Source organism: uncultured Devosia sp. (genome assembly GCF_913055165.1).
Classification (GTDB): domain Bacteria; phylum Pseudomonadota; class Alphaproteobacteria; order Rhizobiales; family Devosiaceae; genus Devosia.
This window is the reverse complement of the sequence record NZ_CAJXJS010000004.1, coordinates 56856-114526: the sequence shown is the minus strand read 5'-3', so window position 1 is coordinate 114526 and position 57671 is coordinate 56856. Positions and strand designations below refer to the sequence as shown.

Sequence of the window (57671 nt, the reverse complement as noted above, 5' to 3'; positions counted from 1 at the left end):
TGGAAAAGCTCTTGCGCAAACTCAATGGATAGTTGCTTTTCGGGGCGTTCCGGAAACGAAGATAACGGAGGCCGGTTTGGCTCTGATTGCAATGATCCTGGTGGGGCTGGTGGCCCTTATCCATCTCTATATCGTGCTGCTCGAAATGGTCTGGTGGGACACGCCGCGCGGCCACAAGGCCTTCCGGCTCAAGCCGGACTTCGCGCGGCAGACCAAAGTGCTGGCGATCAATCAGGGCGCCTATAACGGCTTCCTCGCAGCGGGCCTGATCTGGGGTCTGGTGCATCCGGACCCGGCCTTTGCCTGGCAGATCCAGATCTTCTTCCTCGCCTGTGTGGCCGTGGCGGGAATCGTGGGCGCGGTAACGTCCAGCCGGAAGATCCTGTTCATCCAGACAGTGCCAGCAGTGATCGCGATCATCGCGGTGATGCTGGCCTGACACCCTATCTTCCGCACTGGACCTGCAGTCCTGCCCCTCCCTCCCCTTGCTGGGGAGGGATTGAGGCTGGGGTGACCTCTCGTCAAACTTACTGTGCCAGCGCACCCAGCACCCGCACCCAGCTGCGGATGCCGCGATGGAAGCTCTCCAGATCATACTTCTCATTGGGTGAGTGGATCTGGTCATCGACATGGGCAAAGCCGATCAGCAGGGTATCAAGGCCCAGAATGCGCTTGAAGTCGCCAGCGACTGGGATGGAGCCGCCCGACCCGGTGATCACTGCAGGCTTGTTCCACTCATCAGAGAGCCCCTTGAGTGCGCGACGCAGATGCTCGCCATCCGCCGGCACGGTGATGGCGGGCGAACCGCCATGGGGGGTAAACTTCACGCTGCAGTCGGGCGGGATCATGCTTTCCACATGAGCCCGGAAGGCCTTGCGGATCTTGTCGGGGTCCTGACCTGAAACCAGGCGGAACGAGATCTTGGCACTGGCTTTGGCGGGAATGACGGTCTTGAAGCCGTCGCCGGTATAGCCGCCGATCATGCCGTTGATTTCGCAAGTGGGGCGCGCCCAGAGCATTTCGAGCACGCTGCGATCCTGCTCGCCGGCGGGGACGGACAGGCCCGCTTCGCCCAGAAAGGCCTTTTCATCGAAGCCGAGGCCCGCCCATTGGGCCTTGAGGTCGGGGGAGATTTCCGCCACGTCGTCATAAAAGCCGGGCAGGGTGACCGAACCGTCGGGCGCGCGCAGGCTGGCGATGATCTCGGCCAGCACCTGATTGGGGTTGCGGGCCGCATTGCCGAACATGCCTGAATGCAGGTCCTTATTGGCAGCCGTGATCTCGATCTCGTCGGCGACGAGGCCGCGCAGCATGGTGGTGATCGAGGGCGTCTGGCGATCCCACATATCGGTGTCGCAGACCAGCGCGATATCGGCCTTCAGCTCCTCGGCGTGCTCGGCCATGAAGGGTGGCAGATTCTTGCCGCCGCTTTCCTCCTCGCCTTCCAGCATCATCGAGATGCGGATGGGCAGCGATCCGGTGGCCGCCTTCCAGGCGCGGCAGGCTTCGATGAAGGTCAGCATCTGGCCCTTGTCGTCCGAGGCGCCGCGGGCGACGATTACCTTGCGGCCGTCCTTCTCGCGAATCTGCGGCTCGAAGGGGTCGGTATCCCAAAGATTGAGCGGATCGACCGGCTGCACATCATAATGAGCGTAGAACAACACATGCGGGCCGGCCTGTTCGGGGCCATGGGCGACCACGACGGGATGTCCGGGCGTGGGACGCGCCGAAGCGGAAAAGCCCAGCGCGTCAAGCTCGCCGGCAAGCCAGCCGGCAGCCTTCCGGCATTCTGACGCATAGGCCGGATCAGTGGAAATAGATTTGATGCGCAACAGGTGAAACAGGCGCTCCAGGCTTTGATCGAGCCCCTGATCGACGGCGGTGAGTACGGTGTCGATGGTGGCCGGGCTGGTCATTTGCTGGTCCTTGATTGCGAATCCGGAGGGTCGGGTGGCGCACCATGGCGCGCCGCGCCCGGCACTGTCCAGTGGCACGGGGAACGGTGTTATTGTCATACTAATTGAGCTGTGGTTAGGTCTTTCCGCGCAACAGGTGACGGGAGTGGGCATGGACAGGTCGGGTGGACGCGCGCGACATTCGGGCGATCTGATTGCCTCGCTGTCGGGGCGCAATTTGGCGCGCAACCTGCATTCGGACGTCTTGTGGGAACTGGGTCTCGCCATTGTCTCGGGCCGCTTCGCGGAAGGCGAAATCCTCCCCTCCGACAGTGAATTGCTCGACCGTTTCGGGGTGTCGCGCACGGTTCTGCGCGAAGCCCTCAAGACCCTGGCGGCCAAGGGGCTGATCGAGGCACGGGCGCGTATCGGCACGCGGGTCCTGCCGCGCAATCGCTGGAACCTGTTCGATGCCGATGTGCTGGCCTGGTTTTTCGAGCTCGGGCCAGAGGTGAGTTTCCTGCGCAGCCTGGCCGAGGTGCGCATCGGCATCGAGATCGAGGCGGCGGCCCTGGCGGCCGAGCGGTGCCGCCCCGAAGACGCCGCAGCCATGATTGCCTGTGTCGACAAGATGGCAGGCTCGGAAACGCCCGCCGATTTCGCCCGTCACGATCTCGAATTCCACCATCTGGTGGCCAAGGCCTCGGGCAACCCGTTCATGGCCTCGATCAGCGCCCTGGTGGAAATGGCGCTGACAGCGGCTTTCACGATCTCTTCGCCGGTCAATGATCCGGCTGCGCTGGCCGTCACCGTGGGCGTGCACCGGCGCATTGCCGAGGCCATCCGCGATGGCGATGCCCATGCCGCGCGCCTGGCCATGCGCGACGCCATTTCGCAGGGCTTCGACCGCGCTGCGGGACGGATGGAAAAAGAGGGATAGGAAAAATGGTGGAGCTGAGCGGGCGCGCTCTCCCAAAGGATTTTTCACATTACTTCTTAATGAGATGCCCGTATTCCAAGGGTTTGAGGGTACCATTTTGGGGTACACGGTGGGGTACTTTCCCTAAATCTTTGGTGACGGCAATGAACCGATCTTCGGCAACCGACAAGAGCTTTCTCGAGCAGCACAACGGAAAGTGGCGGGTCACCCTCAGCGTGCCCACCCACCTTCGGAAAGCCATGGGCAAAACCAAGGTTAAACTCTCCTTGGGGACCGACAGCCTCGCCGTCGCCAATGAGCTCAAATGGGGCGTGCTGGCCAAGCTCAAAAAGCAGATCCGGGATTTCGAGCTCGACGGCAAGGCGGCCAGCAAGGGCGAGCGGTTGCGCATTTTCAAGGAAGCCGCCGAGATTGCCGAAACCTTGGCTAAACATCCGGCAGACGTCCATGAAAAACTGGCTGGGGAGTACCTGGGAAATCGGGTGATAGAAATCCTTGGAGCACCGGTTCGATATGAACGGGTGAACGCCTGGGAAACCGAAGAGAAGCAGGAAAGCGATGCCGGAACCCCGATTGCGATCTATGACAAGGAGCGCGAGCAGCTCGCCAGCCAGTTCATGGATATTGCATTCCATGGCGGAATTCCCATCGGCAAGTTGGACGCCGACTACAAAAAACATCGGCTGAAAGTGTCTCCGCGAACCGAAGGGGATCATGACCGCGCCTTGGTCATGCTGGCAGCCTTTTGTATAGAGCAGGGTGTTGGCGACGATATCCGCAAGGTCGACCGGTGGGTGGTGGCGGCTTTCATCTCGTATCTTGAAACGAGCAAGGGCCTGGCTGCGCGAACCAGTAAAAAATACGTGTCCCGGCTCAAGCTGTACTTTGACTACGCCCTTTCCCAGCAAACGATCGAGGACAACCCTTGGGAAAAGGGGAAGGTGCATATGCCGACTGCCAAGAACAGCGACAAGGAACGCCCGTTCACCGAAACTGAAGCGGCAAAGCTCCTCATGGGTGAATGCAATCAGGCCCTCAAGGACGTGATGATGATCGCCGCATTGACCGGAGCACGGCTGGACGCAGTCGTTGACTTGAGAGCTGACGATATCATCGAAGGTAAGTGCTTCCGCTTCAAACCGCAGAAGCGCGAGCCGGGAGTGCGATTCATCCCCATCCATCCTGACTTGAAGGGAATCCTTGAGCGGCGGCTCGAAGGCAAGCAGGGTACGGACAGTTTGTTCCCCGAGTATCCCACTCCGGAAAATCCACAACGTGAACGGAGTTTCGCGGCGAGCAAGCAGTTCACCACATACCGGCGCAAGCTTGGGGTCGACGAAGTGGTTGTTGGCAAGCGAAGGTCGCGGGTGAATTTCCATTCTTGGCGCCGCTGGTTCATCACGAAAAGCGAGCGTGCGGGAACGCCCGACCCATTAATTTCGGCGATCGTAGGTCACGCCCGCAAGGGCATGACTCTCGGTCACTATTCGGAGGGCCCCGAAATGATCGCCGCACGCAAGGCGATCCGTAAGGTAAAGCTTCCTCCGTTGGATGGCTCGCCGATTTTTGAACCCGAGGCCGTGACGCCTCGGTCCTAACCATCGCAGAAAATGAATTCCAGCATAGGGTACGGCGCCGGGATCCATTGAGTTTCCGGCGCGTGCGTCACACACGGGGGTCAGGATGCGCAAATCGTCACAATGGGTTTGGCTTAAGGAGAACTGGGAGCCGATAACCGCGCTTTGCGCGCTCTTTATTGCGGCATTGTCGCTCATCTTCACCTGGGCCGGACACCGCGAAATCGAGCGTGCCAATCGGTTGGCGCGCGCGCCGCTTGTCCGCATCGTCCATGACGTCGAAAACCACCTCATAGCCATCGAGAATCTCGGTTTCGGTCCCGGCAAGATCTACCATCTCGACTTTGCGGTGGGCGATTTTACATGGTCGCTCGACGAAACGGATCAGCCGCATTTGATAGCGTCGGAGATTTCGGACGCCGTTGGTGCGGCGCTTTACGAAACCGCTCCGGAACTGGCTGACCGGTTGTTCGAAACCCAAGCGAGCTTCACCCAGCCCCTTTCGATCCTGAAAGTGGGAGATGTCGTGCCGATTTTCCGGTTTTCTTCCGACTTCTTCAACGACGCACCTCCAGATGCATTCAGGTCCCTCTACAGTTACCTGTCGATACGGGCCTGTGTCGTCGATATGCTGGGAGAAACGGGCGGCAGGGCTTTGAGTGGTGCAAATCGGGACTTCTCCGTCCCATGCCCCGAACCATTTGCGCCATACCAGGAGGACCCCTGGTGGAGGTTTTGGTAACTGGTGCAGATTTAACTTGTAGCAACCCACCGGCAGTAAGTACGAGCTGATATGCAACAGTCGAAGGCGCCGCGATGACGGGTATGGAAAACAATGCCGCCGATCAGATGTGGCTCGATGAGTTGGTGGACGTAGCAACAACATACTACGAAACTACCGACGCACCTCTATTGATGTCGAAATTCGGTCAAACTCACCGAGAGCTGCGAGCGGAACTGGTACAGCGTTTCGGCAGCCTGAGTAACGCCGTACGTGCCGTTGGAAATCGCTTGGAAGTCATCAAGATCAGTGGACTGGTCGGGCAGGAAGCGATTGCCCCCGTCGACCGGGTTAAGCGCGTTACGGAAGAGCTGGCGCAACGGTCGACAGGCAGACAGCTGGCCGCGTCCTCGTTCTTGCGACTGCCGTTCCCCTTGCGAGTGGCATTTTGCGTGAAGACCGAGCAGGGGGAAAAAGTCGCGGTTAGTACCGAGCCTCCCTATCGCTACCTCAAGTTGGAGCCGGAACAAGCCATCCCCTTCGGAATGGTTCTGCTCGACGAGAAATACCGGCATCCGGGTTTGAGGCTCGAGAATGCTTCGGACGGCGAGTTGCAGGCCTTGTGGGCCAATTATTCGCTTTGGGCCAACGAGGTGAATTTTGCTCCATCAGGCTCCCCGACCCAAAGCACGCATCAGGCCAACGCCCTCACACGCTTGATGGGGGCACAGGACGAGGCGATGAAATCCAAGATCAAGATTCCCCTGGACATCATCGAGATCTTACTGAAGCACCCCTGATGCCGAAAACGAAAACGAGCCCGGTCGCGGGGCCGAGCACTCTCGGCCTGATCTTGCTTGCCGGATTGCCATTGGCAACCGCCAATCCGGCAGCAGCCACACTCCAAAACCGGTTAAGCGGTTGGAGGGTGAAGGCTTTCCCATTCGCGGAAAATGACGGGACGATGTACTCCGACGGAAGAGCAACCCTCAGCCTCTTGCGGGATGCGTGTGATTTTGCGGAAGTCCAGCGAGACAAGAGCTCCGGTAGCACCGTCCCACGACCGAGCAGAATCTTGCTTTGCTACGTGGATTCGCCCACCAGCAACGATCTGCTTACCGCCTTTGGCTTCTCGACATTCCCCGTTCCGGTAGATGCGAAAAGCGACTGGAAGAGCGGGAAATCTTGGCGTTTCAACATCGATACCGTTGTGCCGGCCTTCATGAAAGCCATCGAGGGTACGAACGAAGGAACAGCGAAGGACGTGCGCTTGCGTATCGAGGCGAAGCGGCCTGACGAAGTGCTGCTTCTTCCCTCGAGAAACTACATTTTGCCGGACAAGGGCTATCTCTCAACCCAGTTCGAGGCGGCTGTATATGGGAGGTTGGGATGGCCTGAAGTGGGCGCGGGGCTAGCCTCGAAGAAGTACACCAAGGAAAATCTGGGACGGTTTTACGCGCGTGTCGGAGGCAATCGTAAGCACTTCCACGTCGACGACCGAGGCCTAGTTTTCGCGAACTCTTCACACGGGCTTCATGGGCCTACGCGGCAGTTACAGCCTGAGGTGAAGGTTCCTGCCGAAGATCTCCGCCGGCTTCTCGAAGGACTTTACCGTTTCGGCACGCCGGTCTTGTCGGGCTTTCAGCACGACGTGCAATACGAGCGTAATAAGGACTTGGCCAACGAGCCCTTCGAGTGTTCCGAAGTAGGGACGATCAACGTCTCGGGCACCCACGCCAACCTTTACACCAATGACGTGGTGCGACCGACATGAATCTTAAAGGGCGAGTTTTTAGGCTCGCCCTTTAATCAATGAGTTATCTTCATCTACGGCCACTCGGTTGATGATCAACCGTCACCAATCAAAGTCGCTGCTCGTTAGAGCTTTGACCCGACTTGTTCTCCCGAAAGGGAAGCGGACCCGACAGCTTTCGCCACCGCCCGAGTCACCGCATTGCGGGTCTCCCGAGGAATTAGGATAACTCTCTCCTTATTTCTGTGCCGGAGGGCTCTACTCCAATTTAGTAAGCCGCCGCCCGTATCGCAAGGCATTTTCCAGCTGTCGACGTTTATAGGGTTACCGACACCTGGTGCAACGTCCGCACGGCTTTCCACCATCGACAAGGGAAGCACGAAGTGTCGTCGCGCCGACTAGTCGGCGGGAGCCAGTGAAAACACTTCGACAACGTACTCGGAACCCATCGTTTTCGGCCCTACAGGAGGGCCTGGCTTCGCCGTGGCCGCGACCGAAAGGATGGAGATCGTCGAGAAAGACTTGAGCGATCCGGTCATGGCGGCGGTCGCCACGCGCGTGCGTCCGATAGGCTGGCGCAGGTCGTATTCGAAACTGTCTTGAGCGTGCGAACGGTCCGGCGCACCTGATGTCGCTCGCGCGCCGACGGGACGTCTACCAGACAAGCCTCGCACTCGATCCCATATCGCGCGACCACGGCGACCTTTGTTCCGGCTGTATCGGCGGTGGCCTCGGCAGCGTCTCGGTCTTGCTAGCTTAGCGCTCGACTCCCGATTGATCGACTGCTCAGAGTAGAAGAGTCATCTGTCGGATGGCGATTAGTAGCTCGACATAAGCAACGGTCGATGCGCAATAATCAAACCTGCAGCGGAGAGACGACATACTTCGCTTGACACTGAGATCAAGCGATTGTTGTGATAAATCTTCGCGCTTGGTGGGGGCGGGGCGATGCGGTGGCGTGAAGTCATTCTGGCGACTTGGGCAGCGCTGGCCATGGCATGGGCGCTCCTGGCGGTTGGCCTTACACCCGCCAACGCCGCCGGCGTCGTGGCCTCGTCCGAAACACCTGCCGGCGCGCTCGTTGAAGGCGGCACGCTGGTGCTCGAGGCATCGTCGTCGCACCTTTCGATTCAGCTTTATTGGGACGATGCTGATCGGCAGCGGACCAGCTTTCGCTACCTGACCATCCTGCCGCTCGCCGCCGACAAGGATCAGATCCTGTGGCGCCTGCTGATTGGCGGCGGTGCCAACGTGGCAAAGATCGCAGCCCGTGGCGAAGCCGAGGCCGGTTGGGAGAAGACTGATGGGCTTCCCGCGGAGGGCACGCCGGAGGCAGCGCTGCAATATGCGATCGCCGTCGCGCCTGAGGAAGTCGGTCAGATCCAGACCTCCATGGACCTCATCGAAGCCGACAAGAGCGACCGAACCTTATCGGGCTATGCGCGGTTCGGGGTTGACGCCTTGACCCAAGTGGTGCGCGCTGCCCAATTCAAGCAGCAGGTTGCTTCGGACAACATCGTCGAGCTGTTTCCCGATCCAGGCCAGTTCGGCGCCACTCCGGTTTCCTGGCTCTATGGACTGATGCAGCTCAATAGCGGCGGACCGGGAGGCCAGTTAGAAGGCTGTTCCACTCGGCGGTTCTTGTCACCGGCCGACCTCGAAGGCGGCCTGCTGGACCGACTGGGCGAGGCGATGGGAAGCAATATGGAGCAGCGGGCCGCGATCCGCTTCTTCGGAATTGTGCGTCTCTATACGGGTCTGCCCGAATATATCGTCAACAATGACGTAGCGGCTGACCTGCTCCCCTTCCTGCAGTTCGACCCGGTGATGGTCGACATTTACGACTGTCACATGCTGCAGGCGATGCGGGGCGGTGACGGGTATCCCGAGACGATGGTCGGCCGCAGTCAGCTCTATCGAGCTTTCGATGACTATCTGATGGGGGTCAGCAAGCCCCAAGATGGGACTCCAAGCCCGTTCCCCGGCGGCGAGCCGCCGAAATTCTTCCGAGCCGCCTATCTGGTCACACGGCCGCTGGGTGTTTCATTTGTCGACCTGCTCGAACGGCAATCTCCGACTATTCTCAATCTGCTGTGGAAGCCGCTGTTCGGGGTGGGCGGCGCCGTGGGCGTTGTCGATCTGGCCGAGACCCCTGACCTGCCTTCGGCCTCGACGCGTACTGCGCTTCATGAAATCAACGTTGCGCTCTTCGAGCTCAACCGGGGGATTATGCGGCGTCTCTACGCGCGCCCCGGGCGCATCTTCGATCCCCTCGACACAAACAATCCGGCGATGGCCGGTTATGGCAGGGCGACGGCTTTCGATCTGCGGATGGTCGTCGCCGAGCAAATGACAATCGAGCGCTACCTGCAGGACAACCGGCCGGGTCCGCAAACCATGCGCCAGTTGACCGACTACAGTCGTATTCTTCCGGCTTTGAACGTGGAGCGCGTCTTTGGGCCGGACAACGGCAAGAAGTGGGAGCACCTCAAGCAAATTCGGGATGTTTACGCGGCGGTCAGTGCGGCGGGCATTGAGGCGAACTTCGCCGACTTCAAATATCGCGTGGCCATCGGTTCGGCCTATGTCCTGATCCTGCACGGCATTGACCCGACCACCGAACTCAAGCCCTACCTGGACCGACTGTGGCCCACACTTAAACCCAGGCCCAAAGACGCTGAGGCGCGGGCTCTCGACGATCGGATCCGCGCGCTTCGGTCGGCGCCGGATATTCTGCTTGCAGCCGACGGCGGCAAGTCGCCGGCGAGTCGAGTGCAGCAGGGTGTAACGGCTTTCCTCTCGCCGGTCGTGGTCGACGGCTGGCTCGATTGCTCAGCGGGCGACATGCTGGCCCATGCAGAACTGCCGCAAGGCATCGCGACGGCAGAAGCTCGGCGCGCTTTCCTCGCCAGGTTCGGTCCGGCCGCGGCGATCGCCGCTTATGAACTGCTGCCTCAGGGCGGGGCCATCGACGGCGCGACTCGGCCCCCGACGAGCCTCGCGCCAAAGACCTGCACAGCCATTCACGCCCGCTTCATTGCCCTGCAATGCGCACTGCAAGCGACGAGTGCAGATGGCTGCAAGGCGGAGTTCGCGGCCTCGGTGCATTCGACGAGTGATGACGGGTCGGACGCGGTCTTCCTGTTCGAAGAAAGTGTCGCTGCCAAATCCTATGCAGCCCAACTCGGACCGTTCTTTTCGGCTGAGCTGGCCAAGACCACTGCTGTCGCTTCGGTGGTGGAGCAGGCCCGCATCGGCGCCAGTGAATACGCGCGGAAGGTCGCCCTCTTCACCGCCCTCGACGCGGCCTCGGCGCGGGCGCTCGCTAATTATGGCGCGGGGATCACCGAGGCCGACCTCGCGGCGCCGCGAGCGCTCTTCACCCCCGATAACGGCAAGGTGGGAACCGACACTGGTGGCGAGTTCACCATCGATGATGCCGCGGTAGGCCAGCTCGAGAGCGAACTTGCCAAGTCTCGCCTTGCCGCGACCATCGAGCAACGGCTTGCCGCGCTCGAGCCGATCCTGACCAAGCTCGAGGCTTACTACGATCCGAACAGACCCATCGTCCTTCCCGGTGTGTCCGACGAGCCGGCCGCCGGGACCGCGAGCTCGGTGACCGAGGAGATAATTTCGCTGGCGCCGGCGGCCGTGAAAGAGACGGTGCTGGCACTCCAGTCCACGCTTGCCGAGGCAGGCATAGAACTTGAGGTTTCGCCGACTGGCATGTCTGCCGAGGGGCTGCCGCTGCACGACGTGTCCGTCTCTTATCGCATGCCCGCCAGCAATGGCGCCTCTGCCTGCGCAGTGAACTCCGCCATTCCGTGCAGCGGAGGCGCGGAAGAAATCGTGCCGCTTGGCATAGACATTCATCGGGTGGTCAAGACAGAAGGCGGCGGTTTGCAGACGACGGCGCGCGCGGGCGAGCAGGACACTGATCTCAATGGCTCGGAGGCGGCGGCGGCGCTGCATCGTCTCGGACTTCCCTCAATCTTCGCTGTGCATGGTCTGGGCATTGAGAGTTCGCGAGACTTCAAGCGATTGTCGCTGTCTTTTGGCTTCGATGTAGCCGGACTGAGCAGCTCGGGCCTGACCCTGCCCATTATCGAGGACGGCGTTGCCGTCGATGTTCGCGGTGCGCTCGAAGCCGCCGTACGGCAAAAGATTGATAGCTTCGACATCTCCAACAGATTCGCGCAGTTGCGTCTTCCCGCCTTTGGCACGAAGGGAACCGGGATGTGGTTGGCCCCCGATCCAACGGGCGTAAGCCTCGACTTTGATTGGCCCGGGCAGGTCCTGACGGCCAAGATCGGGTACCGGTTGGGCTTTGGGCCGGACACCACCCCGTTGGTGAGCGCGAATGCCGAGTTGCTGGCGACCGAGAAGGGCTTTGAGGTTCGTCAGCTCTCCTTCGATGGCGGCGGGATCGAAGCGTTCACTGCCAGCCTCCTCGAGCGGACAGGCCTTGCTGACGCGCTTAAGGACAAGCTCGACGCCATCTCGATCGATCCTGAATACACCAATGGACAATTGGTCTTGGCAGTTGCCGGCAACTTCACCGTCGGCACCTGCAAAGCCGCAGTGGTGGTTCGGGTGCCCGCCGACGAATTTGCTGCCGATCCCACCAGGGTGATCGCCCGCATCACGACATCGGGCGAACAGGTCGCCAAGGACGTTGCTAACTGCGTCATCGACACGGCGCTCGACGGCGTCGAGCAAGTGCTTGACGCGGGATCGCTGCGCCTGTTCGGCCTGACCTTGACAATAGACAACGCCGCCGAGCTCAAGGAGCAGTATGCGCCAAATCCCGGTCTTCCCGAGTTGCAGCCCGAACTGTTGCTTGACGATAGCCGGAAATGCGACCTGCCCGGTCCGTCCAAAGGCACCATTACCGGCGCGGTCATTCGCATCGTCGACGGCACCGTCAAGCTCGATCTCTCGGCAATAGGCAGGATCGAGGCGGAGGCACAGCTTCTGGGCCGCGCCGTGGAGTGTCGGCTGAGGTCGTTGGTGGCACCCGGTGGGACCTTGGATGTGCGCGACATTCAGTTCAGTGGCGAGACGTTCTCGGCTGCCGTCACCCTCCGCGAGCTGCCCTGGCTGGGCGACATCTCTCTCGGCCGCATCAACATCTCGGCGCTTGGTACCGAAGACCCTGAGAAGATCCTGACCGATGCCGTTGGCGCGGCCCTCGAAGCGCGTGTGAGCGCGGAAATCGCCCGCCGGCTTCAGGGAAAGGTGGCGATGGTTGGTATTGGCGATTTTGAATTGCTGCCGGACGGGACCAAAGTCTCGCTCTTTGGCGCCAACGCCGGCATCGAGATCAAGGGGCGGGTGGATATCCAAAGCATCAAGGCGACCGCCACCCTCAGCCTGCCCTTTAAGGGCCTGCCGGGCAGCGCCAGGGTCACAATGGATATCGGCCAGTCGCTGCAGGATACCATTCTCGGCGTTATCGGCGACCTGCTGCCGTTTGGCGGCGATCAGGTGCAGATCACGCCGCCACGTCTTGAACGCCTTGACGCCAACGGTCGCCGCTTCGGGCTGGTGTTCGGCGCTACAGCGAATTTCGCCATGGCGCCGAGTGATGGCTTCAAGATCGAGATCAAGCGCATCATCATCACCGATCAGGATACTCGCCTCGGTGGCCAGATCAGGCTACGTCTCGGTTACGACCTCGAATTCGTCTATTTTGCGATCACCGATATCACCGTCATCTACGATACGGGCGAAGGTGGTGGCCACAAGGGCGTGATCCTGCAGGCGTCCGTGGCGCCGCTCGCCTCCGTGCTCAAATACATCATCAAGCTCGAGGGCGAACTCGATCTGCGCGAACTGCATTCGAAGCGGTTCACATTGAATGCCGCGCTCATCCTGCTCAACTCGCTCGACCTGATGATCTCGACTGGCACGATCGACCTCGACAAGTCCTCGATCACGTTTGATGCCAGGACCGCTCCCGCAGTGGCGGAAGTGCTCGACATCCACGGCACAGGCAAGTTGCTTGGCGAGGAGGGAATTGCCTCAGCCGACACCGTGATGGGCATTCTTGGTGTCAAACTTTCACAGACCGAAATGCTTGCCTGCAGCAAGCGCTGCGAGGACCTGCCGGCAGCAGAAATGCTGCGTGTCCGCGTGTATCAAAATCTTCTCATCGGCGATGCCAGTCTGCTCGGCACCACCGACTTTGAGTTGAACGATCCGCGGATCGGCGGTCGTGTCGATCTCGACCTCTTCGGCTGGCGCCCGGCGTCCGCGACACTCGATGCCAGCCTTGCCTCCGTTGTGGCGAAGCTGCGCTTCATCGGCATTGGCGTGACGGTCATCACGCCCTCGATCGACACGATGACCCCGGGACTTCTCGCCGATATTTTGAAAAGCCTGCTCGACATTGATCTTAGCTCGCTGCTTAAGCTGAAACTCAAGGACATCACGGTGTCCCTGATGCACGGCGACGGTTCGGTCACGACCACAAAACCCAATGCCAGCAATGGGCCGGATGGCGGTCAAAAGCCGGGTGGCGACGGAGCAGCCCAGGCGCCTGATCCGGGAAGCAGCGATCCCAAGCAATACAACAACACAACGCCCGGCCCCGGCGAAGCGGCGCCGAAGACGGAACCGCAGTTTCCCGGCGTCAATGAGCGCTTCGGCGAAGCCACCGTTCAGGCCATCTACTGCGAGAAGGTTTTTGGCACAGGCGAGTCCTGGCCGCCCAATGATGGGGATCGCTTCGAGTTCTGGGTCTACGGGCAGCGCGATACATCAGCGCGCCTTTATAGTGGGCATACGCATCCGGATCCCGCGCAGGTCACGTGGCACGATTGGACGTTCGACGCAGCGTCGGCGCGGGTGATCTGCGATAAGGGCGTCAACCCTGTGCACGAACTCAACTGGGAGAAGTATCCTCGCGTCGGCGTCGGCCGGCAGATCAGCGTGCAATACGAAGATTGCATCGGGAACGTTCCTTCGATCGGCCTTTGGGCACTGGTCGGAGAGGCCTTCAGCGACAAGGGCAAATTCGTTACGTCCTACAAGCCGGTGCTGTGCTGGCAAAACGGCAGCGAGCTCTACGACCTTAGGGTGCGGTTGCTTCACAATAGTGGAAGTTTTCTGGGGCTGGTCGAATGCACGGCGCCGGGGGTTGCGCCGCAATGGCTGGAGGACGATCCCCTGTTCCGCCGCGCCTGCCGCGAGCGCAGCGGCCTGCTCGATCTCGGGACGCTTGGCGACGTAAAAGATGGGCTGCTCACAGCGAGTCAGGAGTTCACCCTGCTCGACATCAGGGCACGTCACCTGCTGACGACCGGCCAGGGTTCGTTTCCAGACCAGAAGCTTGCTTTTCAGGTTCCGTTGGCGGCCGGCGCGATTGATGTGACGGTTTACCCGGTTTTTGACAGGGACGGCGCGGAGGTCGGAAGCCGGGTTTTGATGCAGGGCCCGGATGGCAAGACCCTGACCACCACATTGACCCTGGACGATCCACTTGGGTCATGGCTAGCCTTGCCCGGCTTTCAGCAGGAGATCATCACGCTCTGGTTCGAGGATGGTCGGCACCCCGTGGTTGACTTCGCTCGAACAGGAACCGACCTCGTGCTGTCGTCCGGAAGCATAGAGCGGCTTTGGCTCTGGCGCGACGACCCGGCGGGGACGACGGTCGAGCGCCGGGCGTTGGTGGTCGACCGGGACAAGCTGCATGACGAGTCGTTGCCGGAATTTTTTGAGGCGCTGGCTGCAGAAGTTCGTCTCTTGCCAGAACCGGGGGCGGTCTGGACCGCCTTCCTCGGAGTCGCCCCGCAAAGCGACATCCGGCTTTTCGTTTTGACGAGCGCCACCGATCAGGTGCGGATCCTGCTTGATCTCTATCTCGAGCCCGCCGGCGCCGAGCGGCCAGCGGGGGACTTTTCCGCAACCGACCGGAAAACCCGCCGGATTTGCCAGGCGGGCGATCAACTCGGTGCCGCCTTGGCTGGGGGCTTGGGCGCGGCGGGAAGCGGGCTGTCACTTGAAGATATCCTCGCGGCGCCGGACGAGCTTTTAGAGCTCGGGCCGCCTGTACATCCACTTATCATTGTTCGGCAGCAGCCGCAGTGCCCCTAACGGAACGGGAAAAAGACAGTGGCAGTAGATACCGAAGAGAGTGTGGCCACGCCGGAGGGCTCGTCATACCACCGCTTTCTCGAAGCCATGCTGCGGATGCGGATGATGTTGTTCGAACGCACGCTGGCGTTGACGACGCGCGGTTGGTGGCTTCTCTGCGTGCTGTCGCTCCTCCTTGGTCTCGTCACCTATGCGAGCATGCAATGGGTCTATCAAGGACGGTTGATCAGCGCCATTAAGGCGGTAGACGGCATCGAGGATTTCTGCGCCGAGACTGAAGGCCTCGATCCGGCGACATGTCGCGGCAGTGATGCTGAAGGACGCCGGGTCAGCCAGCAGCTGCTGTGGGCGCTGCTGATCGAGGCCGAAGTTATCGACGCGACGGAGGCGGAGACTCCGGTCGAACTCGACCAGGGTCTGCGAACCAACCGTCCCGCCTTTGCAGTCAGTTGTTTCCTCCAGAACAGCGTTCTCACCGTCGGCGCCGATGACAAGCCAGACTGCAAGCCTAGCAATATCGAGCCGCCAGCGACTAAATCGGGCACGCTGGACCTGGTGCTGGGACTTGCCTGGTCGATGTGCCAAAACGCATCGAGTAATGCGGCCCCGGAATTCCAGAAGAACCGCATCGCCCACTTCCTGGCCGGTATCTATCCCGACACGATATCGGACGCTTCGGGCGAATTAACCGGCGGACCACAATGGACCGATTTCATCGGCGTGCTGCTGTCGGGTTTGCGTCTTGCGCCCAGCAGTTCGATTTCCGATGTCGAGATTATTTCTGAGCTGACCCGCCTCTCACATGCGCAGTTCGCACTGAGCGACGAGGGGCGGCAAGGGTATCGCTTTCTCGAGGCGGACCGGTGCGTTGTCTCGACCTTGGATGCGCATGACGAGTTTCGGCGCATGCAGGCGTTCCAGAAATTGGGGGCATTCCTTCTGGGTCGCGTCGGGTCCAACCCGGCGGTGCGGACGGCCACGACCGAGTTGACTTACTGGACCGGGCCGGAGCAGCTCTTTCTGATCATCATGGGCTACTTCGCCTTGGTCCTGATCCTCCTGCGCGGACTTGCCTCGCTTGCGACAGCTCGAGGGGCGGTCCTTGCCCGTGACAATATTCGGGCGACGACGCGTTCGGAGCGACGCCTCGAAACTTTCGTTACCAACTGGCTCAAGGCCAAAGCCACCGATCCCGATCCGGCGGTGCGGAGCTATTGGAAAGACCTCATCACCGACGAACTGATCTCTGGCCGATGGCCGGTGCGCTTCGCGATTGCAACCCTCCCCGCGATCGGCTTTATCGGCACGGTACGGGGCATCCTGCTGTCGCTCTCCAATGCCGACGCGATTGTCTGGGCATCCACTCAGGCGGATCGCGCAGATGCCATATCAACGTTGTCGGGGAGCCTCGGACTGGCCTTTGCGACGACCATGATAGCGCTGCTGATCGGCGTTTTTATCTCCCTGCTTTCGGCGCTTGAAGGGCGCTTCGAAGAGCGAACGATGCTGACGCTATTTCGTGAGGGCAAGGTTGGGGCCTCACCCGTGCCGCCACTGACACCGGCTGTCCCCGCCGGACCTTCGCCGAATGTTTCGGGCAATCGGCCTCCTTCGAAGCGGGGAGGAAAGCCCGAATGAGCTTCGACCAGCCGGACAATCCGTTTTTTCTGAGCTTTACCGATGTGCTGACCTGCGTACTGGGCGGGTCGATCTCGCTGTTCCTGATTTTCGTCACGTTGGTGAAACTGGTCCCCGCGGAGCAGTCCAGCCAAGCATCGGCGGGTGTCGATCAGCGGGCGGGGATTCTGCGCGCGCTGGAGCGAGAAAAGACCGCGGGCGCCTCGGCCGCAACCTTGCAGCTGGTGTCGGAAAGCTGCGAGACCATTAATTCCATCGCGGTCGAGAACGCTGAAATTTGGTCTCTCACTAGCGTGGGGCCGAAGGGGGAAACTCTTTGCGGGCGCTTGATCGTCTTTGCGGCGGGATTGCCAAGCTCGACCACGCCGATCAAGAGCGATTTCATGCCGAGCCGCCCGATCTGGATTACGCTGACGGTTGGCGCCTCTGTGTGGTCACGACCTGTGGTGATCGATGCTGACGCCTTTCGTCAGATGGGCGCCCTGCTCACCATCGTTCCGTCGGCGCAAGTGCTGAACACTGCAACCAGTGAGGTCCTGCGCCCGCTGGCAGACGAGCCGGCCCAATGAGCCGACGCCGGCAACGACCCTCAGAGAGCAGCCTGGCGCTTAGTTTCATCGATACGATTTCGGGGGGCTTCGGCGCGGCCTTCTTCCTCTTTCTGATCTTTGCCTCGATGCCGTTCGAGGACTCGGCAGCTGTCGGCGGTGCGAGCCGGTTCATGGAAGTCTGGCTTCGCTGGAAGTCGGCAGCCGATCTCATGGGCATCACGCTAGAACACGAGTCCGGCGTGAGGATACGCCTGACATCGAAGGATTTTGTCATCGATCCGTTCACCGGAAAGCTCGCCCCCAAGATCGACAAACCTCTTTGGCGATCCGCCCAGGTCAACGGCTTTTCGTGGTTCGGCGAAGCCGGGATGCAAAATGGCGCAGAGGCGTCAACGCGGCTCCGGCTCGCCGATCCATGTCCGGGAAAGTGGCGGATTACCGCCACCCTGCATAGCCATTTGGCCGGCGAGGCGTGGCTCGCTCAGCCGGTAGCCGTGCCCTACTACGCCACGGCACGCGTGTTTGACGGCGTTAGCCGCAACAGCGACTACAGTGTGCCTTGGAAGGATATCTCGCCTGGAGTGACGGATGTCCTGAACTGGGAAACCGCCGCGGGAGTGAGCAGTGAGATTGATGTGCTAGCCCCGCCGCGCCAGAAGCTGACCTACTGCCCCACGCCGTCCAAACCTAGCTAGGATTCGTTCGACACCTCCCGCTCGGCGGGGGGCTAGCGGTGCGGCTCGCTGTGGGTATGTGCCCAAGGCGCAAAATGGACAGCATGAACCTGCCGTTGGATCTGCTGGCAGTCGCCCCGGGGTACGTCGGCTGGGTTGGAGCGGGTTCGCGTTCGAGATCAAAATGGCACGAGTCCGGCCCGGTCGATCGAGCAAAGCTCGAAACCGGTCTTATGTCGTGGCACAGTGGCGGCATGTGCAATGCTTACGAACAACATGTCGCTGGGTCGAATACATCGACGAGCGCCCTGTGCGCGCCGATCGCGTACGCAAATCCGTTGGCGCCGAGGACACTTTCGCGGCTGACATATTCGATCTCGAAAGTGCTCGTAAGGAACTGGTGCCCCTGGTCGGCAAGGTCTGGCGTTATTGCGCGGAGCGATCGATCCAGGGTCGTACAGTGACGCTCAAGGTAAAGTTCGCGAACTTTCAGCAGATCTCACGCAGCCGCACGATCGGTGGTGTCGTTGCCGCGGAGACGGAGCTCGCGACCGTTGCCGGCACGCTGCTCGATCAGGTATTTCCCGTCATCAAGGGAATACGCCTGCTCGGGGTGACACTTTCCAATCTGAGCGGATCGGCCGCTGAGGCAGACCGCCAGATGTCGCTGACCATCTAGGACGCACGTTATCGGACCGCCTTGCGAATTCTCTCTGTCAGAACCTGCTCGACGTAGAAATAGCCTTCCCAGGCATCGGGCTGTTGAGCCCGAGCGGCCGCGGCAAAGACGTCGAAAGCGCTAGCGCTTTTGAATGTCGGCAACTCGTCCCAGGTAACCGGTACCGCGCAGGATGCACCGGACCGCGCTCGTGTCGACCACGGGCATATTGCCGTGGCGCCCTGACCGTTGCGCAGATAGTCGAGGAACATCCGGCCCTTGCGCCTCGCCTTGCTCATATTCGCCACAAAGCGGGACGGATCCGTGCGCGCCAGTAGTTCGGCGAAGTCCTGGCAGAAACCCTTGACTGCTTCCCAGTCGGCCTGAGGGACGAGTGGAACGACGACGTGGATACCTTTGCCACCGGACAGCAGGGGCCAAGATTGTAGGCCAACCGCCTCGAGAACACCTCGGATGTCGAGCGCTGCCTGCTTGACGTCCTCGAAACCCAAGCCCTCGTCTGGATCGATGTCGAAGATCATCCGGTGAGGGAGGTCCGGCTGCTGGCGCAGACTGCCCCAGACGTGGAATTCGAGCACGTTCATTTGGACGCCCGCGACCAGGCCCGCCAGGTCGTCAATCCAAAGGATCCGGCTTTCCTTGCCGGACATTTTCTCCAGCTGCCCGTCATGGATAGCCTTAGGCATTCCAGGCAGCTTGTGCTTTTGAAAAAAGGTCTTCTGTAGGTCGCCGTTGGTATCGCGCACGAGAGAGAGAGGCCGGTCTTCGATATGGGGCAGCATCTTCTCGGCGACAGAAGCGTAGTATGCGGCGAGCGTTGCCTTGGTAACTACGGTGTCCGGATACATGACTTTGTCGGGATGGCTAAGGGTCACGCCCACGGCGCCTGCGATCCCCTTACCGATGCCAGGATCAAGAGTGGCGGTAGCGGGCGCTGCCTCCGACTTGGCAACTTCCATCACCACCTGATCGGCCCGCTTGTCTTCGCGCATCCCTTCAAAACTAGGATGCCGCAGGCTGCCATCAGGGGTCACCTCGGAATAGGTGACTTCGGCCACGAGTTCGGGCTTCACCCAGCGGGCTCGCCGGGCAATGTCGCGCGGCACGGAAGCGAAGGCGGGTCTGTCGAGCCGCCTTTTTTCGAGCTGCGCCAGTATTTTGTTCCGCATCGCCTCGGTGAACCCGGTGCCCACGCGGCCCCTATATATCAGCTTTCCATTCTCATAGGTGCCCAGGATCAGCGAGGCCATGCCCCCACCAGGGTCGCTGGACCGATAGCCCCCGATCACGAATTCCTGCCGCTTGATGCATTTGATCTTGAGCCAGGCTGCCGTCCGGTCGCCGAGATACCGACTGTCGGCGCGCTTGGCGATGACCCCTTCGTGGCCGCCGGCGCACATCGCATCGAAGATCTTTTTGCTATTGTCGGCGATATGGGTGGAGAACTGCAGACTGTCGTTCGGATCCCGGTCGCCCAAAAGGTCAGCAAGGCGTTCCTTGCGCTCGATCAACGGCCGGCCGGACAGATCCTCGCCATTCAGCTCAAGGAGGTCGAAGGCATAGAACTTGAGTGGCATTCCGGCGGCAATGCCGGTCTTGAGCATCGAGAAGTTCGTACGACCCTGGCTATCGACGGCTACAATCTCGCCGTCGATCAGTGCCGAGCCTTTCGTCAATGACTGCAGTGGCGGCAGGATAACCTTGAACTGACGGGTCCAGTCGTGGCCGTTGCGCGTGTAGACCACGATGTCGGCACCCGAGACAGCGACCTGGGCGCGATAGCCGTCGAACTTCATTTCAAAGAGCCAATCGGCGCCCACCGGGATGTCCTCGGTGAGCTTGCAGAGTTGGAACTGCCGGAAGGCAGGCAGTGGGTATCTTAGGGTAGATTCTGAGTCCCTGCGCCGCGTGCGCTTTTTGCTGTGTGCGACCTCTACGGCCGGCATGCGGAACTCGGATACATGATCCGATTCAATACTCTGCCGGGGGACTTTGTTCCACACGTTGCGCGGACGAATTGAACCTCAAGAGTCCGGCGGCGTTGTTGGGTACCGGAACGCAATCTTTTGGAGGACGCAATGGCCAGTACTCAAACAACGCGTGGACGCAGCCAGGACCGTGCGAAGGTCGCTGGTGGGCAGGATCACGAGGTGAAGTACGAGGCGGGCAAGACCGGAGCCAGCAAGGCTGAGGTTAAGTCAGCCGTCAAGTCGGTCGGCAACAGCCGCAAGAAGGTCGAGGACAAGCTCGGAAAGAAATAACCACGATCGCACCGGCGATCGGTCCGTCCTTGCTTCACAGGGCCTGTTTCCGACCGCCCTGTGGAATGCGAGGCCGGTCGCCTGCTTCGTCACTGATCAAATCACGGCGGCCATTGATGGTCGTCGTACTTCATGAGCTCAGCCTCGACGCTCTCGCGAGTTTCCAGGCGTATGACCCACTCTCCGACGCCAACCAGATCGAAAGAGTAGTGCGGATTCTTGTCGAACGACCGCGTTTGTTCGGTGGCCTGGTCAAGTTCAAGTGGTCGGACTGCAGCCTCGAGGTAAGGTGGCGTTCCGATGTCAGCTTTTAGCTGTCGCTTCCATGATTGGCTGTCTTGGAAGCTATCGATCTGGGAAATGACCCCTGTGAGAGCAGATTGGATAAGACCAATTACCTGTTTCCGCTCAGAAAAATAGCGTCGGTTCAGAAGACGCCGAAAACAAGGTTCCAGATAGGCGGCGTAGGCGCGCGACGGTCGGCCATTTGCGATCATGACCGCTCCAGCCTCGAGTAGGAAAGTTATGTAAATACGCTCTGAACAGCCATCGCGTAAGATATCAAGGTAGGCCTGATCCAAACATGCCTCGGCAGCCATGGGATTACTGGGCCGATGTAGTCTTGCAAGCGCGATCTCGAATCCCAGAACCTCGTGGTAGTTCGCTTGGGAGGAGGAGTGTGCTAGATTCGAGAGGCTGAGAGCGAATGCTTTGTATAGATCGCCAGGAGACCTCTTCCCGCGGGCGGGGCGGTCTCTACGTGCCAGCGCAAAAATGTATGTGAGCGCCCGATCGCGTGTGATTACCGGCCGCTCTCCATCCTTTTCAAGTTGTTCATAAATCTCGATTGCCTTGGTGTCGTGCCCCTCCAGATAGGCGATCTGGGCGGTGCGCGACTCCAAGCGTTCCTTATTCTTGAGATAAACCGAACGGACGTCTTTTATCTTTTCGAGGTTGTCCGCGGACTCCCGCAGGGCTTCGCGCGCTTCGCTGAAAAGGCCCATTGTGGCCAAAGCCAAAGCTTTGTTGATAAGGGATTTGCACACCAGCTCATGGTGCCGGAGCTGCCGTGCTTTTTCGGCAAGTTCCTCGAAAGCTTCCGCGGACTCCGGTAGGCGACCAACATCCAACAGCGCGAAGCCTACGTCAGAGAGGAACTGAATGTGATCTCTATCCGTCATTCCCGGGTGGCGCTTGCCAAGCACGCCGTCCCCGCTCAACAATTGGAGTAGCTCGACCTTCAATGCGTAGGCCCCGTACCGTCGGCTAAGTTCTCTCGAGTTGCCGTCGAGCAGATGCCGATAGACGATATTGCGCGCAAACGACCAAGCTTCGTGTGGATCGCAGCCGCGCTGTTTGGGGTTGGGCGGAGCGACGTCCAAGGTCTTGGGGGCGCTTTCTCTCGTCACACCCCGCCACTTGTCCTGGGTAGGGTTCGGGCGGGTCGGGTCTGCAGTGCCACAAGCCCGCATTAGATGCCGAATGACCTCTGCCAGGAAGAAGAGCTCTCGGCCAAGACGACCCGCTTGAAATGGCAGCTCATCTTCCATGGGTATATCAAATCGTTCCTCATACATCCGTTTGGCGATCAGGAAATGCACCCAAGCGCGTCGGTACACGGTGCTCTCGTCGGACTGTAACCAAAGATCCTGGATTATCGCCTTAACGCCCAACGGCATGGCGTAGCCTCGCTGTGGGTTTCGACCATACGGGGCGGGTTGTAGCAGCTGCTTATAGGGCGTCTTGACCGCGAGAGCGGCACATTCTTCGATATTAATACCGCTGATGACCTTCCTGGATTTTCCGGATTCCGATTGCTCCGTGGCCCTCTCATCGACGTAGGTAATTGCGCTTTCTGTGAGCCAGTAAAGTGCCGTTGAATTCCTACGGAGAAAGCGTGCGATGGGGCCATCGTCCTCGTTCTTTCCATCGCAGATGCAATTGAAGAACGTCACCGTTTCTCGGATCAGGGAGCGGATATCCGGCAGATGGTCGACGTCCATTGCGGCGAGTCGCTTGAAGCCCTGCGTCGGGTCAAAGTAAGACTCATTTTCTAGATTGGACGCGAAAAATGCCCTGAGCCGAATGGAAGCTGGCCAAATTTCGATGCCGGCTACTTGATCATAGTGCCAACGGACCTGCTTCAGGCGTGGATCGTCATCTCCGAGATCGTGTTCGACACCTCGTTCCAGTAGAAACCGGCGCAACTGAGCCTTGAAGAACGGAATGCGTTCCTCTGGCGGCACCACCAGAGCACTGGTCAGTTCCTCCAACTGGCCGTTGTCGATGCCCTCGGTCGTAGTCTTGTTGGAAACTAAGAGAATGTGCGGGCGTCGAACGCTTGTCTTCATTAACTGGATCGCATCTATGAGCCGTTTGAGCGGCGATCGTTTGCTCGCCTTCTCCAGAAATTGCGATGCGCCGAACACGACGACCAGAACGCCTTGGGCGCAAATCTCCGCCGCCAACCTTCGGGGATTGTTCCGGTCGGGGGCGTCGAGTCCTAGCTCTTGGGCAAGGTAGGCAATTTCCGACTTCCCATCCGTCTTGGTCGCATCGACATAAAGATAGGCCAACTTGCTGTACAAGCGCGCAACCGGGTGAGATCGAGCAAGTTGCTCGACCACATAAGCTGCCCCCGTCTGGAACGGGATTGACCACTCCAAGAGGATGTGGCTGGCCTCAGCGATCTGCTTTTCCAAAAGCCCGAAGGCTCTTTCCTCGGCGGCCCCAAAATCCAGGAGAAACGTCGTGGTCGGCAGCTGCGCATGAACCGCAACCGTGGGATGGTTGCCCCTTGGAGTGTCCGGCGCAATCCCGGCCCCTTCCAGTTTTTCGTCCAGAGCAGACAGTGACTCGGCGTCGAAGATATCAGCTGGCAGTTCAAAGGTCTCGATGAGACGTTTGCGATTCGCCGCGTCAGAGAACGCCTCGACTATGGCGCTGTCCGTCGCTTCACCCGGGTTAAGCCACCTTGAAATATAAACCTGCGCCGTGGCTGGTCGGTCAGTCTTCGGCAGGCCAGTAATCTTATAAAAATCGACGTCTTTCTTGGTGCTCTTGCCGCTGCTCTTAGAAAGGTGAGCCCTGTAATTGCGCCATATATGCGCGAAAATCTCCTCGAACCTCACACCATCCCCCAGATCGCCCTGTCGCGCCCATTTTGTATGGATTTCTGAAGAAATAAGGCGGCGAAAGCAACCTCTCCATTTTCTTACAGGCGTAAGAAACAACCAAATACAACGCCACGCGTCCGTATGGCGGAAGCACTCATTTCGTTGCTGTGGATTCGGTGAACTGATTTCGTGAGGCTGCGAAGAGGCCAGTAAGGCGTCTTCGCCAGCGTAACGAGTTTCAGGGCTCCTCGACCCGGATATGAGGCCGCCCTTGAGGAAGCCGAGAGGGCTGCAGACTCCTATTGTTCTGCGTTTAACGAGTCAAGCCTTCCATCGAAACGCGCTTCAAGCGCCGCGGTACAGGGAGGACCGAATGCCTAAACAGATCAGTCTGCAGATCAGCACTGACTGCGACGACCGATGTTCGCCGCCAGCCTGCAAGTGCGCGCACATCGAAGAAAACTTCCTTCGCTTGATGAAACTCCTTGAGGCGCCGGGGGCGGTGAACCGGCTCCTGAAGATGATCGAAGCGGACCAAGTCTGGGATGAGCTCGTAATCAATGAGGTGTCACGATGAACGCTTTGGTGCAAATTTTCGCTACCGAGCCGGCAAATGCCATCTGTGGCGTATGCCGCGTCGGCCATTGCTCGAATTCCATCGAGCCCATCTACGTCGACAACAACGCGACGGGGCGGAGAATGTGGAACTACATTCCCGAGCTGAGCATGCTGGAAAAAGTCGTGCCGGGCGATATGGCAGAGTATGTCAATCCAAACTCGGACAGGGGACCGGTAGCCAAAGAGCTGCGAACCCAGCTCGCGGAGATGGAAGGGATCGACAGGGAGGACCTTTTGATCGATGGGTCGGGCCTTGAGCGTATCAAGTCGCTACCCGGTTTGGTGGGAGCCAATACAATCATGGCGATCCGGAACGATTTCCCCGGTTACGCCTCAGGGCGATTGATCGGAAACCTCCCGTTCCGGGAAATCCCTTGCGACATCTGGGACCAGAGTTTGTCACCCGGTGCGGCAGCAGCGGCCGTGTTGGACGCTGATCGCCCGATTGTATTTCTTTCCATGCCGGTGACAAATCCAGGCCAGACCAAAGTCAACCTCGCCGTCGCTTCCGCTATTCGGGAGGCGAACCCAGACGCATGGGTCGTGATCGACGCCGCCTATCGACGTGACCGCCAACCGGCCGAAGATTACGTCAGCTACGCGCGTTCAACGCCTCGCACGGTCTATTTGAACGTTGCGGCAAAGGAGTTCGGCGCCTGTGGGGCTCGCATTTGTTGGATGACGGGAAACAAGGAAACCTTGGCTAAGCTCAAAATCGACATCTGCCCATATCCCGTCTCCATGCATTCAGCGCGCTACCTGAGCGAGCTCGCCGCGCGGCCTGGCCTCGTTGAACGCATTCATTCGGTTCAGCGCTCTGCCGCTGATGTCTATCGCCGCCTGCTGCCTGAATATGGATTCAGGTTCAAGAGTGGGTCGGGGCCATGGGTCTTGGTGGAGCTTGGTCCAGAGGCAGGAGCGATCGTCGATCGTCTCGCGAACCAGCACCGGGTGTACGTGCAGGATCAGACCGGCCGGATCGAGGACCTCGCTGGTTGGATCAGGATCTCAACGAATGTTCCTTGCGATGCGCGGCGTGTGGTCGAGGCGCTAGTCGCATCACGGAGTGCGACGAAGGCGGCTTGAATTCGCCCAGCCCCTGTTAGATGACCATCGCTCATGCTGTCGCCGGGGTGATCACAGCCACCCCGGCGACGACTTCTCGAGTTCTTGGGTGCGAAGCGCAGCCTCGAGCCGAGCTAGGCGCCTTGCCGTGAACGAGGAGCATGACGTGCGGATCGGATCTCCCCAGAGATCATGCCTTCTTGGGACAAGAGTGCGACGGCCAGATGATGTATTTCTATGTCGGCACATCCAGCCGCGTTCATTATTGCGTTTCGCGAGTTCTCGACTACTCTGCAAGAGACTGATTTTCATGGGCTGCGCGGGGATTTCCGAGACAATCGTCAGCGCTAGACGGCAGTCTTGGGGGGCGAGTGCATGCCGAATAACAATTGGATCCGGTTCCTCCGGAACTACGGCCCAATTCCAACCAACGACAACATGTATGATGAAACGATCCAGCGGGCCCTCACCCGGCTAAAGATCGCGCCCATCGAGTTGCCAGCTCCTCATCTTGACTGGCTGGTCGACAACTTCCGATCCGAGGGTTGCCTCTCCATCATTCTAACGGGGACTGCCGGAGACGGCAAAACCTACCATTGCCGTCGCGTTTGGCTTGGACTTGGCGGCACGATCGAGGACTGGAACGGTGGTGCCAAAATCCAGAGGCTTGCCCTGGGCGCTCGACAACTTGTTGTCGTCAAGGACCTGAGCGAACTCCGCGCCGACGAAAGCAAGCCTTTGATCGAGCAGATGGCGTGGGATGTCGCAAATCCCGCTGCGCCGCGTGTCTACCTACTGGCCGCCAATCACGGTCAGTTGCTCGAAAAGCTCAAGAGCGCGGGCACTGACAAGACCACAACTGCACTTGTGGAGGTGGTCGAGAACCTTCTTGTTACGGGTCGCTCCGGCAACGACGCCATCAAACTTGATTTGAAGGACCTCAGCCGATCTGCGGCAGTGGTGATGATCGACCAGGTGATCGACGCCGTCACGCAACACCCAGGCTGGAAGGGTTGCCTGGACTGTCCAGCCCTCAATGAAGCGCATTGCCCCATCCGCGAGAACCGCGAACGCCTGATTGGAACGAACGACGTTGGGCTCTTCAGAAGCCGCCTCGGTAGCCTCGTCGAAGCAAGCGAACAGAATGGTGGCCACTTCACGATCCGGCAGGCGCTGTCATTGGTGACGAACATCATTCTAGGGCATCCTGACGCGAAGGATGGCCTAATGTCGTGCAATGATGTGGCCAGCTTGGCAGCTGCAGGGACCGGCGAGCTAGCCAGCCCGTATCGAAACGTCTTCGGCGGCAACCTGAAGCGGAGCCGCGCAGAACGGACTGAACCATTCCGTAAGCTGCACCTGTTCGGAATAGGCTCGGAAACCAGTAACAAGGTGGACAACATGCTGGTCTACGGCGCGGACGATCCCGCGCTTCTGGCAACCTACAGTGCTCTGGTGCAGGCCGATCCGATATACGGTGAGACACCGACCTACAAGCGCGCACAGCAAGCTTACCTGGAAGGCGACGACCCCAGCGCCGCAACCCGTTTCCTGACCCTCCTGCAGGGGCAGCGTCAGCGCTTGTTCTTCACGATCGGGGAAGAGCTGGCTGAGAACTTGGACCTGTGGGATCTGACCGTCTTCCGTTACGCCGGCCTCTATCTTGAGACCGCCCGCGCGCTCGCCGAGAAGCGCCCGCTGCCTAGACAAGTGATGCCCATGCTCATTCGTGGGCTCAACCGCGTGTTCACCGGCATGCTCATTCAGAACCAGGACGAGCTTGTGCTGGCAAGTGCCGGAAGTCAGTCGCAGTCGAGAACGAGCCCATTGCTCGAGGAATTCGTCTCGGTGGCACGCCGTGGCGGCGAAGAAGTGTCCCTTGTCGGCGACAACCAGGGCGGTATGCAATTGGTGGTCAAGTTGTCGCGCGACGACCCGCCCCCAATCTCACTTCAACTGTCGACCACCCGGTTTGAATTCCTCGGACGGGTGGCCGAAGGTGCCCTTCCCTCAAGCTTTTCGCTCGAGTGCCATGAGGATTTTCTCGCCTTCAAGGCCCGCTTGCTTAGTGCGGTAGAACGACGGCGGGTGCTGGATGGCGATGACCGCGCAACCGACATCGTCCTCAAGTTCATCGATCTCAACCTCGACGGCCGGGCCTCGTCTCGCAGTGTCACGGTGAGGATCTGAAGATGGAGATTCTGCCGCGCCCGGTTGGGCATGAGGATCGAACCGGTCCCGCATTTTGGGTGGATGAGGCAATTTGGGGCCATCGTCTTCACGACGAGCAAAGCCCCTGGCTCATCCTTCTCGAATTTCTCGGGGTGCTCAGGTCGGAAAGCCTGGCCGGACGAGCGTTGAGCGAAGTCGAGTTCAACAAGCTCAGTTATCGACCCCAGACCCAGCTTCGTTTGCGCAACCTGATATTCAATAATCCGTACCTGCTGCCCATCGGCTCGGAACGTCTTTCGGACGACGTTGCCTGGACGAAGTGGCTCGAACTCATGCAGCAGAACGCCGGCGGCCTGGAAGACCGGGACTTCAGCTATTTGCGCCACCGATTCGACTCGTTCGAAGACTTTTCCGCGGTCGTCGGTTTCCTGCAATCCTCCGCCATCGAAGGTACGAGCAACAAGCGCTGGAGTTCCAAGTTCGTCTTTCCATTTGGGCCCAACGCGCTCTACGAGGACGCGGCGGTGACAGCCTCGGGCGTCTCCACCGACAGGCGGTTCTTTGCCCGCACTGGCGAAGTCCTCTACCTGATGCTCGCGCGCGCGAAGCGTGCCGCCGATCTTCGGGATCGTCTGGTCGGAAAGTTGTTTGAACAGCCGACGGTCTATGATCGTTTGGTCAGCGCGTTGCAAGGTGAGACCCAACTCGCGGAGAACGACCGGCCCGGTGCCTACCTTCCTTGTTCGGCGCACCCGATTTTTGATCAAATGGCGGACGACTGGATCGCTATCCTAGATAGTCCGATCTCCGTCTTCGATGCCCTACCGCACCTGGTGACGATCACCGGTCTGAATCTTATCCGTTACCAGCTCGAGCGCGCGCGCGAATTGCTCAACGCGGTTCCTATCACCATGGTGTGCGAGATCGTATCGCCGCGTAAAACCGTCGTGCGCGATCTGGCGGCGGACTCATTCCAATCCAATAACGTGCTGCCGGGGCTGGCCATCGAGCACTATATCCGCAGCGCGGCGAACACGCATGACTGGCAGGCGGCCCTTTCGTCCGACGACGCACTGCTGAGCGCGGCAGAAGTTCTAGCCCGACAGTTTGATTGGCCGGACCCCGACGAGCTTTCCAGCGATCTGACGAACCCGGGCGTACTGCTCGACGAGTTGGTGAGCCGAGCAAAGGTTCGGCACGCTCAGCATGTGGGAAAAGTCCATTCCACCTGGGCCCGCCAGATCGGACTGAGTTCCCGGCGTTCAAGCCGACGGGTCCGCTACGCGCCGACCGACCGGCTCCTCAAGACCCTTGTGGTGTGCTGCGTAACAGAGCGCCTCGAGTTCAAGGATTTCCTGCGAGCACTCCATGACCGGTACGGCTTGGTCATTGGCGACCATCAGGCAGCAAGCATCATCGGAGCCGGCAAAGCCGACCAGGAAGATTTTTCCGACAATGCCCGCCGACTAGAAGAGCGCCTAATAAGCCTTGGATTGCTCAATCGCCTCTCGGACTCTGCCGCTTATGTCGAAAACCCGTTCCGCCGCGAGGTGAGGGCATGAACGCGCTCGATCTTATCGGCGCCGCGGGCGCTGCGGCTCTCGAGGAGCGTCTACAGGGCCTTGGGCCGGACAGCGGCACGGCTCGCTTCATGTTGGACAGGCTGACCGGCCCGCAGGTTGCGGCAATCGTCAACCGTCTGGTGGCGGCCCCCTCGATTCATAGCCAGGTGAAGATCGCAGTTCCGCGTACATTGGTGGAGGGCCAGGGGTTGCCCGACGCGGTGATGACGGACGACAGGACCGTGGCATTGCGGCATTCCGAGTGTGACCGGCCCGCGCTCCTGATTGCCAATACAGATGACGATCAGGGTGCTTCGCTTCACGATGTTGCCCTGATCGGCGCCAAAGAGCTGAAGGAAGGAGCAGCCTACTGGGTCGCACCGGCCGCCGAAGGTTTGGGACTTCCTCCAGAGCATGTGGATGCCTGGCAGGTTGCGTTAAAAGCCCTTGCCAGCGTCGACGACTGGCCGCTCGCCCAGCTGAGCACCTACGTCGCAATGACGCGGGAGGCTATCCAGACGATGTCGCTCCCGATCGCGGACGCGCTCGGTTGGGCGCTACCGGCGCTGCATCTGCCACGGGACAGCGGCTACTTTGGCTCGCAGCGACCAAAGGACCTGCAACAGCAAAACCGTTGGCGCCGGCTTTTCGATAAACTGATCAGCGACCGCCGGCCGCTGCTTTCGAAGCAGCGACCCAATCGTCAGCCGATCGAAGCCGAAGAACTGCGAGACCAGTTCGAAACCGTACGAGACGAGATCGACACGCATCTGCACGCAGTCATCGAGGCGTTCATCGCAGCACCCCCCGGATGGGGCGACGAAACCGAAAAACTGGCGGAGCTGGAATGGGAGCAGGACAATATCCTGCTTGTCTTCTCCGGGCTGAGGCTAAAAAAGCTAAAGCTCCCCGAAGAGACAATCCAGTTCTTCGATTACGACCGCCCCGATCGGTTGAGCGAGGCGGACAAGGCCTATCTGAACGATCTCAAAGGTCGCTCGCTCAAGGAAGCGAGGGAGGACGACCGCGACTTCTTCGAGGCTCATCGGGAAGACTTAGCCGACAATCGCCAGCTGCGGGCGAAATGGGAGAAGTTCGTCTACGGGCGCCCAATCGAATGCACCGACTTTCTCGATGGGTTGGTCCGAAGCGTCGAGCGATTGTTTGGCCAGGTCGGCGTTCTAAAGCTGCCGCGTAGGATCGACATTCGATCGTCGCGGCGGACGAAAACGCAATGGCTCGACATGAATGCCGACGTCGCCCGCGTCTTCAGCCTCAAGTACAAGGCTCTTCGAGACCTGCTCCCCGAGGCGGTGAGCTGGGACACACCACACATTTTCGAGTTTGAATCGCTACTCGAAGCGGCTCGAAAGCGGCGAAAATTCCGGGAGAACTTATCCACCTCCCGGGTCAACACACAGATCAAGTTCGACCTCACCCTGACGGTGGGGGAAGGTGCAACGGCAGAGAAGAATGTCGTGCAGCTGATTTGGAGAGGGGAGCCCGATAGCATTGGGCTGGCCTTGCCCGACGATCTTGCACGCCTGGAGAAAAATCCCTTCGGCATCGCCGAAGTGTCCCGGATGCTTGTCAGCAAGAAAGGCGCCATGCAGTCCGTCTCACTCGCGGATGTGGGCACGCTCCAGCCCTCATTCAGGCAGGACGCGGGTTCGTTGGTTCCTCGAGCTACCAACGTGGACGACCTAGGCAAGTTACTGCCGCGGGCGATCAAGTCGGCTGTGGCAGATGGCCGTATTGCGCCGCCGGCCGGTGCCGATTTGGGCGAGGCTTGGACCGCTTTCGCGACTGCCTACGGGGCCGCAGTGGCGGACTGGCGCGCCAATGGCAGCGGCGGCAATCCGCAGCTCGCTCAGGCCGAACTCTACGGAAGGCTGCTCGAGGAACTCCGCAAGTCAGCACCGGGCGATATCAATCGCCGGGATCTGTGGGAGCCGGTGCTGCGTATCGGAGCGGTTCAAATTGCTGGGGCGACACCGGCTGCTATCGTTGCCCCTTGGCATCCCATGCGAATGGCCGCCACCGCGGTCAAGATGCGCGCGCTGGCCGGATTGTTGGATCACCTTCTGACCGCTGAGGAAGTCAATTTTGGCGCCCCCCATCTCTTCTTCACCGATCTGCGCTCAGAACTCGCACACCCATACTATCCGGAGGCCGTACCTGGCTTTACGGGCGGCGAAGCGGTGCTGCTGACGGAGACAAGTACAATAAATGACTACAGTCTGATGGAGCGGCCCGTCCGTGATCCGGACGAAGCATCGACTGATGTAGATCCAGCAGAGGCCGCCCGGGAAATCCGCGGGCTGATTGGACGCTACCTCGACCTGCAGCCGCATGAACGCGCCAACTTGAGCATCATGCTGTACAACTGCGATGCTGCGGGACTACCGCTGGCAACGATGAACGCGTTGGGATCGGTTCACGAGGACGAAGTGCACTGCAACGTCCTGGTGAGGCATCGAGATCGCTCGAAGCTCAACAAGGTCTACACAGACTTGCTGGAGCAGTCGGGCAACGACCCGGATGCCATAGTGGTGAGCGAGACGTCGCTCAACTTCATGTCGAAGCTTCGTATAGGGGTGATGCTCGAAGGCGGGGCCGGACGCCGGGCATCCGACGAACGCAGCGTCGACGTCGCTTTCCTTCATGACGTTGTTTCTCGGCAGGCGCGGGAGTCCTGGTTCGCTGTTCCCCGCGACGATGCCGCCGATCCATCTATTCTCGATCACGTGCCGCCACGGTGGTCTTATCGCAGGGTGGACGGAGAGGAACAGCTGACGGCTACAAGCTATCTCGTATCACCTCGTCAACCGCGGGTCGGCTGGGCATATCTGGACGCCTTGGCCTCCGTGATCCGCAAACAGTCGCATCGCGAGACCGAGCACTTCCTTCCTGCTCGTCAGATTTCGTTGCAGGACCACGGCCTCGAGGCGATGTTCAAGGACGTCCATGGACTTGCCGAGTGGGTCGCGACCTATGACGACCTGTTGGATAAACGCCAGCTCTCTGCCCAGGGCGTGAAGGTCATACGTTATCGGCGTGAGCGCACCCATGGCCGCAACATGGTGGTGTCGTCGACATCCGATCTACGGGTCTTGCCGGTCCTCGTTCGCAGACGGCTGGATCAACTCAGCTTAGGACTTGGTGACGAGCGTACCGGAGCTCTTGCAAATCGGATGATCGCTGATGCAACGGCGATCTCAGGCGACATCATTCTTCGTGCCGCCAAGCGCGGCGTTTCCGCAGGCGAACTGGTAGGATTGGTTATCAGCCGTGCACTTGTGGCCGAGGAGTTTGCGAAACGGCCGGCATCATGGTTCCTGCTCGATGATTATGCGCAGTGGCTGGGGCAGCGCGAGGAAGGCATCGCCGATATCCTTGCCCTCAGCGTCGACCCGGATTCAAAGGGCCGCCCACGACTGCGCGGGATCGTGACGGAAGCGAAGTATGTGGACGCCGCGGGGCTAGCGGAGGCAAAGCGTCATTCGGCGCAACAGCTGCGCCAGACTATGCGCCGGGTCGAGGACGCATTGTTCGGCGATCCAGGACGGCTAGATCGGGACCTGTGGCTTTCCCGGCTCGCTGACATTCTCCTCGATGAGCCGTCGGCACTCACTCCGGGGTTGTCGATCGAGGAGGTCAGGAACGGCATTCGAAACGGCACGGTCGAGATCGATCTTAAGGGCTACTCCCACATTTTCGTCTCGGGGCCTGCCGATGCCTCAGCCGCAATAGGCGACCAAGAAGAAGTGTCCGAGGTTGGTGGCCTGCAGGAGGTCTATACCCGCGAGGGCCTGCGGCAGCTGATCAGGGCATATGAGTCGTCCGCGTCTCTGCTGCCGGTGAGGTGCGCGCTTGGCGATCGCAGACCTTGGGAAGAGTCTGAGTTCCGTTGCCCAGCACCACGAGTCCGCTGGACATCAAAGGACGCGACTGGGCCGTCCGGCAAACCTCCATCTGACCGAGGCCCGCTGCCGCCTGATAACGTGGCTCCGCCAAGACCCTCTTCTCCGGTCGCCGGAGGCGGCGAAGGTGCTCCCGTAGTTGATAAAGGAAACGAACCCCTCGCAGAACACCGGGCCGAGGCAAGCGCGAAGGTGACAGACGATGCGGGCAGCCCAACCCCCGCCCGGCCGGAGGCGGACGAGACCTTCGCCGACATGGTGAGTCGTCACTCGGGACAAATCGAGACCCAAGCGAGTGAGGACGTTCAATGGTTGGAGGCGACGGCGAACCGGCTGCGCACGGCGCTGATGGGGTACAATCTCCAGGCCAAAGTGGCGGGCATGCGGCTGACGCCAAATGCAGCACTGGTGCGGTTTGTGGGGAGTGACCGGTTGCGCGTTGAAGATATCGAGGCAAAGCAATCGGCGCTGCTCACGACACATGGCTTGCGACTGATTTCGGTTTCCCCCCTCCCCGGCGAAATCGTGGTGGGCGTCGCAAGGCCGAAGCGGCAGGTCGTTTCCATGTGGGACCTTTGGGCCCGTCGCGCACTCAACCGCAATGCGGCGGGACTAAACACAAGCTTCTTGCTCGGCTTGCGCGAGCTCGACGGCGAGATTCTCTATCTCAACCTGGGCGGCCCGTTCGCAGGCGCGTCCCAGCATGACCCGCACACGCTTATTGCGGGGGCGACGGGCAGTGGCAAATCGGTTCTCATCCAGGCGTTGATCCTGGACATCGCGGCAACAAATCCAAGCGCCTTGGTGCACATCCATCTGATCGATCCCAAGATGGGAGTGGATTATTCGGCGATCGAGGGCCTTCCTCATGTGAAGGGCGGGATCGTCATCGATCAAGGGGCGGCCATCGAGATGATGGAGGGCCTCGTCGTGGAAATGGATCGTCGCTACGAGCTGTTCCGAGAACACGGCGCGCGTGACATTCGCTCGTTCAACGTCAAAGTCGCTCCAGAAGCGAGGCTGCCGATGAAGTTTCTCGTCCATGACGAGTTTGCCGAATGGATGCTGACAGAGGACTACAAGAGCGCCGTCACCTCCATCGTCTCACGGCTGGGGGTGAAGGCGCGTGCGGCGGGCATCCACCTTGTCTTCGCCGCGCAACGTCCCGACGCGGGTGTGATGCCGGTTCAGTTGCGGGATAATTTGGGCAACCGCCTCATCCTCAAGGTAGCAAGTGTCGGCACCTCGGAGATCGCCTTGGGCACGAAGGGTGCAGAAAACTTGCTCGGGCTCGGTCACCTCGCAGCGCGGCTGAGCGGCGAAGCGACGACTGTGTTCGCGCAGGCACCCTTTTTGTCAGACGAAGACATAGAAGATGTCGTGTCGGCGATCGCAGCTCAGGACGGCTGAGTCGGCAAAACCGTAGGCAAGGGAGGACTGAACAAGAGGAAGATCGCATAGACGGCCCCAGCGAACGACAGCGCGGCCGCAACCCACAGCAGGAACTGGATGATTTTCACCGTTGACGGGGGCCATCGCTGGTTCTTGTTCTTGAGCGAGACCGCGTACTCGCCGTCGAGCCGGTTCAAATTGGTGATGTAGAGGCTGAATGCGGCGCTAAAGCGACCCAAAATGAAGACGCTGGCCACACTCACGATGGCCGCGAACAGGAAAATCCCGACGGCGATGAGCCGGTCACCCTTCAGCTGAGACGCCGCAAAATACCACAAGCCCCCAATCGCCACGGAGAAAAGCGGCGGGATCTTGTACAGAATATCATTCATGGCTCGGAAGTGAGCGTATTGCTCTTTGTAGATTTCTCTAACGCTGACGTCTTGCCCTTCGGTCATGGATGCGCATCTCCTGTTTGAAATGTAGACTAGCAGCAAATTGCCACGGCCTCGATCCTGGGCCGGCGTTCTGATTTTCCCCGTTCCGATCAGGTTGAGCCTGAAGACCCTCGAGTTATATGCACCTATGCCGATCTATCTTGATGGTCACTCCACAACACCGCTGGCACCAGAGGCCATGGAAGCAATGGCACCCTGGTGGCATGCGCAGGTCGGCAATCCACACTCGCCTCACCTGAGTGGCATGTTGGCGTCGCAGGCCGTCGAGAACGCGCGTGCGGAGGTTGCTTCTCTCATCGGCTCGAATCCGCAGGAACTGGTTTTCACCTCAGGAGCCACCGAGGCCAACAACATCGCGATACGAGGGACCGCCCTCGCCGCGCTCGAAGGTGGCACAGGCCGGCGTGACATCGTCGTATCAGCCATTGAACACAAGAGCGTGTTGTCGTCCGCAACCTCGCTCCGCACATGGGGCTTCCGCGTCATTGAGGCGCCGGTCGACAAGAACGGCATCATCGACATTCCGGCACTTGAGCGATTGGTCGGCGCCGAGACGCTTTTGGTTTCGGTGATGGCGGTCAACAACGAGGTGGGGTCAATCCAACCGCTCGGGGAAGTCATTCGCATCGCGCGTGCAGCGGGGGCGCTCTTACATGTCGACGCCGCGCAGGGTCTAGGCAAGATTGAAATGAACTGCGCGGATTTCGACCTTGCCAGCCTGTCCGCACACAAAATGTACGGCCCGATGGGCATCGGCGCCCTGTTCATATCATCTGCAGCTCAGCTCAGGCCGTTGCCGGTGCTGTTCGGTGGCGGTCAGGAGGCCGGGTTCCGTCCTGGAACTGTACCCACCCCGCTCGTGGTCGGCTTTGGTGCAGCGGCCAAGGTCTCCAGGCAGCAGCTGGCTGCGGACGCCGCCCATGCGACCGCACTGTCGGCACTCTTCCTCGAGGAGTTGCGCGGCCGTCAAGTAAGATTCTTCGAAAATGTTTCGTGGCAACAACGGGTGCCAGGCAGCTTAAGCCTAAGGTTTCCCGGCGATGATGCCGTGTCGATAATAGGACAATCTGGCGATCGGATCTCGATTTCTGAGGGATCAGCTTGCACGAGCGGTCAGATTACTGCCTCACATGTGCTTCGGGCGATGGGGCTTACTCATCAAGAGGCGACCGAAACTGTCCGGTTGTACTTCTCCCGCTACAATACCGAGACTGACGCCACTGATGCGGCGCTCGCGCTGTCGGAAATAGTCGTCCGCTAGGGATTGCCGCTGGCGGACGTCTCCAGTAGCATTCTCTCCCATGTTGAACGACCTTTACGATCCGGCCACCCCGATTCGCGTTTCGGGTCACGAGACGTTTTCGCTTCGCCTCCTGTGGCTGAAAAAAGCGTTCGACCACGCGTCCGGACCGGACGGGGTCGATCGTAGAACATTTCAAGAACAAAGCGCAATCGCCACTTTCGGCGTGGGTAAGAACATGGCGCTCTCGATGCGCCATTGGGCCCTGGCGACCAAGGTGCTGCAGGACGGCCCTACTCATCTGCGACCCACTGCCCTTGGCCGCTTGATCTTCATGGATGACACCGGGCTCGATCCTTACCTCGAGCATCCGTCTACACTGTGGTTGATGCACGCTCACCTGGTCAGCGAGCCGCAGGCCGCAACGACATTCTATTACGCCTTCAACCTGCTCAATCAGATTGCCTTCACCCGGGAGGATCTGGTCAGGGCTATGTCAGCTATCGTCGAAGCGCGGGCCACAGCGCGAGCGACGGCCGAAACTTTGAAGCGGGACGTAGAAGTGTTCGTGCGCAGCTATGCGCCCCGTCATTCCGATGCCGGGGAGGACGCAGCTGAATCGCTCTTGGTCGAACTCGGTCTGCTGCGCGAGCATCGGTCTACTGGGCAGCTCGAGTTTGTCCGCGGGCAGAAACCTTCGCTTGAGGACAGCATATTCGCGCTCGTATTAAAGCAGTTCTGGGAGCGTCATCACCCGCTGTCGCCAACGATATCGGTGGAGCAGGCGCAGTACGAACCGGGCTCTCCCGGGCGCATCTTCAAGCTGGATGAGGATAGCCTGGTCGCGCGCTTGATGGGTATTGGGGACGCGACCGGCGGGAAAATGGTGTGGACCGACACCGCCGGCCTTCGTCAGGTCGCGCTAAGCGGCCGACTCGATGAGATCGAAGAGTTCGACTTGGTCCAAGCAGGCTACCGCCGGCAGAGGGCGGCATGACCAAACTCGCCGATATCGTCAAAGTCGAACGCCGTTTCGCGCTGTCGGCGCGGATCGACACCGATCTGACCGGCACGCCGCCGCTCACGGGGTACGTGTTGCAGGCAAGCGTGCGTAAATCGCTCGTTGCCATGCTCGCCGGGATCTCCGAGGGCTCGCAGTACGCGTTCACCTGGACCGGTCCTTACGGGGGTGGCAAGTCCTGTGCTGCGCTGCTTGTTGCCAATCTTGTAGCCGGCAACAAGAAGCAGCGCTCTATCGCCGAGGGGATCGTCGGACCGGAATTGGCGGAACAGTTTTCGTCGGCTTTTCCCGGTCGTGGCCGCGCCTGGGACGTGCTCGCCCTGACCGGTCGGCGCACGAGCCTAGCGGGAGCTTTGGCGGACACTGCCGCCGATCAGTTTCAATGGACTGCGGCGACCCTGGACGCAGCCCGCGATGAACGAACGCTCATAGACGAGCTGGAAGCGCGCGCTCGTCAAAAGGGAGGACTTCTCGTCATCATCGACGAGCTCGGCAAGTTCCTCGAACACGCGACGAGTTCAGCCGGTGACGTGCACATTTTGCAGGATCTCGCGGAGCGTGCTGCCCGCTCTGACGGCAGGCTCATCATAGTGGGCATCCTGCACCAGTCGTTTGAGCAGTATGCCAACCGGCTTAGCCGCACGGGTCGGAACGAATGGGCAAAAGTTCAGGGCCGGTACCAGAACGTGCCGTTCGTGGCTCAAGCTGACGAGGTCGCGGCACTCATCGCTCGGGCGATTGGCAGCGACTACGCCCCGGCACGCGCTAAGGAAATCGCCGGACTCGCGGCAGAAGCCATATCGCACCGCCGGCCGGTCGATGTCGCCGGGCTAACAGACATCCTTACGCAAACCTGGCCCCTGCACCCGGTCACGGCGCTTTTGCTAGGACCAGTATCCCGTCAAAGGTTCGCCCAAAACGAGCGCAGTGTCTTCGGATTTCTATCATCCTCGGAACCGAACGGATTTCAGGCACACTTGGCGCGAACCGAGGCCAGCGAGAACGCTTGGTATGGGCCCGATCAACTGTGGGACTACTTGGTCGCCAATTTTGGCAGCGCGCTGTCCGTCGGTCCGGAAAGCAACCGGATGACGCTTGCCCTGGAGGCGATCGAGAAAGCTGCGCTATACGGCCCGCTGACAGCAAAGCTGGCCAAGGCCGCTGCGGTCATCGAGCTATTCAGGAACGGCTCCGGACTTGCGGTAGCGGACGACATCCTCTCTCTTTGCGCACCGGAAGCGAACGCGCGCCAAGTCACTGCCGCGATCAATGAACTCGTCAATCGAGCGATCCTCATCCGGCAGCCGCGCCTCGGTGGATATGCACTTTTCGCCGGCAGCGATTTCGACCTCGACGAGGCAATATCCAAAGTTGCCCTGAAGCTAGACGCCGATGCGCTCGCCGATTTGCCCTCGCGGCTGGGCGTCGGGCCGATCGCTGCCAAGAGCCACTACTTTGCGACCGGCGCGTTGCGCACCTTCGACGTCATTATTCAATTCGCCGACGAGAGCCCGCAGAGCCCGGCCGCATGGGCCAAAAGAACTGCGGCCTCGCTGGCCAAGACGAAACGGCGATCCGCCGGTCTTTTGATCATGCTGCTTCCCGACGCGCGCACCTTTGAGGCGCCGATTAGGGTCGCAGCAAAACAGCTCAGCATCGAACTGGAGAATCTTGGCGTTATTGCCGGGGTCGCCGCAAGCGAGCAGGTCTATTTGCTGAGGGATCATGCGACGGACCTATATGCCCTCGATCGCATCGAAGAGACGCATCCGCAGCTGGAGGGCGATCGTATCGCCCGTCGGGAGTTATCAGCGCGCAAAGCACTGATCGCCGAGATCGTGCGAAGCGACTTGTTGAAGGCTTTCTCGTCGGCCCGATGGTGGGCATTCGGTGATAGCGCCAAGAATGCTGCCGGCAAGAAGCTTGATGGCAGTGAGTTGACAGTCCTGGCGTCAGCACTGGCAACGACCGCGTTCAGCGAGGGGCCCGTCATCCAATCGGAGCTGCTCTACAGGGATAAGCCCTCCTCCGCGGCCATGGCCGGGCTGCGAACCCTGATGCATGCCATGGTTTCGAAGGCAGATGTTGCTGACCTGGGCATCGCGAACTACCCGGTTGAGCGGGGGCTGTATCTGACAATCGTTCGCCCCTTGGGCCTCCACCGACAGGACGACAAGGGAGTATGGCGTTTCACCGATCCTGGCGACGATACGTTAGGAAACAGGCTGAAGCCTGCTTGGACCGTGTTGGGCGAGAAGCGGGTGAACCTATCCGAGCTCTTCGACAGGTGGGCTGCTCGGCCATACGGCATCAAGCGAGGTGTGATGCCGGTGTTGGTGTTGTGCTATCTGCTGGCGCACCGCAATGCGGTGGCGGTTTATGTCGATGGTGTTTTCCAACCCGCCATCGACGATATCGTGGTCGACCGCATTCTCCAGGACCCTGCGGCTATTGAGTTCCGGCGCATCTCGCGCTCCAGGCGCGACGAGGCCTTTGTCCAGCAGCTTGCTGCTCTTCTTTCAACCGACACAAACCCCGTCGAGGCAAAAGCGCTTCCGGTCGCATCGGCTCTATATCAGCGCTTTCACGCGCTTCCGTTGTGGGCGCAGCGCACTCAGACGCTGCCCGAGAAGGTCCGCAAGGTCAGGGACATTGTGCTGAAGGCTAGTGATCCGGAAGCGCTGCTTTTTTCGGACCTCGCTGCCGCGCTTGAGGGGGAGCCCGATCCCGGGGTGAGCGTGGTAGCTGCACTCAACAAGGCTGAGTACGCATACCCGAAAATGCTTGCGGGCCTGAGTAGGAGCCTGGCGGAGCATCTGGGGGTCGACCCACAGACATTTGAGGGCATTGGGCCGCGGTCCTCTATCGCGTCGGGCGTGTCGGCGGAGCTACGCGTGGACGCTTTCATCATGCGCGCGGGGGCGTTCGAAGGAGGCGGCGGCGACATCGAGGGTTTGGCAAGCCTGCTCGTCCACAAGCCGCCGCGCAACTGGTCCGACCGCGAGCAGGAACAAGCGATGTTCGAACTTGCGAAATTATGCCTGCGCTTTCGCGAAGCAGAAACATTCGCTGCGGTCCGTGGACGCTCTCCCACATCCCAGGCCATATCTGTTATGGTTGGGCTAGACCCCAATGAGAAACCGCTCTTCCACGCCTTCCAGGTCTCCAAGCAGGAACTTGTGGCGGCGGACAAGGCGGCCGATGACTTGATGGCGCAGCTTCGCGGCAGGGGCATGAGACCAGCGGTCGAGCTTGCGGCGCTCGCGCGCATCGTAGAACGCCTTTCTGGCAAAGGGACGGATCCAGCATGACCACGGCGATGCGTGAGCGGCATATCCTTGGAATTTCGGGTGGACGCGACAGTGCTGCGCTTGCGGTCCATATGCGGCAGACGCGGCCTGAGCTTGATCTCGAATACTTTTTCACCGACACCGGCAAGGAACTGGCCGAGGTCTATTCGTTCCTCGACAAGCTCGAAGGCTTCTTGGGCAAACCGATCACCAGGCTTAATCCCGACAGGGATTTCGACTTCTGGCTCAAAGAGTACAACCATTTTCTGCCCTCCCCCAAGACTCGGTGGTGCACACGGCAGCTCAAGCTTCGCCCACTCGAGCAGTGGCTGCGCGACGATCTCGACGCTGGGGTGATCGTCCACTCCTATGTGGCCATCCGAGCCGACGAACCCAGCCGCGAGGGCTATCAGGCAACGCATGGCAACATGCAGGTGCACTTCCCTCTGCGCGAGGACGGCATCAATCGGGCTGGCGTGATCGAGACGCTGGAGAGCGCCGGTTTGGGCGAGCCGGAATATTATCGGTGGCGCACACGATCTGGCTGCACATTCTGCTTCTTCCAGCAGAAGATCGAATGGGTACGGTTGATGCGCGAGCACCCCGAAGCGTTCGATGAGGCAAAGGGGTATGAAAAGACTGCCCGCGACCACGGCTCACCTTTTACCTGGAGCCAAGGCGAGGGCCTCGAGGAGCTCAGCGCCCCCAACCGTGTCGAGGAGATTGAACGGGAATTCGAACAGCGCCGTGCTCGTCTGCTGGCTCGGCGGCGCTTAAACCCGCTGGCTGGAGCGCACACTCCCACGATCGACGACGTCTATGGTATTGATGAAGCCTCCGCAGGCTGCGTGATCTGCCACAAGTAGGATGCTGTTGCTGAGGTCGGCAGCAGCTTCCTAGTGTATCGTGGGCCGGTAGTGCTGCATTTTGACCACGCTATACAGGCGCGCTGTCATCCAAGATCGCGCCGTGCAGTCCCATAAGCTCATCTACCCGAGTGCGGTTATTTTCGAACAGGTGACTGGGTAGTTCGGCAAGGTCTCTAGACGCGACACGGTCGAAAAGCGCGTAGCAGATCTCGCCGTTGTTATGCCGCGACCGATACGCCAGGCCGTCGAGCGATGGGAAGTCGTTGAAGAGATCAAGTGCCAATGCTCTTGAGGGTCCATAGTCGTCGCTGGCGCTCACGGAGGCGTCGACACCATGGAACAACAAACCTTCGTCCATGATCTTTGCCAGGGTAAGCTGCCGCTCTATGCGTATGGGTGTCCATTGCCGTTCCTCGATGTAGGCGCGCCGCACGATCCGGCCCGCCGGCCGCCGGAGGAGCGTTTCCACGAAGGCACCTTCGAGCCGGCGGGCCGCGTAGAGGACGCCATATTCACCGGCGGGGGCATCGAAGCGGTTTTGCGGCGGCCCGCCCGCAGCTGGCCCGAAGAATATTGCACCCTGTCCTTTGCGATGGATCCGCACAACAATCTCGCCAGCATCGAGCTGTGCCGCGAGCAGGCCTGAGGGGAACCGCGAGGTGGGTGGGAACGATGCGGGCAATGCTAGTCATCCGCATCAAGATATGCGGCCGCGGCATCGACAACTCTTTGCACGTCCCCGGCCTTGAGCGCTTCGATCGGTGCTTTTGCCAGATTAGGATCCTGCTCGAGCAGGAATTGCAGCGCCGACCAGCGACCAGCCTTGGTGGCATCGAAGGGTTTGAGGACTTTTGCCAACCCCTCAATAATTGTCGGGCGGCTCCCTTTCTCCAGGAACTGGAATTTCGGGAGGATAAGTTCAGCGCCGTTCATAAGCCCGAGCGCGGATCCGGCCTTGACCCGTTTGTGTAGTGCCTGTCGACTTGTGCCGAGGAGTTTCGCGGCTTCGGTGAGCGACAGCCCTCCCCCGGCCCGTTGTAGCAGGAGGCGCGACATCTCGGCAAAGCGCACCTCAGCAGGCAGTTCTGGTGAACGCGAGGCGCCCTCGACCTCTGCGAGCAGGTTGGCAGACAGGCGGAGCTGGTCTGCTGCAAGCTCGACATGGCGGGCAAGCTCGGAGAACGCGCGTGGTCGATCATAGCGGCACAATTGGAGGAGCTCGTTTCGCGCCGGCGTCAGATCGCTAAGAATGACAAACGCGTCGATGGCAAGGCGCTCCGCCCGAGGCGTGGGCTTCCACTGGTGAACGAGCGCGTTCCGAAGCTGCCGCGAGCAATCGAAGACGTCGTGGACGATGCTGCTATACCAAGTGCGAACCGTAGCGCCGCGGCGCGACGCCGATCGCGCTTTGGCGAAGTCGAAGTCGTGTACCGCGGCCTCTTCAAAGGCTGCGCTCATCAGCAATGCCGCGCTTTGGATTCGATAGTTGAACACAAATACGAGGCGTAGCGCCGGGCTGGCGGTTGCCTCAGACACGAGCCAAGGCGTTGGTCCCGCAACAAGGTGGGACCAATGGTCGAGGTTGTTTCGGTCGCGGAGGTCGCGCGCTGTGTCGAGCAGGTGCCTGGCATAGCGACCATAGAGCTCATCGTGTGGCTCGGAACGGTCGGCGCCGCCCGCAGCCAAAAAATGCTGCAGCGAATGGGTCGGGGCGATCATCAACAGATCGGCCAGGTAGTCGGAAACACCCTTCCCCGCGTCTCTCGCCCTTGCCTCGACGACGGCCCGCACGATGGGATCAATTTCGGATTGCTGAGGAGTGTGCTCCGCGCTCATTGTCGCCCACTGGCCGGCAGGCCAGTGCCTACCTTGGTTGATAACATGGTTGATAGATAACCCCGTTTTGTGCCATTATCAACCTTTGCCTATCAACCCCGACCGGAGCTCGACGACCCGTCGTGCAGTGGCGCCCGACGAACAAGCTAGTATGTCCACCACGATCCTTCCCCGACTGATCTCCTGCGACGAGGCGGGCTTTACCGGGAACCGCATGCTCGATGGCGCCCAGCCCTACTTTGCCTATGCATCGGTCGACCTTGCCTTGGACGAAGCTAACTCGATTGTCCGAGATCTGCGCTCACGCCATCACCTGCAAATGGGAGAGTTGAAGGCAGCGAAGCTACTGAAGCGGCCCCGCGGCAGGGTGATCATTGCCGAGGTCCTCGAGCGAATCCGGGGGCGCTACATCGCAACTCTTTACGACAAGCGTCTGAGCCTCGGGGCCAAGTTCTTTGAATACATCTACGAGCCGGTCCTGCAGCGCAACAATATGCTGTTTTACCACCACAACCTCCACCGGTTCGTAGCGACCTACCTATATATGCAGATGGTGGCGTCGGGCGAAGGCGCCGAGGAGCTCGCATCGCAATTCGAGCGCTTCATGCGATCGCTCGACCCGGCGGATGCGCCGGCCTTGTTCGGCGCCAGCTACGAGGAGCATTTCGACATGCTACTCGGCCCGATCCTTCGGTTCGCGCGCGGCTACAACGTCATCATCGCTCGAGAGACGCGCAACCTCCAATTGACCGGCGACAAGGGCAAATGGGTGCTCGATCTCACGATCAGCGCCGTGACCGACCATCTTCGAAATTGGGCAGAACGGCATTCTCTGCTGGAAGTCGTGTGCGACGATTCCAAGCCTCTGCGCGCCCTCGCTGGCGTCTTCGACGTCATGGTGGACCGACCCGACCCGGTCTACATGGAGGCATTTGGCAAGCGGGTACGTCTCACGTGGAATATGGCAAAGCCGATTTCATTCGTCTCCTCGGCGGAGCATCCCGCCGTGCAGCTCGCCGACCTGATCGCCGGCACCGCGATCGCGGTGGCGACCAACCAAGGTGATGAGAGCTATGAGCGGCTTGCGGAAGCGATCCAGCCGCATCTCAGCGAGGAATGCATTCTGCCGGATTTCGACATCATCGATCTCGCGGGCGACGAAGCTCCAGTGAATATGCTGGTGCTCGAGGAGCTTGCTGATAGGGCTGACCGGGGAATGGATCCGCTGCTTGGGATGGAGGCCGTCTATGCGATGGCCAAGGGGACTCTTCCGGAATTTCGTCGGCGGGTGGCGTCGGCGAGTCCATGAAAGGCGCTGCATAGCCGACAGCATATCCCGTCTCACACGCGCGGCGCGACCAGCGGACTGTTTGCTCAGGAAATCTCGCGCCAACTCATCGACTGGTTCGTCATGGGAGCGGATGCAACTGCGGAGGCCCTGATCGACCAGCTCCACCAGACGTATACAGCGCTCGCCCTAGACTTCACGGGCGATTCCGCCAGCTACACCCTTGGTTGGCCGACGAGTGGTTTGACCTGCTGAGGTCAATTGTGGGCGACGACGCCAGGGGCGACCCGTTTGAGCCGCCACCATTGCACCTGATGACCGACGTAGAGTGCAGCCGCTTCATTCGCCAGTGTGCCGCCGCGCTCCAGTCGCATGGCGAAAATTTCCACGCCGGCCGAGATAAGGAAGACGCCTTGGGCGCCTTCGAGTCTGTCATCGCACTGCTGCTTGAGGTCCGAGACGTCTATCCGTCAAAGCGCGCAGACATCGACCATACCATGGTCCGGTTCGGCTATCCCGTTCCGGAGAACTGAACGCAGGCAGCCTCGCCAAAACGCGTCACTCACAACAGGATGCAGTCTCCGCCCGCTGCTCTAATCTCCTCGCACATGGCGGTAGCTTCGCTCCGGGACGCGGCCGGCACCAGTATTCGAAAGAACACGCCCTGTTGCCCCAGATCGACGCGCTGAATCTCAAGGTCTGCGCGCTGCAAGATTGTGCCGTAGCGCGAAAGAATGGATAGCGCGGCAGTCCGGGCGTCATTTTCAGACCTTTGGGACCCAAGCTGCACATAGTAGTCTGCACTGGCCTCCGGCTTTGCCCGTGGCTGCTTGCCGCTTGCAGGGCCGGGATCTGTGGGCTCGTCCGAGGCCTGGACTTCTTCGCCGCTGGCTGCGGCCTCAACGAGAGACATTGGGTCGCCGGCGTTGATACCCCAGCGGGCGATCTCGTCCTGGCTGAAAACGTACATGTCCTCAGGTTTTGTCCTGAGCATCGTGGAAGTGATCTCTTGCCTAACCCCGAACGTCGCGAAAGCTTCCAGGATGTCGGAGACCACCTCCTGTGCGGTGGAGGCGTCCGTGTCGTCTCCCCACACCTGGTGAACGCCAAGGGCCCCATCGGCACGTCTCTGCTCGCCGGCAAAAAAGACAAATGAACAGGCAGAGTAGCAGCCGGTCTCGGGAAGCACGTAGGTGGCGAGCCCCATCTCCTTGACCGCGTATGCAAGCAGCAGCGCGCTGGAAACATAACCGCCCTCGCTTGCCAGAATGAGGACCTTCGGATCGCTTACCGCACGTATTGCTCGTCTGAAGTCGAGGGGCGTGGATGGGCCGATTTCGCCTCTCAATCCAATGACACCTGGCAAGTCTCGGAACAGCAAGAAGTTGCCTATCGCGGTAGTCTCGTCCTCGCTTGATGCGGGCAATGCCTGAGCGGGTGTGGGGACTGGCGGCGGCGGATTTGCCTCTGTCATTACCGACGGTGCTGCTATCTCGTTCGGCTGCAAAGGGGAAGCGAACGACGCCAGAAACAGCGACACAATCGAGCCCTGCTTTTGGTAGGGTGGCGACCAATTCAGAATGAAACCCGTCGAGTCATCTCCGTCGTCCAGCATGAGGGTGTAGAAGTATCCACCATCCATTGCGCCGGAGACGACAAAGTAACCTTCTCGAAAAGTCTTATAGGTCACCCTCCGGCGGAGGGTATCCTGGGCAAAACTCGCGAAATAGTCGCCAAACGGCAATTCGGTCTGCGGCTTACGAATGGTGTCCAATCGCATCGCGCCGTCGGGCCGGGTGTAGGCAGTGCCGGACGCTGTACTCACCGACTCCGGCAGCAATGCCCGCGGCACCGCAATCTCGATCAGTGCGCGTTCGTCTTGGACCACTTGTAGGTCCAGCTCAGCGACCACAGAGTCTGCGGCGCGGGTGAGAGCACTTTGGGCAGCATTGTCTAAGGTTCCCGTCTGTGCTTCGCCACGCCACTCCTGAAACGCGACAATCGCACGATAGGTCGATGGACCGAATGCGCCGTCAATTAAGGCGTCGTAGAAACCTGCAAGGGTCAGGTTGGTCTGGATGGTCAACCGCTGCTCATCATCGAGCGATCCAAACCACTGCTCACTTTGCCGGAAATCCGCGCGCACTGGTGCGATGGAAATCACCAGAACAAACAGCATCCACAGCCACAGCATTACTGACCGACTAGATGCCGAGTTGGCTTTCATCTCAAAATTGATCCCCACCCAACGGCCCAAAATATCGCGCCCATTGTTGACGTCAAAGATAACAAGCAAGCTTATGCCTCTGACAAGCCCAAACGGCGGGACTGGTCAACAGCGCTGACGATTATCGCCGGCGACGGCGCCGATACCCGTTGGAAATCGCTTCGCCCTTGGGCTGGTCGGGTATCTCGCCGGTTTCCCTCCGCCGGGCAAATTCGGCGCTCAATTGGTCGTATAGGTTCCGAATGGCCGGCACGCCTTCGATGATCTCGGTACGATAGACATTGTTGAGCGCCCACATGACCTTCCTGAGATAGTCGGCATCCTCGTCGAACAGACTATTCGGCACCGGGCGCACTAAAAGTCTGGCCACGATCATTGAGGTCTCGAGGTCAACGTCCCGCGGGATATCGGTCTGTACCAGCCGCCACCACGCTTCCGTGGCCCGGTCGGCGGCTTCCTGCTTGCTGTCCGCAACGCCGCTTTCAGCGAACCAGCGCTCCCAACTGACGACCCACTTCCAGGACTGGTAGCGGGCGATGTTGGGCGCAATCCAGGCCAGCCGATCTGCATGGATCGAGCCGACTGGATAGGCCGCGTAGCGCTCCGGTTCCTTGCGCCATTTGAGCCGGGCCGGAACGTCCATCGATCATGCGCGCTTGCGCCCGAGCTTCTGGCCGGGCTTCCGATAGGCAAACGCAGCCTTGATCTGTCCGTGGGTCACGCCGAGCTTTTCGCGCAGCTGGTCTTCCGTCAGGGCTGGCTCGGCGGCCTTGGCGCGTCGAATGCGTTCGGCGGGGCTAAGTTTGATGGCGATGGGCATGGGACCTCCGATGGTCTTAGAGGTCCCGACTCGTACAATGAGAACAAAAAAAGAACAAGCGGCCGCCATTCCGAGCCATCGCACGCATTGACCAATATGGGTTTCGAAAGCTCAAGCAACATCCTGGCGCGACAACAGTCGGCCCCGTTGTGTAGCTCGTACCCAGCGGGCCCATCAGGCTGCCTCTTGCAGCATTTCGGCCGCTGCACGCTCGACGGGCGACTTGGGCAGTTCGCCTGATTCATCGACCATCAATTCCAGCACCGACTGGTCCAGTTTTTTCCAGATTTCCTCTGCGAACATGATGGCATTGGCGTAACTCTCCAGTGTTGTGCGCAAATCTGCATGCCCCAGCCAGGCAATGAGGTTGGCGATCGAAACGTTCGCGATTAGCCACAAGGTCGCGCAGGATGCTCGATATGCGTGGAAACCGTATTGCGGCCCGTAAAGCGTCATCTGCAGCTTGTTATGCCGATAGACCATCGCGCCGTAGCTATAGATCTTACCCGGTTCATCGCTGATGAGTTGATCTGTCGGATCTGCATTCACCTGTGCCATCCACCCCTGAAAATAAGACGCCTGGGTCGCGGAGATTGGGATGTCGCGCTCGCCCGCTGCGGTTTTGGGTGCTTTCCGGATATTATTACCCTTCAGCGTGTGGCGCACCTGAATCCAGTGTTTTCCTTCTTCGTCCTCGTGGATGTCCCAATGGCGCAAGCCGAGTGCTTCGCCGATGCGCAGGCCGAACTTTATCACCAGGATCAGAACCATCAGCAGTGGGCCGGTCGCTGTTTCGAGCCGATCCGACAATTCCCGGCCGAACGGGATGGGATCCTGCTTCTGAAAAAGCGAGCTACTGCCGTAGGGAGCGCGCTTCGGGCCTCCAGGTATTTCCCGCGGAAAACGGACCGGAGGCTCGGCTGCCCCGAACCCGTAGCGCAAAACCTGGCAGAAGACCTGGAGTAGTATCTTTGTGGTGGCAACCGAGAGGGGCTTATCCCAAAGCTTCGCTGCACACTCAATGACAATTTCAAGGTCGATAAATTTCAGCTGTCGATCGCCAACTATCGGGTTGAGATGAAGGCGCAAGTAACGTTCGACCCTCCTCGCCTTTTCGAGCTTCTTCTCAGAAATCAACCGGGTGACGTATTTTGCCCCAGCCTTTTCGAAGGTGCCCTCGCCCGGTCCTTTTTTTAAGTCTGCTTGCCGGACAGTGAACTTTGCCTCGGCCAGATTCTTTTCCTCGGCGGTATCGTGCACAAGGCGTTGGCGTTTGCCAGTTCTCGGGTTCTTTGTGTTGGCCAGATAGCCCTTGCCATTTTTGCGTGCGGTCACTTCTGGTTCTCCGTGTTTGGGCGTGCGCCAGCACGCGGCCAAAGCCACGATTTGGGTCGACGCCGTCTTTGGTAGGAATAAGGGTTAAGGCTGACTGATCAGCAAGTTTCCAAGCGCTTGGCCAACCGCCTGGGCGCGGGCCATATCCGAGTGTGAGTTGGGCGGCTTGATCAGGTCGCCATACCGACGGCTGAACGAGTAGTGACAGGCATACCCAGCATGAGCCTGAATCTTGATATGGTTGGCGCGTGAGGCGTTGAGGCGGGCGGCCACCCCTCGGTCGCGGAAGTCCTCGAGCTTGTACGGTTTTTCAGTCTTGCGACTGACGATCTTGGCCATTGCCTGAGTGGCATAAAGCGATTCACGCAATTTGCGCGGTATCAGTGTCCGTGCATTGGGCTTGCCGTTTGGCCCAAGCACGTTGACCACGAATTCGCTACCGATGCTCTGAGAAAGGGCAATGGCGGTCCGAAGCATTTCCATAAGCTTGTCAGACAACTGTTGGCTGGTCCGCTTCGCATTTGGCAGCACCGGTCGAATGTCGTTGAAGTTTGAGTTGTACGTGTGGGTGACCCTGAGGACCTTGCGTTCAAAGTCGACGTCGGAGATGCGTAGCGCCGCAACCTCCAGACTGGTCATATTTGCCTCCTCGATTAATGAGATGCCGAGAAGCGCGAACTCTGGCAGTTTTTCTAAGATATTTTCGCGCGCTTTGGGGTCGGGAAGATCGGGCTTGGGCGCGGGACGAGACCGTCTGTTGGTCGGGTCGGTGCGCCACTTCGCAACTGGATTGTACGCAAGACGACCCTCGCTCACTGCGACCTTGAGACATGTATAGACCGTATCGATGTAATTGTGGGCGGTCTGGGGGCAATGGATGCTGTCCGAGTTGAGCAGTGCAGAATAGAGGCGCCCGATATCATCTGCGTCGGTAGCAGCAAGTTTGACGTCCCCCACCAGCGATAGGCAGAGGTTCAGGTGAGTGCGGATGTGACGGCCGTACGTTGTGTCCTCGCCGGGGGCCTTGTAGCTGATGAAGTGGCGTATCCAGGCGCGCAACGTCTGCCTGCGCCGAACGCGATCATCGTGTGTCTCGGCTTCGACTGTGGCAGTCTCCGGGTCGTCAAATCCGGGTTGAAAGCGCACGCCATCGCGAACGTATGGGAAGACGTATTTGAGCTTTCCGTTTTCGATTCGAGTATGGATACCCATGGCTGACACCCCGTGATACAACGCCGTTTGTCTGGCGCGTCATAAGCATCGGGGCAGTATTACCTGTAGGTCAAAGGAAATGATCCGCACTTGCACTTGGTGCCATGTAAGGATTGTTGCAAGGATAGCGCTGGAAGCACTTTCTGTAAGGTAAGGTAATTTTGGAACACCAAAGGATAGATTCCCAATCCTTACAGTGCCTGCCCAAGTACCTGCGAACGCGAGCTTTTTGCGCGCCGCGTGAGAAAAATGTAGTGGAATAGATTTGGCCCACCTGGTAGGTGGATCGTGCGCTGATTTATGACGCTCTTTGTAAAAAGTCAGGGCAGCCGGGCGTTTCGCGGCCCTAGCGCTGGCAATCGGTGCCCTGCGACTTTTCACCCTCGTTCCGTAATCCTTCAGTCGTTCCGATCCGTAAAATTGCATTCATCGGATAATTAACAGGAATCCAGTTCAGGTTCGGATTCTAGCGGACCCATTCAGCTCGCCGTTTTTGGGGCCCCGGTTAGGACGGTCCGGTACGCAAGCATGGGTCGCAGGTTCGATGCGCGAGGGTTTTCGAAGCCCCCTGCGCCGCATATGAGGTGGATGCGTCGCCAAATCACCGCGGCATTGTCGCCAGGAAACCATTGAGCCCGACAGCCACTCTGATTATTGGTAGGTCCGCTTCGCTGCGACCGGCGGCCGAAGTGACGGTGGGCCAAGCGCAGGGACAGGTGCTTGTCAACGGACTCGTGCCACTGTGGGGTCATAACTTTTGACGCGATAATTGGTCCCGAAAAGGTTCGCATATGCCACTGCACCGATTGCCAGCAGCTGTCTGGAGCCGCCTTCCGGGTCATGGCTCCATGCTCGGAGGGAGACTTCCGATTGAAGACAGACGAGCCCAAAATCTGAGTGAAGACGGACGAAAGTGGTAGGCGCCGCCAGCAGGCGTTTTGCGCGGACTGGGGTTCGCCTATTTGTGCAACATCCGACGGGCCGAAAGCGTCAAGAAGCCTAGGGCTTCGAGTTGGCGTGCATTGCCGAAGACGGAACTGCGTTCCGCCAGTAGTGCGGGCTCGACTGTTCGGGGTGGGGGGCGCGTCGCAACCGGCGTCCGCAGCTAAGTTGTTGGAGTTCGGGTTCGCGCAGGCGCTGGGGCCACTCAAGGTCAATCTCTCACGGCAACATTAGACCAAAACTATGGTGTCGGGAGTTGAATGCGCGATCAGCACTCCTACCAAGTCCGCGCTCACTCGTCGGCATTCGAGCGAAGGGTCAGGCAACGTTTTTGCTGCAACAACACCAACTGCAGTGCAATTGGGACTTATCCCAAAACCGGCCACTTTTGACGCTTGTGCGAACCTATGTTTCCAAGTCAGAATGTAATTGATCAATATAGCGCGCCTTTTCTCATCAGAGAGTCAAACGACCTGTGCAGCGAGAAATGTGAATTATGAAGCTCTCAAAGATTGATCTGGCAGAAATTTCTTGTCGTTTTTTTTGCGCTATTCTTCCGATTATACTGTTTGGGTGTGGAGCTTTGGAAAAATATCCGCCTGACCTGCAAAAATACATAAAGGTAATTGAAGAAACGCCGGGCGGTGGGATGTTGGATTTTCGAAAAGATGTGTCGAAGACGGTTTGCTCGATGTTTTCGATCGATGATTTTCGAGACGGCAATGCTCAATATGGCGACGCGGAAGTCTCCGTCCATAACATTGAGGGCGGAGTTCGAGTAGAAATAATGGTGACAAGGCTAATGCAGTTTAAAAGGGCCCTAATCGTCGAGTCTCAACCGACTGAGTGCTCAGCAATGGTCGAGTCTTACTATCTGTAGGCAATGTCTTAATTTTTGGAGGGAAAATTGGCAAACGCAAGCGGATATGAATACATTGAGATTGTCTTCAGAGATTCTGGCATGTTCGGTGCGAACCATGCTTTTTTGCTATATCATCCACTAGAAAGCTATGACTTCCAAACAAGAGCGATAAGTGGAGGTCCTGAACGAAACTCACCGGACTTTTCCGATCCGCTTCGTCCATGGGGCCAAATCGTGGTTACGGAAGGCCCATATGTAGATGGTCAGTACGATTACAGATTTCGATTCTCAGAGGACCGCCAAATAGTAGCTGTGGGCGAGGACTTGTCTTCGGTGTGGCAGAGTGCTGCGACTATGGCGATGGGTATTCATGCCGATGGCCATGCCTACTTAGGCCATACTAACAATAGCAATACGGTAGTTGGCTCAATACTGTCTAGACTAGGGCTGGATGTGCCGGGAAATTATGCGCCTGGGTTGCACGATGATCTGGGGTACGGAGAATATGGTTTCTTTGGGCGTTCCGCCCCGGATTCCGAATACTCGGTGTCCAATCAAGCTGCGGCTATGGAGCATTTCTGTTTTGATGGAAGCGTCTCCGTGCTTATGTCGGACGGCTCGGTGAAGGCAATTCGTGACATTCGAGCTGGGGACTTGGTAAAGGCGTTTGACGCGAATTCTGAGGTAGGACGGGGAGATCTTGCCAATAGACAGGTACGGCGTGTCTTTGAGAACGTCACCGAGGAATTCATCGTTCTGAGTAATGGCGCTGTAGTTACACCGGGTCATCATTACCTGTGCCATGATGGCCGATTCAGGCCAGTCTCAGACATAATTGGTAGTGGCCTTAGAGTCGTCTCTGCTGAGGGAGATCTAGTCCGGATTGACGGGAGTGCAGTAAGGTTTTCATCGAGTACTGCGGGGCTTTTTGAACTGGCCGAAGGTTTATTCCAGCCCGTCGTCGGCGACTTGGCAATGTCCCCAGTACAGAAAACCGGCTGGAAAACTTATAATATAGAAGTAGAGGGATTGCACACATTCGTTGCTGGTGGATTGCGAGTCCATAACGCCTCTGTCTCACTCCCAGCGTTGTCTGATGCGCTCAGCGGAAACGGTATCGGGGGGCGTCTGGCGGCAGAAGAGTGGAACTCTAGACAATCGAACCCCTACGATAGTATTCAGGACCGCCCCTTCGGTCCCGATCGCGCGGTTTTTAACGCCGGCTCGACCAGCGAACTCTATTCCCAGCAGGAAAAAGTCTGGCGCTCCGATCTACTGAAGCAGATGACCAAGGCCGATGGCTCGTCGCAGTGGGTCGTCCAGTACACAGATGCCAACGGAAACGTCATAACCAAGGATCCTGAAACCGGCGCCCGGATTGACCCCACTAAGCTTTCCGCGGGATCAATTGACCCCGCCAATGTTGGGCCGAAGAATTCCTACAATGATGGCGAGTACGACAGTTCGACGTACACCCGCAACAGCGACGGGAGTTGGACGAACAACTACACCGGGCAAACCACCTCGGCAACGAACTATGTGTCGGCCAATACCGGCGAACCCCTCTACCAGCAGACTGTCAAACACTATAACAACGACACCGGAAAATTCGAGGATCGGGTCGTCTACCGGCCGGCGCCATCCAGTTCCAGTTCAAGCTCGAGTTCCAGTTCGGATCGCTGGGGCGATGGCCCCGCACAGAGCCTAGTTGGCCCCATCCTCATCGACCTTGACGGGGACGGCATTCGTCTGACCACGTTGGGCACGTCCAACACCTTCATGAACCTTGCTGACGACGGCAAGCAGCATCGGACGGCGTGGGCTGGCACCGGGGACGGCGTGCTGGTGCGCGACGCTGGAAATGACGGGGTTATCGATCAGCGTAGCGAGCTCGTGTTTACCGAGTGGGACAAAAGCGCCAAATCCGACCTCCAGGCGCTGCTGTCGATCTTCGACAGCAACAACAACGGCAAGCTCGACGCGGGTGACACGGACTGGTCTCTGTTTAAGGTCATGGTGACCAATGCGGATGGCACCACCACCCTCACGACGCTGGGTGCGCTGAACATCACAGAGATCACCCTGGTCAGCAACAATCAGACGGTTGAATATTCGGATGGGTCGACGGTCCTTGGCGGCGCCATCTACAAGCGCGGCGACGGCAGCACCGGGATGGTCGCCGACACCAAGCTCGCCCATGAGACCGATGGTTTCGTGGTCACCAGGACGGTGACCCATCATCAGGACGGTTCGACTACAATCCTTAACAGCGCGACTAAGGCTGATGGCAGCATTGCCCACACCACCGCTAGCACGACCAGCGCCGATGGCAGTACCCGCACGATAGAATTCGATGACGATGGCGACGGCATCAATGACCGGGTCGTTGTCGAGACGCGCTCGGTGGCTGGCAATGGCGAGGTTACCGAGACCCGACTCGACTATGACGGGTCCGGTACGATCCTGCAGCGGCGCCAGGTGACCGAAACCAGTGCCGATGGCAAGACAGTCGAGGTGAGCTTCGACCTGTCTGGCTCCGGAACACGGTTTGATCGCGTTGAGACGCGGGTCACGGGCAATGACGGAAGCCTCACTGTCACCATTGAGACGCTCAACGCGGATGGGTCGACCCGCAGCGAGACCACTACCACAACGAGTGCCGACGGCTTGAGTAAGACAACTCAGGCAGACACCACTGGCGACGGGGTCATCAATGCTTCTCAGATCGAGAGTACCTCGGTGGCTGGAAGCGGGACGCGCACAGAAACCGTCACCAGCTATGCGGGCAGCGGTACATCGTCGGCTCACCGGATCGGCAGCACCGTGACAACGGTCAGCGCAGATGCCAGCGACAAGACGATCGAAGTCGACATGGATGGTGACGGCGACTTGGATCTCGAAACGTCGAGTGTCATTGTCCGCAACCTGGATGATAGCACCACAACGACCGTCGAGATTCGCAATAACGACAATAGCCTGCGCAGCAGCGCGACAACCGATTTGAGCGAAGATGGTTTGGATCGGACTGTAAGTTCCGACCTTGATGGCGACGGCGACACAGATAGCGTCGTTCGCGATCTCAGAGTGATTGCCGGTGACGGATCGACGACACGCACGGTCACAGCACGTGCCGGCAACAACGATCTGTTGAGCCAGACCGTCACGACATGGAGCGCGGACGGCAAGACCCGGAGCACGTCTATCGACAGCGATGGTGACGGACAGATCGACCGCACCCAAACCGTTGCTGTGGTGGGAACCGATACGGTTGAGACCTCCGAGGTCTACTCGCCCAACGGCGCGAACCTGGTGTCCAAGACGATCACCACGACGAGCAGTGATGGATTGACCCGTTCCACCCAGCTTGATGCAGACGGCAACGGCGTTGTGGACGCCATCCGCCGCACCACAACGGTGATCAATCAAGACGGCTCGTCCACCAAGACCCAGATCCTGCGCGATGGGTCCGACACCACAGACATCACGCGGACGGTAACAGAGACAAGTGCAGACGGGTTGAGCAGCAGCGTTGAGACCTTCAACGAAGGAGAAACCAGCCCCCACAAGACCGTCACGAGCGTGAGGGTCCTCAATGGTGATGGTTCGACAACCCAGACCGTCACCACTTATGCGGGTTCAAGTCTGGCTGTTGCCGCAAAGGCAGTCACACAAACAAGCGCTGACCGCCTGACCTCTACGACCTCGACCTATGTCGGAACGAACACCAGTCCAGAAACCGTCACCACGAGCGTAACCGCTTCCGACGGTTCACGCACTGAAACCGTTGTCGGATATAGCCCGGACGGCTCGGTCCTGCTCGGACGAACCGTGACCACCATTAGCGCCAATGGCCTGGTGGTAGCTAGGAAGACGGATGCGGATGGCGACGGTGACTTCGACAGCACCGAAGTCGAAGCCAAAGTCCTCAATACGGACGGGACCACCCAAATCACAACCACGCGGTATGCCGGCATTGGCACGACCACGGCTGACAAGATTGACAGCAGCGTCACGGTTGTCAGCGGCAACGGCCTTTCGATCGAGACCGAACGCGATGCCGATGGTGACGGCATCATCGACAGCCAGGTCACCGAAGTTACGGTTCTCAACAGTGATGGTTCGACGACACGCACGACGACCAACTTCAATGGCGACGGCATGGTCCAAACAGGGCGCCTTGTCGCCACGGTCAGCGATGATGGCCTCAGCAAGACGTCGTGGAAATACTTAGGTGACTCCACCACGCCAGATATCAAGGAAACCGAGACAACCGTCCTCAACGCCGACGGGTCCCGCACCGTGACGACCACCACACGGAGCCAGGACAATAGTCTTGTCCGTCAGAACGTCACCACAATTAGTGGGGACGGCCTCTCCGCGTCGACGGTCATCGACCTCGACGGTGATGGCGTGACCGACAAGACGATCGAGACAGTGACCACTGCCAGTGGATCGGTGACCACGGAAACCGAAACCTTCGATGGCGCCACGTTGGAATCGCGTTCGGTCCGCGCCGTGAGCGCCACTGGACTGTCCATTACGGTTGAAACTGATCTGGATGGCGACACGGCGATCGATCGCAAGACCACGGACGTGACGACGCTGAATGCCGATGGGTCACGCAGCCGTGTCGAAACCCATTACAAGGCTGGCAATGTCCTCGAGGGGAAAACCACCACCGTCACAAGTGGCGACGGTCTTACCATTGAGAGCACCTTCGAAGCGCTCGGCAGCGGCACCACTCGCACGCGCAGCGAAGTGACCTCCGTTGCGGCTGACGGTACCACCACTCGGGTCGTGGAGAACCGCAAGGGCGACGGGTCTCTCAACGATCGGACGGTTTCCAGCGTCAGCGCTGACGGCACAATGGTCCGCACTACCACCGACATTGACGGCGATGGCACTGTTGATCAGACAGTAGTGAAAGCCAGTCGCGCCGACGGTTCGGTTGTTACATCCTATATGGACGGCACGGTCACTTCTGCCTCTGGCAGAGAATATGGGACCGCCGGCGGAAAGTATGTGCTCGAGTCAGCCAACGGACTGGTACGGACGACGCAGTTTGACGCCGATGGCAACGGCCTGGCCGAAAGGGAGACCGTTGAGTCCTCGGTTATCGGTACGGACGGAGCGCGCGTCAAAACCATCTCTCGCTACGACCTTAGCGGCGGGAACGCAGCCGACGCGAACCCAAGCTACGCCCGATCACTGGTGGAACAGGCCGTCATAACGACGAGCCCGAACGGTCGCACCATCACTTCGGAATGGGATAGGGATGGTGACGGTGTGGCCGAAACCAGCCGCACCGACGAGACCACCTTCAATAGCGACGGCTCGACCACGCGAACCACGACGCATTTCTCCGGCACAACTATGCTGTCGCAGTTCGCCGTGACCCGGAGTGCCGATGGTCTGATCGAAACCCGTGAATGGGACACCAATGGTGACGGCAATGTGGACGAGGTGTCGGTTCGCACCATCGTCAGAAACGCCGACGGATCGACCACGGAAACGGAAACCAACACCACGTTCGGTGGCGCGCCGCTATCTCAGACGATCGTCACAACGAGCGCCGACGGTCGCACAATCACCCTCCAGGAAGACCCGGATGGTGTTGGTGGTCCCGATCGCACCAAG

At 59.6% G+C, this 57671-nt stretch carries 38 protein-coding genes (2 of these 38 cut by a window edge); 27 read left to right on the top strand and 11 right to left on the bottom strand.

Going from position 1 to position 57671, the window contains the following annotated elements; genetic code table 11:
* Together QZ564_RS02935 and QZ564_RS02930 are read left to right on the top strand one after the other, a co-directional pair.
* On the top strand, positions 1 to 32 hold the final stretch of the coding sequence (locus QZ564_RS02935) for a hypothetical protein (RefSeq protein WP_297104322.1). It extends 604 nt beyond the left edge of the window; 32 of the gene's 636 nt are visible here — the last part of the coding sequence; the start codon falls outside the window, past its left edge; its stop codon occupies positions 30 to 32.
* 50 nt (positions 33 to 82) lie between these two features.
* Entirely contained in the window at positions 83 to 439 is a 357-nt protein-coding gene (locus tag QZ564_RS02930; RefSeq protein ID WP_297104330.1) for a DUF1304 domain-containing protein, read from the top strand.
* Positions 440 to 527: 88 nt separating this feature from the next.
* Here the strand turns inward: QZ564_RS02930 and QZ564_RS02925 are convergent, their stop codons facing one another.
* Positions 528 to 1916, bottom strand: coding sequence for a M20/M25/M40 family metallo-hydrolase (locus QZ564_RS02925; RefSeq protein ID WP_297104319.1), 1389 nt, complete (start codon positions 1914 to 1916; stop codon positions 528 to 530).
* 151 nt (positions 1917 to 2067) lie between these two features.
* Here QZ564_RS02925 and QZ564_RS02920 point away from each other — a divergent pair, with 151 nt between their 5' ends.
* The 10 genes from QZ564_RS02920 (at position 2068) to QZ564_RS02875 (ending at position 18525) form a co-directional block, all read left to right on the top strand.
* A complete protein-coding gene (locus QZ564_RS02920) occupies positions 2068 to 2835 on the top strand; it encodes a FadR/GntR family transcriptional regulator (RefSeq protein ID WP_297104317.1) in 768 nt (255 codons plus the stop codon).
* Positions 2836 to 2978: 143 nt separating this feature from the next.
* Positions 2979 to 4433, top strand: a complete 1455-nt coding sequence (locus QZ564_RS02915; RefSeq protein ID WP_297104315.1) for a tyrosine-type recombinase/integrase — start codon at positions 2979 to 2981, stop codon at positions 4431 to 4433.
* Between the two features lie 85 nt (positions 4434 to 4518).
* Positions 4519 to 5154, top strand: a complete 636-nt coding sequence (locus tag QZ564_RS02910) for a hypothetical protein (protein WP_297104312.1) — start codon at positions 4519 to 4521, stop codon at positions 5152 to 5154.
* 74 nt (positions 5155 to 5228) lie between these two features.
* A complete protein-coding gene (locus QZ564_RS02905; RefSeq protein ID WP_297104310.1) occupies positions 5229 to 5933 on the top strand; it encodes a hypothetical protein in 705 nt (234 codons plus the stop codon).
* Positions 5933 to 6907 carry a hypothetical protein gene (locus QZ564_RS02900; RefSeq protein ID WP_297104306.1) on the top strand — a complete coding sequence of 325 codons (975 nt, stop codon included), beginning with the start codon at positions 5933 to 5935 and terminating at the stop codon, positions 6905 to 6907. The genes QZ564_RS02905 and QZ564_RS02900 overlap by 1 nt, the downstream gene beginning before the upstream one ends.
* A 927-nt stretch (positions 6908 to 7834) precedes the next feature.
* A complete protein-coding gene (locus QZ564_RS02895; RefSeq protein ID WP_297104303.1) occupies positions 7835 to 14983 on the top strand; it encodes a hypothetical protein in 7149 nt (2382 codons plus the stop codon).
* An 18-nt stretch (positions 14984 to 15001) separates the two neighbouring features.
* On the top strand, positions 15002 to 16621 hold the full coding sequence (locus QZ564_RS02890; protein ID WP_297104300.1) for a MotA/TolQ/ExbB proton channel family protein: 1620 nt from the start codon (positions 15002 to 15004) through the stop codon (positions 16619 to 16621).
* Complete coding sequence (locus QZ564_RS02885; protein ID WP_297104297.1) at positions 16618 to 17190, top strand: hypothetical protein; 573 nt, start codon at positions 16618 to 16620, stop codon at positions 17188 to 17190. The genes QZ564_RS02890 and QZ564_RS02885 overlap by 4 nt, the downstream gene beginning before the upstream one ends.
* A complete protein-coding gene (locus QZ564_RS02880) occupies positions 17187 to 17867 on the top strand; it encodes a hypothetical protein (RefSeq protein ID WP_297104294.1) in 681 nt (226 codons plus the stop codon). Before QZ564_RS02885 ends, QZ564_RS02880 begins: the two co-directional genes overlap by 4 nt.
* 289 nt (positions 17868 to 18156) lie before the next feature.
* Positions 18157 to 18525, top strand: coding sequence for a hypothetical protein (locus tag QZ564_RS02875; protein WP_297104291.1), 369 nt, complete (start codon positions 18157 to 18159; stop codon positions 18523 to 18525).
* 8 nt (positions 18526 to 18533) lie between these two features.
* Here the strand turns inward: QZ564_RS02875 and ligD are convergent, their stop codons facing one another.
* Positions 18534 to 20471 carry a DNA ligase D gene (gene ligD / locus QZ564_RS02870; protein WP_297104289.1) on the bottom strand — a complete coding sequence of 646 codons (1938 nt, stop codon included), beginning with the start codon at positions 20469 to 20471 and terminating at the stop codon, positions 18534 to 18536.
* Between the two features lie 132 nt (positions 20472 to 20603).
* On the opposite strand from ligD, the gene QZ564_RS02865 reads away from it, so the two are divergent.
* Positions 20604 to 20786: a DUF3606 domain-containing protein gene (locus QZ564_RS02865; RefSeq protein WP_297104286.1), complete on the top strand. Its 183-nt coding sequence runs from the start codon at positions 20604 to 20606 to the stop codon at positions 20784 to 20786.
* A gap of 101 nt (positions 20787 to 20887) precedes the next feature.
* Here QZ564_RS02865 and QZ564_RS02860 read toward each other — a convergent pair whose 3' ends face one another.
* Positions 20888 to 23917, bottom strand: a complete 3030-nt coding sequence (locus QZ564_RS02860) for a tetratricopeptide repeat protein (protein ID WP_297104283.1) — start codon at positions 23915 to 23917, stop codon at positions 20888 to 20890.
* A 358-nt stretch (positions 23918 to 24275) separates the two neighbouring features.
* Between QZ564_RS02860 and QZ564_RS02855 the strand changes: the two genes are divergently transcribed.
* From QZ564_RS02855 to QZ564_RS02835, 5 genes are all read left to right on the top strand, one after another.
* Positions 24276 to 24479: a hypothetical protein gene (locus QZ564_RS02855; RefSeq protein WP_297104280.1), complete on the top strand. Its 204-nt coding sequence runs from the start codon at positions 24276 to 24278 to the stop codon at positions 24477 to 24479.
* Entirely contained in the window at positions 24476 to 25606 is a 1131-nt protein-coding gene (locus QZ564_RS02850; RefSeq protein WP_297104277.1) for an aminotransferase class I/II-fold pyridoxal phosphate-dependent enzyme, read from the top strand. Before QZ564_RS02855 ends, QZ564_RS02850 begins: the two co-directional genes overlap by 4 nt.
* A gap of 354 nt (positions 25607 to 25960) precedes the next feature.
* On the top strand, positions 25961 to 27775 hold the full coding sequence (locus tag QZ564_RS02845) for a hypothetical protein (protein WP_297104274.1): 1815 nt from the start codon (positions 25961 to 25963) through the stop codon (positions 27773 to 27775).
* A 2-nt stretch (positions 27776 to 27777) separates the two neighbouring features.
* Positions 27778 to 29319, top strand: a complete 1542-nt coding sequence (locus QZ564_RS02840; RefSeq protein ID WP_297104271.1) for a hypothetical protein — start codon at positions 27778 to 27780, stop codon at positions 29317 to 29319.
* Positions 29316 to 34652, top strand: a complete 5337-nt coding sequence (locus QZ564_RS02835; RefSeq protein ID WP_297104268.1) for an FtsK/SpoIIIE domain-containing protein — start codon at positions 29316 to 29318, stop codon at positions 34650 to 34652. The genes QZ564_RS02840 and QZ564_RS02835 overlap by 4 nt, the downstream gene beginning before the upstream one ends.
* On the opposite strand, the gene QZ564_RS02830 is transcribed toward QZ564_RS02835, so the two are convergent.
* A complete protein-coding gene (locus tag QZ564_RS02830; RefSeq protein WP_297104266.1) occupies positions 34640 to 35092 on the bottom strand; it encodes a hypothetical protein in 453 nt (150 codons plus the stop codon). The two genes, QZ564_RS02835 and QZ564_RS02830, sit on opposite strands and share 13 nt — an antisense overlap.
* A gap of 127 nt (positions 35093 to 35219) precedes the next feature.
* Between QZ564_RS02830 and QZ564_RS02825 the strand changes: the two genes are divergently transcribed.
* The 4 genes from QZ564_RS02825 to QZ564_RS02810 are packed head-to-tail and all read left to right on the top strand — an operon-like array spanning position 35220 to position 41509.
* Complete coding sequence (locus QZ564_RS02825) at positions 35220 to 36353, top strand: cysteine desulfurase family protein (protein WP_297104263.1); 1134 nt, start codon at positions 35220 to 35222, stop codon at positions 36351 to 36353.
* Positions 36354 to 36393: 40 nt separating this feature from the next.
* Positions 36394 to 37329 (top strand): DUF4007 family protein, encoded by a 936-nt coding sequence (locus QZ564_RS02820; protein WP_297104261.1) that lies wholly within the window; start codon positions 36394 to 36396, stop codon positions 37327 to 37329.
* The gene (locus QZ564_RS02815; RefSeq protein ID WP_297104258.1) at positions 37326 to 40664 is read left to right on the top strand and encodes a hypothetical protein; all 3339 of its coding nucleotides are present in this window, start codon (positions 37326 to 37328) and stop codon (positions 40662 to 40664) included. The genes QZ564_RS02820 and QZ564_RS02815 overlap by 4 nt, the downstream gene beginning before the upstream one ends.
* Positions 40661 to 41509, top strand: a complete 849-nt coding sequence (locus QZ564_RS02810; protein WP_297104246.1) for a phosphoadenosine phosphosulfate reductase family protein — start codon at positions 40661 to 40663, stop codon at positions 41507 to 41509. Before QZ564_RS02815 ends, QZ564_RS02810 begins: the two co-directional genes overlap by 4 nt.
* A gap of 70 nt (positions 41510 to 41579) precedes the next feature.
* Here the strand turns inward: QZ564_RS02810 and QZ564_RS02805 are convergent, their stop codons facing one another.
* Positions 41580 to 42194 (bottom strand): RES family NAD+ phosphorylase, encoded by a 615-nt coding sequence (locus QZ564_RS02805; RefSeq protein WP_297104233.1) that lies wholly within the window; start codon positions 42192 to 42194, stop codon positions 41580 to 41582.
* Positions 42195 to 42196: 2 nt separating this feature from the next.
* Positions 42197 to 43348 carry a hypothetical protein gene (locus QZ564_RS02800; protein WP_297104229.1) on the bottom strand — a complete coding sequence of 384 codons (1152 nt, stop codon included), beginning with the start codon at positions 43346 to 43348 and terminating at the stop codon, positions 42197 to 42199.
* 151 nt (positions 43349 to 43499) lie between these two features.
* Between QZ564_RS02800 and QZ564_RS02795 the strand changes: the two genes are divergently transcribed.
* Complete coding sequence (locus QZ564_RS02795; protein ID WP_297104226.1) at positions 43500 to 44657, top strand: DUF3800 domain-containing protein; 1158 nt, start codon at positions 43500 to 43502, stop codon at positions 44655 to 44657.
* A gap of 242 nt (positions 44658 to 44899) precedes the next feature.
* The gene (locus QZ564_RS02790) at positions 44900 to 45169 is read left to right on the top strand and encodes a hypothetical protein (RefSeq protein ID WP_297104223.1); all 270 of its coding nucleotides are present in this window, start codon (positions 44900 to 44902) and stop codon (positions 45167 to 45169) included.
* Positions 45170 to 45198: 29 nt separating this feature from the next.
* Here QZ564_RS02790 and QZ564_RS02785 read toward each other — a convergent pair whose 3' ends face one another.
* From QZ564_RS02785 to QZ564_RS02765, 5 genes are all read right to left on the bottom strand, one after another.
* The gene (locus tag QZ564_RS02785; RefSeq protein ID WP_297104220.1) at positions 45199 to 46932 is read right to left on the bottom strand and encodes a peptidoglycan-binding protein; all 1734 of its coding nucleotides are present in this window, start codon (positions 46930 to 46932) and stop codon (positions 45199 to 45201) included.
* 52 nt (positions 46933 to 46984) lie between these two features.
* Positions 46985 to 47506: a hypothetical protein gene (locus QZ564_RS02780; protein ID WP_297104217.1), complete on the bottom strand. Its 522-nt coding sequence runs from the start codon at positions 47504 to 47506 to the stop codon at positions 46985 to 46987.
* Positions 47507 to 47509: 3 nt separating this feature from the next.
* A complete protein-coding gene (locus QZ564_RS02775) occupies positions 47510 to 47683 on the bottom strand; it encodes a hypothetical protein (RefSeq protein WP_297104214.1) in 174 nt (57 codons plus the stop codon).
* A gap of 174 nt (positions 47684 to 47857) precedes the next feature.
* Entirely contained in the window at positions 47858 to 49018 is a 1161-nt protein-coding gene (locus QZ564_RS02770; protein ID WP_297104212.1) for a tyrosine-type recombinase/integrase, read from the bottom strand.
* Positions 49019 to 49102: 84 nt separating this feature from the next.
* The gene (locus QZ564_RS02765) at positions 49103 to 50230 is read right to left on the bottom strand and encodes a hypothetical protein (RefSeq protein WP_297104209.1); all 1128 of its coding nucleotides are present in this window, start codon (positions 50228 to 50230) and stop codon (positions 49103 to 49105) included.
* Positions 50231 to 50950: 720 nt separating this feature from the next.
* On the opposite strand from QZ564_RS02765, the gene QZ564_RS19185 reads away from it, so the two are divergent.
* The 3 genes from QZ564_RS19185 to QZ564_RS02755 all read left to right on the top strand — a co-directional run.
* Positions 50951 to 51127, top strand: a complete 177-nt coding sequence (locus QZ564_RS19185; protein ID WP_363311428.1) for a GFA family protein — start codon at positions 50951 to 50953, stop codon at positions 51125 to 51127.
* Positions 51128 to 51668: 541 nt separating this feature from the next.
* Positions 51669 to 52052: a hypothetical protein gene (locus tag QZ564_RS02760; RefSeq protein ID WP_297104206.1), complete on the top strand. Its 384-nt coding sequence runs from the start codon at positions 51669 to 51671 to the stop codon at positions 52050 to 52052.
* Between the two features lie 1071 nt (positions 52053 to 53123).
* On the top strand, positions 53124 to 57671 hold the 5' portion of the coding sequence (locus QZ564_RS02755; RefSeq protein WP_297104203.1) for a hypothetical protein. It continues 4476 nt past the right edge of the window; the window shows 4548 of its 9024 coding nt (coding positions 1–4548); its start codon is at positions 53124 to 53126; its stop codon lies off the right edge, out of view.

Excerpts from the sequence above, each read along its gene's own strand:
- QZ564_RS02895 (WP_297104303.1), top strand. The coding sequence starts at position 7,835 with ATGCGGTGGCGTGAAGTCATTCTGGCGACTTGGGCAGCGCTGGCCATG.
- QZ564_RS02900 (WP_297104306.1), top strand. The coding sequence starts at position 5,933 with ATGCCGAAAACGAAAACGAGCCCGGTCGCGGGGCCGAGCACTCTCGGC.
- QZ564_RS02905 (WP_297104310.1), top strand. The coding sequence starts at position 5,229 with ATGACGGGTATGGAAAACAATGCCGCCGATCAGATGTGGCTCGATGAG.
- QZ564_RS02800 (WP_297104229.1), bottom strand. The coding sequence starts at position 43,348 with ATGAGCGCGGAGCACACTCCTCAGCAATCCGAAATTGATCCCATCGTG.
- QZ564_RS02915 (WP_297104315.1), top strand. The coding sequence starts at position 2,979 with ATGAACCGATCTTCGGCAACCGACAAGAGCTTTCTCGAGCAGCACAAC.
- QZ564_RS02780 (WP_297104217.1), bottom strand. The coding sequence starts at position 47,506 with ATGGACGTTCCGGCCCGGCTCAAATGGCGCAAGGAACCGGAGCGCTAC.
- QZ564_RS02880 (WP_297104294.1), top strand. The coding sequence starts at position 17,187 with ATGAGCCGACGCCGGCAACGACCCTCAGAGAGCAGCCTGGCGCTTAGT.
- QZ564_RS02810 (WP_297104246.1), top strand. The coding sequence starts at position 40,661 with ATGACCACGGCGATGCGTGAGCGGCATATCCTTGGAATTTCGGGTGGA.
- QZ564_RS02920 (WP_297104317.1), top strand. The coding sequence starts at position 2,068 with ATGGACAGGTCGGGTGGACGCGCGCGACATTCGGGCGATCTGATTGCC.
- QZ564_RS02910 (WP_297104312.1), top strand. The coding sequence starts at position 4,519 with ATGCGCAAATCGTCACAATGGGTTTGGCTTAAGGAGAACTGGGAGCCG.
- QZ564_RS02795 (WP_297104226.1), top strand. The coding sequence starts at position 43,500 with ATGTCCACCACGATCCTTCCCCGACTGATCTCCTGCGACGAGGCGGGC.
- QZ564_RS02765 (WP_297104209.1), bottom strand. The coding sequence starts at position 50,230 with ATGGGTATCCATACTCGAATCGAAAACGGAAAGCTCAAATACGTCTTC.
- QZ564_RS02775 (WP_297104214.1), bottom strand. The coding sequence starts at position 47,683 with ATGCCCATCGCCATCAAACTTAGCCCCGCCGAACGCATTCGACGCGCC.
- QZ564_RS02820 (WP_297104261.1), top strand. The coding sequence starts at position 36,394 with ATGTTGAACGACCTTTACGATCCGGCCACCCCGATTCGCGTTTCGGGT.
- QZ564_RS02885 (WP_297104297.1), top strand. The coding sequence starts at position 16,618 with ATGAGCTTCGACCAGCCGGACAATCCGTTTTTTCTGAGCTTTACCGAT.
- QZ564_RS02840 (WP_297104271.1), top strand. The coding sequence starts at position 27,778 with ATGGAGATTCTGCCGCGCCCGGTTGGGCATGAGGATCGAACCGGTCCC.
- QZ564_RS02845 (WP_297104274.1), top strand. The coding sequence starts at position 25,961 with ATGCCGAATAACAATTGGATCCGGTTCCTCCGGAACTACGGCCCAATT.
- QZ564_RS02825 (WP_297104263.1), top strand. The coding sequence starts at position 35,220 with ATGCCGATCTATCTTGATGGTCACTCCACAACACCGCTGGCACCAGAG.
- QZ564_RS02865 (WP_297104286.1), top strand. The coding sequence starts at position 20,604 with ATGGCCAGTACTCAAACAACGCGTGGACGCAGCCAGGACCGTGCGAAG.
- QZ564_RS02815 (WP_297104258.1), top strand. The coding sequence starts at position 37,326 with ATGACCAAACTCGCCGATATCGTCAAAGTCGAACGCCGTTTCGCGCTG.
- QZ564_RS02925 (WP_297104319.1), bottom strand. The coding sequence starts at position 1,916 with ATGACCAGCCCGGCCACCATCGACACCGTACTCACCGCCGTCGATCAG.
- QZ564_RS02760 (WP_297104206.1), top strand. The coding sequence starts at position 51,669 with ATGAAGCTCTCAAAGATTGATCTGGCAGAAATTTCTTGTCGTTTTTTT.
- ligD (WP_297104289.1), bottom strand. The coding sequence starts at position 20,471 with ATGCCGGCCGTAGAGGTCGCACACAGCAAAAAGCGCACGCGGCGCAGG.
- QZ564_RS02835 (WP_297104268.1), top strand. The coding sequence starts at position 29,316 with ATGAACGCGCTCGATCTTATCGGCGCCGCGGGCGCTGCGGCTCTCGAG.
- QZ564_RS02850 (WP_297104277.1), top strand. The coding sequence starts at position 24,476 with ATGAACGCTTTGGTGCAAATTTTCGCTACCGAGCCGGCAAATGCCATC.
- QZ564_RS02855 (WP_297104280.1), top strand. The coding sequence starts at position 24,276 with ATGCCTAAACAGATCAGTCTGCAGATCAGCACTGACTGCGACGACCGA.
- QZ564_RS02830 (WP_297104266.1), bottom strand. The coding sequence starts at position 35,092 with ATGACCGAAGGGCAAGACGTCAGCGTTAGAGAAATCTACAAAGAGCAA.